Here is a 57671-nt window from a genome sequence, read left to right as displayed (position 1 = left end):
TATATTGTACAGGAAAAGGAATCAGTGTTTTCAGTTCAAAAGATTTAAAAAACTGGAATCCCGAACCACAAGTTTTCAAAGACAAACCAACTTGGGCAGATGGCGTTGCGGCCGATTTCAAAAACCATATTTGGGCGCCGGATATTTCGTTGCATAACAATGTATATTATCTGTATTATTCCGTTTCGGCTTTCGCCAAAAATACGTCGGCGATTGGCGTGGCGACCAATACCACTTTAGATCCGAAAGACAAAAACTACAAATGGGTCGATCAGGGAATTGTAATTCAATCGCAACCCAACAGAGATATGTGGAATGCCATAGATCCCAATTTAATCTTCGATGAAAACAATACGCCGTGGTTATCTTTTGGTTCTTTTTGGGAAGGTTTAAAAATGGTAAAACTAAATCCCGATTTAAAATCAATTGCACAGCCACAGGAATGGCACACGATTTCAAAACGAAAAAGAACCTTCGAATTACCCGATTCTGATCCCGGAGATGGAGCACTTGAAGCTCCTTTTATCTTCAAGAAAAATGGCTATTATTATCAATTTCTTTCTTGGGATTTATGCTGCCGCGGAGAAAAAAGTACCTATAAAGTGGTTGTTGGAAGAGCTAAAAATGTAACCGGACCGTACGTCGATAAAGACGGAAAATTATTAACCGAAGGCGGAGGAAGTATTGTAGTTCAAGGCGATGAAAATTACTTTGGCGTAGGCCATAATAGCGCTTATACATTTGATGGGAAAGATTATATTTTTTATCACGCTTACGAAAAGAAAACCAACGGAACGCCAAGATTAGTGGTTAAAGAAATACAATGGGATGCAGATTTATGGCCCGTTTTAAAATAGAATATTCCAAATAATGAAAAAATACACTTTCCATATCTTGACGATTTTTCTATCATTTTTGATTTTTGTTTCCTGCAAAGAAACGAAGAATGATGCCGTGCAATCGACTAAAACTTCTGTTCTAAAAGCAGGTTATGAAATTGAACCCGTAAACATTCAAAATGTAAAACTGACCGATTCTTTTTGGTTGCCTATTATCAAAAGAGTGCAGGAAGTTACAATTGCTTACGCCATTCAGAAATGCAATGAAGAAGGTCGTTTTGAGAATTTCTTAATTGCAGGAAAACAAAAAACAGGAGAAGTCAGAGGGCAAATGCCTTTTGATGATACCGATGTTTACAAAATAATCGAAGGCGCGTCGAATACCTTAATCAGCGCACCAAACCCAAAACTGGATCGCGTTCTGGATTCGTTGATTGCCATTGTAAAAATTGGTCAGGAAAAAGACGGTTACTTAACAACATGGAGAACCATAAATCCGTCAAAACCGCCAGCGCCCTGGGTTCCTGTTATTGAAGGAAAACGTTGGGAATCATTACAAATTAGTCACGAATGCTACAATTCAGGGCATTTGATTGAAGCTGCTGTTGTGCATTATGAAGCTACAGGGAAAAGAAATTTTCTTGACATTGCGATCAAAAATGCAGATTTATTAGTGAAAACTTTTGGCGACAAACCAGGTCAGGTAAAAGGAGTTCCGGGACATCAAATCGTAGAAACGGGTTTGATCAAATTGTACCAAATTACAGGAAAAGAGGATTATTTAAAACTGGCAAAATACTTTTTAGACAATCGCGGAAACCCGAACAATCATAAATTATATGGAGAATATGCACAAGATCATATTCCGGTTATACAGCAAAATGAAGTTGTGGGTCACGCCGTAAGAGCTGTTTATATGTACGCAGGAATGACGGATATCGCTGCCATGACAAAAGACAAAGGTTATACTGATGCCGTGAATAATTTATGGAGCAATATGGTGAACAAAAAAATGTACATCACTGGCGGAATTGGTTCGAGACATGATGGAGAAGCTTTTGGAGCCAATTATGAATTGCCAAACTTAACTGCTTACAACGAAACTTGTGCAGCAATTGGAGATGTATATTGGAATCACAGATTGCATAATTTAACGGGTAAATCACAATATTTTGATGTAATCGAAAGAATCATGTATAACGGATTAATCTCCGGAATTTCATTGGACGGAAAAGAATTTTTCTACCCAAATGCTTTAGAATCTGATGGTGTTTTCAAATCAAACAGAGGATCTTGCACACGTCAGGCTTGGTTTGATTGTTCTTGTTGTCCGACAAATTTAATTCGATTTGTGCCTTCGATTCCGGGACTTATTTATTCGAAATCAAAAGAGGTGCTGTATGTGAATTTATATGCTTCAAACAACGCCTCTTTCACTTTAGGAAAAACCGATTTACAGATTTCACAACAAACCGGATACCCTTGGAACGGAAAAGTAGTCCTTTCCGTTAACCCGAAAAAAGAAAGCCAATTCACGATTAAACTTAGAGTTCCGGGTTGGGCAAGAAATGAAGTTTTGCCGGGCGATTTATATTCTTATAAAAAAGCTTCGACTCAAAAAGCAACCATCAATTTAAACGGAGAAACTTTAGGAATTCAACCCCAAGACGGTTATTTCACCATTACCAGAAATTGGAAAAAAGGCGATAAAATCAATCTTAATTTCCCAATGGAAGTTCAAGAAGTAGAAACAAATGCAAAAGTTGAAACCAACAAAAACAAAGTCTCTTTAGAATACGGTCCAATCGTTTATGCCGTAGAAGAAATCGATAACAAAACCAATTTCGATAAAATAGATGTGGCTGCCGGAGATACTTTCAAAGTAAAAAAAGAACCTAATGTATTGCAAGGCGTAAACGTCATCGAAAATTCAAAATTCAAAGCCATACCCTATTACAGTTGGTCAAATCGGGGTGTTGGAAAAATGAAAGTTTGGTTGGATTATAAAGAGTAAAGAGAATAGAAAATAGAGCAAAGAAGAAAGAATCAAGATTTAGCAATAGATTAAGGGATTAAAAAGATTTAAAAAAATCTGCTCAATCAGCAAAATCTGCGTGAAACAAAAAAATAAAAATCCGTTTTTATCCGCGTTTTCACTTTAGTGAATCAGTATTATCCGCGTACTAAAAACACAAACAAAATAAAAATGAAGTCCAATTTAATTACCAAAATTACCCTTTGTGGTCTATTGCTGAATGGCTTTTATGCCTCGGCACAAAAAAATAATCTTCAGGTTGACGCTGCAAAAACCGTTACCAAAATTCAGCCTACGATGTACGGAGTGTTTTTTGAAGACATCAATTTTGCTGCCGATGGAGGATTATATGCCGAAATGATCAAAAACAGATCATTCGAATTTGAAACGCCAATGATGGGATGGAACGAGCCCAACAGCGACCGACACAAACTAAACCTTCAATCGGGAATTGCAAACATTATCCAATATTCGCAAAAAGGAACGAATCATAATTATTGTCGCGTTACTGTAAATGATGCCAACGGTTATGAAATGATCAACGAAGGTTTCAGAGGAATGGGAATCAAGAAAGATTTGCATTATAATTTGACGTTGAAAGCTTCACAATTATCAGGAAATGTTTCCAAGATAAAAATCCAATTCATTGATAAAAATAAAAAGGTTTTAGGCGAAACTTCGATTGTTCCAACAGCAAAAGACTGGACCAATTATACGGCACAATTAACCGCAACCGAAACAGAGGCAAAAGCACAAATCAGAATCACTTTTGAAGGAAGCGGAGTAATTGATTTAGATCAGATTTCGTTGTTTCCGGAAGATACCTGGAAAGGCAGAAAGAACGGAATGCGTGCTGATTTAGTACAATTATTATACGATTTGAAACCAGGATTTTTACGTTTTCCGGGCGGATGTATTGTAGAAGGAAAAACGCTGGCATTGCGTTACCAATGGAAAAAATCGATTGGAAATGTAGAAGACAGAGAAACCATGATTAACCGTTGGAATACTGAATTTGCACATAAACCGGCACCGGATTATTTCCAGAGTTTTGGTTTGGGATTCTTCGAATATTTCCAGCTTGCTGAAGATATCGGAGCTTCACCGTTACCTATTTTAAGTTGCGGAATGGCGTGTCAGTTCAATACAGGAGAATTAGTTCCGATGGATCAAATCGATCCTTATGTGCAGGATGCCTTAGATTTAATTGAATTCGCAAACGGCGATCAAACTACCGCTTGGGGGAAAGTGAGAGCTGATATGGGACATCCAAAACCATTCAATTTAAAATTTATTGGAGTTGGAAATGAGCAATGGGGACCGGATTATATCGAGCGTTTCAAAGTGTTTCAAAAAGCCATTAAATCAAAATATCCAAACATCACGATTGTTTCCGGAACAGGGCCGTTTCCTGACGGAGATTATTTTGATTACGGTATGAAAGAACTTAAAAAACTAAACGCAGAAATCGTTGACGAACATTATTATAAAGATCCGGCCTGGTTCCGTAAAAATGTAACGCGTTACGATAATTATGATCGTAAAGGACCAAAGATTTTTGCCGGAGAATATGCAGCGCAAAGTGTAGCCATTGCAAGTCCGGATAATAAAAACAACTTGGAATGTGCTTTCTCAGAAGCCGCTTTTATGACGGGAATGGAGCGTAATGCTGAGGTAGTTCACCTGACATCTTACGCACCTTTATTAGCTCATGTTGAAGGCTGGCAATGGACTCCGGACATGATTTGGTTCAACAATTTAGAATCATACGGAACGCCAAATTATTATGTTCAAAAATTATTTTCAAACAATAAAGGAACCGATTTAATCAACATTACAAAAGACGGAAAAGCAGTTACAGGACAAAACGATTTGTTTGCATCTGCAGTAAAAGATGTGAATTCTAAAGAAGTAATTCTGAAAATTGTAAACACTGCAGCAACAGCCCAAAATGTTTCAATTGATGTAAAAGGAGCAAAATTAGATTCAAAAGGAACGGCTATAACTTTAAAAGGAGACGGAATAAACGATGAGAATTCTTTTGAGTCTCCAACGAAAATTAGTCCAAAAGAAAGCGAATTTAAGGTAAGCGGAAGCAAGGTTCAATATGATTTCCCGGCATATTCGGTTACCGTTTTGAAAATTAAGTTGAAATAATCGCAACAGAATAAATGTAAAACCAACGTTTATTTTTTGTTTTGAACCTAAACTCTTGTTTTGATGCATTATTTGTAAAAATACAAGCCCTTCTTTTTATTAAGTGTTTTTTATACACTTATAGATTATTTATAATTATATTTGTCATTATTATAAAATGAATTTCGAATGAAAAATTACGTTATAGGATTGGACTACGGAACAGATTCAGTTCGGGCGATGCTGATAGATACTGAAAATGGGCAAGAACTGGCATCAAATGTTTCTCATTATAAAAGATGGAAAAACAAACAATATTGTGACGCATCTATAAATCAGTTTCGTCAACATCCTTTAGATCATATTGAAGGGTTGGAAATTACGATTCATACCGTTATAAAAGAAAGTAAAGTTGATCCTTCGCAAGTGCGCGGAATTTGTATCGATACAACCGGATCTTCACCTGTACCAGTAACCAAAGAAGGAATTCCATTGGCTTTGACAAAAGGCTTTGAGGAAAATCCGAATGCGATGATGGTACTTTGGAAAGATCATACATCGATAAATGAAGCAAACGAAATCAACGAACTGGCAGTAAGCTGGGGCGGAGAAAATGTAACCAAATATGTAGGCGGAATTTATTCGTCAGAATGGTTTTGGGCAAAAATCCTGCACATTGCCAGAGAAGATGAAGTGGTTAGAAATGCAGCGCACACCTGGATGGAGCACTGCGATTTAATGACCTATTTATTGATTGAAGACAAAGATTTAAAAACATTCAAAAGAAGTCGTTGCGCAGCGGGTCACAAAGCCATGTGGCACGACGACTGGAATGGTCTACCACCAGCAGAATTTTTAGGAAAACTGCATCCGTATTTGGCAACGCTTCGCGGTAATTTATATGATGAAACCTATACGTCTGATTTAGTTGCCGGAAATCTAAGCAAAGAATGGGCAGATCGTTTAGGACTTTCTACAGATACAGTTATAGCCGTAGGAACTTTCGATGCACATTCAGGAGCTGTTGGAGCTAAAATTGGAGAAAACACTTTAGTTCGCGTTATGGGAACTTCAACCTGCGATATTTTGGTGGGTTCTTATGATGAAGTTGGAACAAAAACGGTACGCGGAATCTGCGGACAAGTTGATGGATCTGTAATTCCGGGTTTCATTGGTTTAGAAGCCGGACAATCTGCTTTTGGAGATTTATTGGCGTGGTACAAAGAATTATTGCTTTGGCCAACCGATCATTTATTAACGGCTTCGACTGTCTTAAATGATGCTCAAAAAGAACAATTAAGAGAAGAATTCAACGATAAATTAATTGTAGAATTAACGAAAGAAGCAGAGAAAATTCCGGTTTCTGATAGTCTTCCAATTGCATTGGACTGGATCAACGGAAGAAGAACTCCGGATGCCAATCAGGAATTAAAAAGTGCGATTTCAAATCTTTCTTTAGGAACAAAAGCACCGCATATTTTTAAAGCTTTGGTAAACGCCATTTGCTTTGGAGCGAAGAAAATTGTAGATCGTTTTGAAGAAGAAGGTGTAAAAATCGACAGCGTTATCGGAATTGGCGGCGTTGCCCGTAAATCTCCTTTTATCATGCAGACTTTGGCAAACGTTTTAAACAAGCCAATTAAAATTGCAGCTTCAGATCAAACTCCTGCTTTGGGAGCGGCAATTTATGCAGCAGTTGCAGCCGGAATTTATTCAAATGTAATTGAAGCAAGCCAAAAAATAGGAAGCGATTTTGACGGAGAATATTTCCCTCAATTAGATAAAGTTGCAGCTTATCATAAACTGCTTTTGGCATACGATCAATTAAGTGCTTACGAAGATCCAACTATTAAAATTTCGCAACATGAGTTCTCTTTATAAAGATTTAAAACAGGAATGTTACGAAGCCAATATGCAGTTAAATGCATTGAATTTGGTGGTATATACTTTCGGAAATGTGAGTGCTGTTGACAGAGAAAATGGTGTTTTTGCCATTAAACCAAGCGGCGTTCCTTACGAAGATTTAAAGCCGGAAGATATTGTGATTGTCGATTTTGATAATAATATTATTGAAGGTACCATGCGTCCGTCATCTGACACCAAAACGCATGCTTATTTGTATAAAAACTGGCCAAATATTGGAGGCGTTGCACATACACATGCCACTTATTCGGTAGCCTGGGCACAATCGCAGCAAGATATTCCAATCTTCGGAACTACACACGCCGATCATTTAACGGCTGATATTCCGTGTGCGCCACCGATGGCAGATTCTCTTATAGAAGGAAATTACGAACACAATACCGGAATTCAGATTTTGGATTGTTTTAAAGAAAAAAACCTTTCGTACGAAGAAGTAGAAATGGTTCTCATTGGAAATCACGGTCCGTTTGCCTGGGGAAAAAATGCAGCAAAAGCAGTGTACAACAGCAAGGTTCTGGAAGTCGTAGCCGAAATGGCCTACCTGACTTTACAGATAAACCCAAACGCACCAAGATTAAAAGATTCACTAATAAAAAAACATTACAATCGTAAACACGGAAAAGATTCGTATTACGGACAATAATTGTTTATTCGGTAAATCGGTAAATCGTTTAATCGGTTCCGCTTTTACGATTAAACGATACATCAAATTAACAGTTCAACAAATAAACGATTAAACATAATGATAGATATCTCTCAAAAAGAAGTTTGGTTTGTAGTAGGAAGCCAGGAATTATACGGACCGGAAACCTTAAGATTAGTTGCGGAACATGCTGCAATAATGGCAAAAGGTTTAGATGCTTCATCACAGATTCCGGTAAGAATTGTTTGCAAAGACACTTTAAAATCGCCTAAGCAAATTTTAGATTTATGTTTAGAAGCAAACTCTGCTAAAAACTGTATCGGTCTTATTGCCTGGATGCATACGTTTTCTCCGGCAAAAATGTGGATTGGCGGATTAAGTATTTTAAAGAAACCATTGTGCCACTTACACACACAATACAACGCTGAAATTCCGTGGGGAACTATCGACATGGATTTCATGAACCTGAATCAATCGGCACACGGAGATCGTGAGTTTGGTTTTATCATGTCCAGAATGCGTAAAAAACGTAAAGTAGTGGTCGGGCATTGGGAAGATCCTCGTGTTTTAAACAAACTAGGAGTTTGGACAAGAGTTGCTTTGGGTTGGGATGAACTTCAAAATTTAAAAGTAGCCCGTATTGGAGACAATATGCGTGAAGTTGCTGTTACGGAAGGTGATAAAGTGGAGGCTCAAATTCGTTTTGGAATGTCGGTCAATGGATATGATTCTTCAGATGTCACCAAACATATTGAGAAAGTTACAGACCAACAATTAAACGATTTATTAGCAGTTTACGAATCATCTTATTCTTTAACTGATTCTTTAAAAGAAGGTGGAGCGCAAAGAAGCTCATTAGTTGAAGCGGCAAAAATAGAATTAGGTTTAAGAGCTTTCCTTGAAGAAGGAGGTTTTGGAGCCTTTACAGATACATTTGAAAATCTTGGGGTTTGGAAACAACTTCCGGGAATTGCTACACAAAGATTAATGGCCGATGGTTATGGTTTTGGTGGTGAAGGCGATTGGAAAACCGCTGCAATGGTTCGTGCCTTAAAAGTAATGAATGTAGGTCTTGAAGGAGGAACTTCTTTCATGGAAGATTATACGTATCATTTTACACCACAAAAATCGTATGTTTTAGGATCTCACATGTTAGAAATTTGTCCGTCTATTGCAGATGCAAAACCTTCATGCGAAGTACATCCTTTAGGAATTGGAGGAAAAGAAGATCCTGCACGTTTGGTGTTTAATTCACCTGCCGGAGATGCAATCAATGTGTCTTTGGTTGATATGGGGAATCGTTTCCGTTTGATCGTGAATGAAGTGGAAGCCATTAAACCTTTAGCTGAATTACCAAAATTACCGGTAGCAAGAGTTTTATGGGATTGTAAACCAAACCTGGATATTGCTGCAACTGCCTGGATTCTTGCCGGAGGAGCACATCATACCGTTTACAGCCAGGCCATCACAACAGAATACATGGAAGATTTTGCCGATATCGCCGGAATCGAATTATTGGTTATTGACGAAAAAACTACCGTAAGGGACTTTAAAGATAAGATCAATGCAAATGAAGCTTACTATCATTTGTTTCAACACGGACTTTAGTTGAAGGTACAAAGGTACAAAGAGGCAAAGGCTTTTATTTTGATTTATAATTGCTACTTTTAACTTTTAACATCTAACATTTAACCAATTAAAATATTATTTATGAATGTATTAAAACGTTGTCTTTTTGGAATCAGCCTTATGAGTTTGGCCGCAATTTCAGTTCAATGCAAAAGCGATAAAAAAATGGATGCTACAACAGTTTCTTCAGATGAAAAAGCTAAGGTTACAATCGAAAAATCTTCTTACGGAACAACTGCTAAAGGAGAAAAAGTAGACAGTTATAAGTTAAAAAACCAAAAAGGGATGGAAGTTGACATCATCACTTTTGGAGGAAGAATTACAGATTTGAAAGTGCCAAATAAAGATGGTGTTTCTGAAAATGTAGTAATCGGATTTAATTCTTTGGCACAATACGAAAAAGAAAATCCATTCTTTGGAGCTCTTATCGGAAGATACGGAAACCGAATTGCGAAAGGGAAATTTTCGCTTGACGGAAAGGATTATCAATTAGCAATCAATAATGCACCAAATGCTTTACACGGTGGTCCACAAGGATATTTTAACGTTGTATGGAAAGCTGAAGAAGCAAAATCCGGAACATCAGCTACATTGAAATTATCGTATTTAAGTAAAGATATGGAAGAAGGTTATCCAGGAAATTTACAAGTTTACGTAACCTATACATTGACGAATGATAACGAATTAGAAGTACTTTACGAAGCGACGACTGATAAGAAAACAGTGGTGAATTTGACACAACATTCTTATTTCAATTTATCGGGAGATTTTACAAAAACAATCTTAGATCATGAATTGACTTTAAATGCTGATAAATTAGTTCCGGTTGACGCGACTTTAATTCCAACAGGAAAATTAGAAGATGTGGCCAATACACCTTTCGATTTCAGAAAGCCAAAATTAATTGGAAAAGACATCGAAGCGAAAAACGAACAATTAGAAAGAGGAAAAGGATACGATCACTGCTGGGTATTGAACAATCCTGAAAAAGGAAAAACAATCATCGCAAAAGTATACCACGCTGCAAGTGGAAGAGTGTTGGAAATGACAACTGACGAACCTGGAATTCAGTTTTACTCCGGAAATTTCCTTGACGGAACTTTACCAACACCGAAAGGCGGAACTTTTGGACACAGAAGCGGACTTTGTTTGGAAACAGAACATTATCCGGATGCTCCAAACCAGAAAAATTTCCCAACAACAGTTTTAAACCCGGGAGAAAATTATAAAACTAAAACTGTTTTTAAATTCTCAGTGAAAAAATAGTTTTAGAATTTGTTTAGTAAATTAGTAATTCTCTAAGAAACCCCGAAAGTGATGCTTTCGGGTTTTTTTATTTGTAAATATTAAAAGCGTTTCAGTTTGTAATGATTTTGTTAATTTGTTGAATTATTTTTTACATTTACGTAATAACGATAACAAAATATCTTTCTTTATGAAAAAACCAATTAAATTATTGCTTCTTTTAGTAGCCTGTTCCGTATGTGCAACAGGAAGTGCTCAGGTCCAGATGAATTTTAAATTTGATACGCCTTATGGTAAAAATACCGCTGTTGGAAAATTTGCTGAAATCAATGGAGCTAAAATCTATTATGAAGAATATGGAAAAGGAGAACCTTTGTTATTGATTCACGGAAATGGAGGAAGTATTGAATCGATGGGAAATCAAATCGATTATTTTAAAAGTAAATACAGAGTTATTGTTGCTGATAGTAGAGGGCAAGGTAAATCCGAGTTGAAAACGGATTCTTTGACATACGTTCAGATTACAAAAGATACAGAGGAATTAGTTAATAAGTTAAAATTAGATTCGATAAGTATTATTGGGTGGAGTGATGGTGGAATTGTGGGTTTACAAATGGGTGTTTCAGGTAAGTCAAAAATAAAGAAAATTGTAGCGATGGGAGCCAATTTAAGACCTGATGCTACAGCTGTTAATTCTTGGGCGACAAACGATGTTCAGAACATTAGAAAAATGATTGTGTCAAAAATTAAAGAAAAAGATACTAGTGAAAATTGGGATTTACAAAAACAACTTGCCGGACTTTTGATATATCAACCTAGTATTCTAACCAAAGATTTATCAAAAATTAAAGCAAAAGTACTTGTAATAGCTGGAGATAGAGATGTAATCAGAAATGAGCATACGGTTGAAATTTTCGAAAATATACCTAAAGCACAACTGTGCATTATGCCTGGAGAAACCCATTTTGCACCAGCTTCAAGTCCGGAAGTATTTAATGCAATAGCAAATAAGTTTTTATCAGAACCGTTTAAAAGACCCGATTCGGATTGGACTAAATGGGGTAAATAATGGTAAACTCAAAGTTTTATTAGTTTACGGGTTCTCTAAAAACTTCGAAAGGAAAATTTTTTGGATTTTTTTATTCTTAGTTGCAACTTAATTTAAGTAGTTTTTTAATCGCGCAAAGTCGCAGATACGCAAAGAAAATAAAGAAAGCTTAAAAAACTTTGCGACTTTGCGTATCTGCGACTTTGCGCGATTAATTCATTTTGCAGCTTATAAAAATCTTAATTTAGCAAGAGAAAACGAAAACAAAATGAAACATCTATTCAAAGCAGAAGCAAAATGGACTTCCAGACAAAATCAGGAAGATTCAACGAAGCGATTCTATAACAAAAGTCATCAAATTAAAATTGAAGGAAAACCTGTTTTAAATGTTTCGGCAGCGAAAGCATTCAAAGGTGATCCGGAATTATACAATCCTGAGGATTTGTTGTTGAGCAGTTTGGTTTCGTGCCATATGATGTCCTATTTATATGTCTGTTCTCAAAACGAAATAAAAGTTCTCGAATATTCAGATAACGCCGAAGCAACCCTCGAAGTTTCTCCAGATGGAAGCGGACGTTTTACAGAAGTTCGATTAAAACCAAAAGTAAAAATCTCAAATCCAGACCAAATTGAACTTGCTTTAAATTTACATTTTAAAGCAAATCAATTGTGTTTTATTGCTAATTCATGCAATTTTCCTGTTTTTCATGAGGCGAGTTGTGAGGTGATTTAAATCTATAAAGGCAAAGATTTTGTTTGAATGTTTCTGTTCAAGAAAATATTTTCGGATTTTTCAATATTTTTTTTATCACCACTATATACGTATGTATCAGACGATATCAGTTGTATATAAAAAAGGACAGATTGTCTTTATTGCTTTTGTGTTTTAATTATTTACTTTGCATTACCAACCCATGATCTTTACCAGAATGACTACATCAAATTCGCCACTTATATGTATTTCAGATGTTCCGGCCAACTTTGCAAGATACGTCGGATGGCGATCAGTGTGTTCAAATGCTTCCATTATACATGCTTCGGGTAATTTTTCAGGAATATTTGAAGCGTTAAATCTGAACCTGCCTTTAAGATGAAGGTAACCTCCTTGTAGTTTCTCAACATTTGTAAGTGTTACAAATGTACTACTGTCACGAAAGTCCTCATTTGTATCATAAAACAGGGGATAAAATTGAGAACTAAATTGATCTTTGTGATTTTTGCCGTCATTGAATGTAAACATTCCAAGGATACTTCCTTGTTGTTCCGACCGTGAATTAAGGTCGAGCGGAAACATTCCGGTCGACAGAGACGCACCATTTAAGTCATTAAAACCAACAGAGAAAAGCTGGATAACATTATTTTCGATACTCAAATAACCAATGTTTACATTCTCGCCCACTGCTTTGAAGGTGCCGCCCTTGTCTCCGGAAACAGTACATTTTACAAAGTTGTCTTTTTCATCTTGATTAACATTGCTAGGCGATTTGTTGATATCATCATTACTGCATGCTATCAATAAAAATGAAAGCACAACTGCGCTCAGATAAGATGAAACCTTCATGATTTTGTTTTTCTTTTTCATAACTTTTGTTAATTAGTAAAAAAATATTTTAGTTTTACGATTTCCATTTTGCGTTTTTTTTCTTGCAGCATACAGAGCTAGTATATCCATTGTAATTTTCATTTAAATTCACGTAAAATAGGATATGGATATTGCTTTTTTCAATGCATACAAAGATGTTGACATCTATTACTGCTTTATAAAGTTTTCATTTTTCCTAAAGATGAGTTTCGTTTGTTAAAAAAAATTTATGTCAAAAGTAAGAAATATTTACTTGTTTATAAAATTATTCTTATAAAATAGCTTTTGTTAAAATAATTTTAGGTATATAAGTCTTATGTTTTGTTATTTTTTGGAAGAACACAAATATTTGGTTTTCCAAGTCAGAAAGGGGGCGTATAAAACCAGAATTGCGTGGTTGTCTCCACAAATAATGATTCCATCGTAGAGCTATGTAAAAAGAGATAAAAAGTCAGCAATCTCACTTAGTAAGTCAATAGAAGTGATCGATCTGTCAGTTGAAATAAAAGAAGATTGAAGGATGTATAAAATATAAGGATGGTAATAGAAATTTGAGTAATCCAGGATGTTATAAATCTAATTAATTAATAAAAAAGATTGAATATTAAGGATTTAAAGGTTTTAAAAAATAAAAACCTCTGAAAATCAATTGATTTCAGAGGTTTTAAGTACCCGGAGCCGGAGTCGAACCGGCACGGTTTCCCACAGGTGTTTGAGACCAGCGCGTCTACCAATTCCGCCATCCGGGCTTAGCAGACGAAAAAATAACGAATTAATCAATTATTTTAACGCAATAGAATAAGTAATTATGACGTCATAATTGTGCTTATTCCTTTAACACGGTGCAAATGTAAAAAATAAAATTAAATGAACTACTAAAAATACTTAAATTTTTCCTTTCAGTGTCCAATAAATTTTCTAAATTTGCACCTCGTTAAAACGAAGCACACACAACTAACTACACCCGAGGCATTTATACTGGTTTTGCTTTACTTAAAAATATAAAGCCGAATCGTGCAGAGCGCAGCGGAGCAAAAACAACAAATTATAATGTCGCACCTAGAACCAGAAGCTAAAATTTTTGCTTGTTCACAAAGTGTTTATCTTGCAGAAAAAATTGCAGAACAATACGGAATTCCGTTAGGAAAAGTAACGATGTCAACGTACAGTGATGGAGAATTTCAACCATCTTACGAAGAATCAATAAGAGGATTACGCGTTTTTATCGTGTGTTCAACTTTTCCAACTGCTGATAATTTGATGGAATTGTTACTAATGATTGATGCGGCAAAACGTGCATCAGCCAGACACATTACAGCTGTTATGCCTTATTTTGGTTGGGCAAGACAAGATAGAAAAGACAAACCAAGAGTTCCAATTGGAGCAAAATTAGTAGCTAATTTATTAGATGCTGCCGGAGCGACAAGAGTAATGACAATGGATTTGCACGCAGATCAAATTCAGGGGTTTTTCGAAAAACCAGTAGATCATTTATTTGCATCTACGATCTTTTTACCATACGTAAAAAGTTTAAATTTAGACAATTTAACCATTGCATCTCCAGATATGGGAGGTTCAAAAAGAGCATATGCTTACTCTAAGTTTCTCGAATCAGATGTAGTAATCTGTTACAAACAAAGAAAAGCTGCCAACGTTATCGACACTATGGAGCTAATAGGTGAAGTAAAAGGACGTAACGTAATATTAGTAGACGACATGATCGATACTGGTGGAACATTAGCGAAAGCAGCAGATTTAATGATCGAAAAAGGAGCATTAAGTGTTAGAGCAATTTGTACTCACGCCATTTTATCAGGTGACGCATACGAAAAAATCGAAAACTCAAAATTAAGCGAGTTAATAGTTACTGATTCTATTCCATTAAAGAAAGAATCAAAGAAAATCAGAGTAGTGAGTTGTGCACCTCTTTTTGCTGAAGTTATGCACATGGTGCACCACAACAATTCCATCAGTGGAAAATTTATAATGTAGTCATTGCGACATAACATTATATAAAGCAGAATATTTATTAATAACTATATTTTTTTACAATGAAATCGATTACAATTAAAGGATCAGAAAGAGAAAGCGTGGGCAAAGTGTCAACTAAAGCCTTACGTAATGCTGGAGCGGTTCCTTGCGTGTTATACGGAGGAAATCAGGCAGTACATTTCTCAGCGGAGGCTGCGGCATTCAAAAACTTGGTTTACACTCCAAACGCACACACAGTTGTGATTGAGCTTGGAAAAGGAAAATCATTCAATGCAATTTTGCAAGACATTCAGGTTCACCCGGTATCTGATAAAATTTTACACATTGACTTCTTTCAATTATTTGATGACAAAGAAATCACTATGGAAGTTCCTGTAAAAGTTGTTGGTACATCAAAAGGTGTTCTTGCAGGTGGTGTTTTACGTTTAAACACTCGTAAATTAAAAGTTAAAGCTTTACCTAAAGATCTTCCTGATTTTGTTGAAGCTGACATTACTCCACTTGAAATGGGTAACAAATTATACGTTACTAAAGTAGGTTCTCCGGAATACAAAGTAATGCACCCTGAAAACACAGTTGTTGCTCAGGTAAGAATTTCTCGTGCTGCTATGAAAGCTGCTCAAGAAGCTGCAAAAGCTGCAAAAGCTCCTGCAAAAGGAAAGAAAAAATAATTTTTTTCAAATTCAATACAAAAAGCATCAATCGAAAGATTGGTGCTTTTTTTTTGTTTATAGAGGGACAAAGGCTCAGAGGTTCAAAGGGGCAAAAAAAGCAAAGTCTGCAGTCTGGCGAAATAAGGATAACACTACCAAGTAAAAAAATTCGCGTCATCAGCGTGCGATTCTTAACGATCTTACCTTAAAACATTTCCTTGGCGCTCTTTGCGAAAAACCTTTTGCGTTCTTTGCGGTTAAATAACAATACAATTCAAATTATCTAATTGACACATTTTCTAATTACCAAATTAACCCTATTTTTGCAAACATGATAAAATGGATAACAAAACTGTTTTCATCACCACAAAAAGAAGAGAACATAGACAGTATGAAAAAATATTTAATCGTAGGACTTGGTAATATTGGTGCCGAATACGTAAATACAAGACATAATATAGGATTCAAAGTCCTGGATTTTTTAGCTAAAAAAGAAGGGCTTTCATTTGAAACCGTAAAATTGGGTGCTTTGGCGGAATATAAATTCAAAGGAAGAACCTTTTTTCTGCTTAAGCCTAACACCTACATGAATTTAAGTGGCAAGGCAGTAAAATACTGGATGGACAAAGAAAATATACCTTTAGAGAATATTTTGGTCATTACAGACGATTTAAACCTCTCATTTGGAACTATCCGAATCAAACCAAAAGGAAGCGACGGAGGTCATAACGGACTGAAGAACATCAACCTGGTTTTGAATACGCAAAACTACACTCGTTTTAGATTTGGAATCAGTGATCAGTTCAAAAAAGGCCAACAAGTAGATTATGTTTTGGGCGATTGGGACGAAGAAGAAAAGGCGAAATTACCCGAGCGTTTAGAAGTTTCTTCAGAAATTATTAAATCTTTTGGAACCGCCGGATTAGAAAATACGATGACAACATTTAATGGAAAGTAAAGAATTACAGTTGTTTAACTGTTAAATAATCAAATTATCAGTTAATTAAATCGAATTATAACGAAATAGTATTTTCTATTCCAAAGTTAAATGTCTAAATTTGAAATAAATTATTATAAATCATAAAATCATAATATCATGGCTTTTGAATTACCACAATTACCTTATGCATATGATGCATTAGAACCACATATTGATGCTCGTACAATGGAAATCCATTATACAAAACACCACAATGCCTATACTACAAATCTTAACGCTGCAATTGCAGGAACAGATTTAGAAGGGAAAACAATAGAAAATATCTTAATCAACCTGGATAAGTCTAACGCTGCAGTTCGCAACAACGGTGGGGGTTATTACAACCACAATTTGTTCTGGACAGTAATGTCTCCAGATGGTGGCGGATTGCCAACAGGTGATTTATTAGCAGCTATCGAAGCTTCTTTTGGAACTTTTGAAGAGTTTAAAGCAAAATTTGCTAAAGCTGGTGCAACACAATTCGGTTCAGGATGGGCTTGGTTAACAGTGCAAAAAGGGGGTAAGCTAGAAGTTGTAGGTACTCCAAATCAGGATAATCCATTAATGCCGGAAGTTGCTGGTAACGGTGGAACTCCAATCTTAGGAATGGATGTTTGGGAGCACGCTTACTACTTAAACTACCAAAACAGAAGACCAGATTATATTGAAGCTTTCTTCAGTGTGATTAACTGGACAGAAGTGGCAAGAAGATTTGCTTTAGACAAATAGTCGATTCAAAGAGAATAGAAAAATAGAAAAAAGACGAATGACCTAACAGTTATTCGTCTTTTTTTTTGTCTCTGCATTTTATCTTTATTCCATCCTCTTTGTTCTATTCTCTGTAAAAATAAAAAAGGTGGAATTTCTTCCACCTTTTTTGCCCCAAATCTACCATATACTTAACCTACTAATGTTATGGTGTAGTAAATATAAGATAGCTGTTTCTATGTAAAAAACTTTCTAGACGAATGGTAAATATATCCGATTAAGTGAGTGTAAAATCCTACTTTAGAAATAGTTGACTTTATTCCAATAAAAAAGGTGGAATTGCTTCCACCCTTTTTGCCCCAAATCTACCATAAACTTAACCTACTAATGTTATGGTATTTCAAAAGTATTGTAGCTTTTCATTTTTACCAAACATATAGGATGAACGGCAAAAAAAACCGATGAAATGCACAAATTAACCTTTTGTTAGTATTTTATTAATATGCTCTGGCATCTTTTCCTTCGTAAAAATTCATGAAAGCTCTGTTTACCACACGATTTCCTCCTGGAGTAGGATAGTCTCCGGTAAAGTACCAGTCTCCCAAATTTTTCGGACACGCAATATGCAAGTCTTCTACTTTCTGGAAAATGATTTTTACTTCAGCGTTAATTTCAGGAGAACTCAACATTTCAGCAATTTTATCTGACACTTCCTCTGGAGTAAACTGATCGTAAATGGCAGTTACATAATTCACAACATCACTATCCGGATAGTTTTCCTGTGCTTTACATTTTGCATAAACTTCATCAACAATATGATATAAATTTCTTTCTTTTAATAAAGCCAAAGCTGCTCTAAAAGCAACAAGACCTTCCAGTTTCGCCATGTCAATTCCGTAACAATCAGGATAACGAATTTGTGGTGCTGATGAAACGATTACGATACGTTTAGGATTTAAACGATCCATCATTTTTATGATACTCATTTTAAGCGTTGTACCGCGAACAATACTATCATCGATAATAACCAGATTGTCAGTTGGCTTGATCACGCCATAAGTTACGTCATAGACATGAGCTACTAAATCATCACGGCTGCTATCTTCAGTAATAAAGGTTCTAAGTTTAGCATCTTTAATCGCTACTTTTTCCGTACGGATTTTTACAGCTAATAATTCTTGTAAAGTTTCAGCTGTAAGGGTATTTCTATTGGCTAAAATATAATTGTTTTTTCTCTGATTTAAGAAATCCTGAGCGGCTTCGACTAAACCATAAAATGAAGTTTCGGCTGTATTAGGGATATAAGAGAAAACAGTATTATCTGTGTCGCTGTCAATTGATTTCAAAACGGCAGGTAAAATTAATTTTCCTAAGTTTTTACGTTCCTGATAGATTTCGGCATCACTACCTCTTGAGAAATAAATTCTTTCAAAAGAACAAGCTTTCTTAACTGTTGGTTCTAAAATTTGTTCCATCGAAACTTTTCCGCTTTTCTTAATAATTAAAGCATTTCCTGGTTCAATTTCCTGAACGCTTTCAAAAGGTACATTAAATACAGTTTGAATAACAGGTCTTTCAGAAGCTACCACTACCACTTCATCATCCTGATAAAAATAAGCCGGACGAATTCCTGCAGGATCTCTAAAAACAAAAGCGTCACCATGACCTAATAATCCGGCCATTGCGTAACCTCCGTCTAAATTTTTAGCAGAGCGGGTTAATATTTTTGCAATATCCAGTCGGTCTGCAATTACAGGCGAAGCTTCTCTTTTAGAATAACCTTCCAGTTTGCAGTCCTGATAGAGCTGCATTACTTCTTTGTCAAGAAAATGCCCTATTTTTTCCATAACCGTCACAGTGTCGGCCATTTCTTTTGGATGTTGTCCAAGTTCAACCAGGTTTTCGAAAAGTTCCTTAACATTAGTCATGTTAAAGTTACCTGCCAAAATTAGATTACGGTGCATCCAGTTACTCTGACGTAAAAATGGATGAACACTTTCGATACTGTTTTTACCAAAAGTTCCGTAACGAACGTGTCCTAAAAATAATTCACCTATATAAGGAATGTTTGCTTTTTGTTTGGCAACATCATTTGCGTACTCAGGATGAGAGGTCATCTCTTCGTTGATACGTTCATTGATTTGTTTAAAAACGTCCTGGATGGGTTGTGCATGATTCGAACGAACCCTGCTAATATAACGTTCGCCAGGCTGAACATCTAATTTGATGCTTGCAAAACCAGCACCATCCTGACCACGGTTGTGCTGCTTCTCCATCATTAGGTACATTTTTTGTATCCCGTAAAAAGCAGTTCCGTATTTTTCTTTGTAATATTCAAGCGGTTTAAGAAGTCTAACTAAGGCTATACCACATTCGTGTTTTAAAGCGTCGCTCATTTTTTTTTGTATTTTGTGTTGTTGTAAGTTGTGTGTATTAACGTAATAAAAAAGCCCCGTTATTAGCGAGGCTTTCGGGCATTATATTTCTATGTCAAACTGAGTTAACGACTTAAACTGTTGTAATCGAATCGCTACTTCTGCTTTGCTTAAGGTTTCCATCCTTTCAGTTCCAAATTTCTCTACACAAAATGAAGCTAAATTAGATCCGTATATTATTGCGTTTTTCATATTGTTAAACGAAATGTTTTTGCTTTGTGCAATAAATCCTGAAAAACCACCTGCAAAAGTGTCTCCTGCTCCAGTAGGATCAAAAACATCTTCTAGCGGTAATGCCGGTGCAAAGAATACTTCTCTGTTATGGAATAAAAGCGCTCCGTGTTCTCCTTTTTTGATTACCACATATTTTGGTCCCAATTCCTGGATTTTGTTAGCCGCTTTTACTAATGAATATTCACCTGAAAGTTGTCTTGCTTCTTCGTCATTGATTGTGATCACGTCTACACGTTTAATTACCTCAAGTAATTCCGGTAAAGCGCAGTCCATCCAAAAGTTCATAGTATCTAAAACTACTAATTTTGGTTTTTTCTCCATTTGGTCCAAAACACTGCTTTGTACTAACGGATGTAAGTTTCCTAACATTACGACATCAGCATCTTTATAATTTTGAGGAACTTTTGGTTGAAAATCAGCCAAAACATTTAATTCCGTTACAAGAGTGTCTCTTGAATTTAGATCATTGTGGTATAAACCGCTCCAGAAAAAGGTTTTTCCGCCTTTTACAATTTCGATACCTGAGATATCAATATTTTTTGAAGTTAAAAGATCTAAATGTTCTTGAGGAAAATCGTCGCCAACTACAGAAACAATGGCCGATTGTAAGTTAAAAAATGAAGCTGATAAACCAATATACGTTGCAGCACCACCTAAAATTTTATCTGTTTTTCCGAAAGGAGTTTCGATAGCGTCGAAAGCAACCGTTCCAACAATCAATAATTTATTCATTTTATGAATTTCGAATTAGGGTGCAAAGATACTTCATAAGTTGCAATATTGCAACGGTTTAGGTTCTCAAAATTTTCATAAAAAAAGAATATCGTTTGCGGGGCTAAAACTGTTGTAAATGAATGAATTAAATTTGATTCCTTTGAGTGCTTAAAATATGTTTTTTGGATGTAAAATGCAATATTTATTTTTGAAAAAAGCATCAATATTTTTGATTAGATTTGTTTAAATGTCAAATTTCATTTATGAAGAAAAGTCTAACCTTATTAATGTCTCTTTGTTTTTTGATTTCGTGTGAAAGAAAAGAACCAAATTTTTCTAAGGAAATGATTGAGAAATTAGCTATTGAAGATAAGGTTGATGGAAGTGTATTGCCATCAGTATATACTTTTGTAGACTTATATGTTTTAACAAATAATAAAGAAGTTCATTTAAGTAATAATAATGAATTGTTATTTTTTTATAAAGAATATTATTCGAAAACAATCAAATCATTTGAAGAATTTCTAAATGCTGTTTTAAATAAAGAATTTGTTTTAGACAAAGGTTTATTCAAAAATCCCGCTTATTTAAGAAGTTTTAAATTAAACCAAAAAACCGAAACGGAATATTCTGATTTAGGATTTGATAAATTTCTGAAAAAATATTCAAAATCGTCAAAAAGAAAAAATGAAATTGAACTCAATAAATCAAATCTAAAAGCGAACGAATATCTCACAGTAGTATATTTACTATTTATAAACAGATATGATGTAAGTTCAGATTGTTATCTTGGAATTGATTACATTAGAAAAAGAGAAGATTCTTTCAAATTAAGCTATAAATAATACTTTTTAAGAATTTCAGACTTTTTCTCTTCCCATCTTTCATTAAACTTTTCTAAAGACATCGTTCGAGATTTTTCAGCAGTTTGAATCCATTTTAGGAAATCTTTTTTAGATAATTTGCCGTTATTCGGATTGTTTTTCTTTTCAATCATAATCATTCAAATAATTCTACAATTGATACTTCTTATCAAAATAATTCTTCAAAACCCCAATCTGAATTAAAACCATAAACGGAACGACTAATAAAGCGTAAAGCACATTTGTAGAAAAATGAATTCCAGAAAATAGAGCAGAAGCTTTATCAGAATATGTTTTAGCTATTTCAAAATTAGAAATGTCGTTATTGAAGTAAATAGCATAAGCCGTTAAAGCAGCTAAACTGATGCCAATAAATATCCAGGTTGTTTTTGAAATTAAAGGTTTGTAGGCTTTGATTTTGCTTTTCTCTGCCACTAAAACCTGAGACATTATTTTTGAAGTAAAGTCGATCGATGGCGATTCCGGAGTATTTTCGCTCATCATTCTTTCAATCAGAGTTTCTATTTCTTTATCATTTTCTTTCATAACATTCTATTATTTCTGGTTCTAATTGCTTTTTCAAAATTACAGCTAATTTTTGTCGGCTTCTAAATAATTTTACCTTCACATTATTAGCATTGATGTTCATGATTTTTCCGATTTCTTCTAAATTCTGATCTTCAAAATAAAATAAAGTTAACAGGAAATTCTCTTCTCTCGGTAATAAATTCAAACAATTCTGAATCGTTTGCTTTCGTTCTTTATCTTCTAAAGCGCTCAAAGCATTATCCATCGTTTTGATCAAATGTGCTGAAAATTCATCTATTGAGATATTGTTGTCTTCTTTTTTGTTTTTTTTCAAACGATCTAAACACGTATTATAAGCTACTTTATAAATCCAGGTCGAAAATTTAGAATCGCCTTTAAACTTGCTCAAGGAATTATAGGCCTTGATAAAAGTATCTTGTGCAACCTCTTCGGCTTCTTCCCGGTTTTTGATCATTTTAAGAGCCAATGTAAAGATCATATCCTTATAACGATTAACCAGCACGGCAAATGCATTCGCGTCGCCTTGCAGAATTTTATCGATATAATGTTGATCGCTTATTGTGCTCATAATTGTATAGGACGACACATTCTGTGTTTAGGTTACAATGATTTTAAAATAAATTTCAAAATTCCAAATTCCAACTTCGAAAAAACAAATTTCAATTTTTATAGATTGTAATTAATGCTTGTCTTTGTCAAAGTTTAACCACAATCTTGTCATTTCGACGAAGGAGAAATCTTCGTAAGAAGCCCGACAAAGATTTGGCTTTTGTTGCGCGGAGTTACTCCTGGAGATTTCTCCTTCTTCGAAATGACAAAAATGCGCAAATCAGCTTTAAACTTGAGCTTTTGTAAAAACTCCTTGATATCATTGGTTTTAAACTTTGATAAAGATTGTTGTTTTCACTGAAAGAAAATTAAACTCAAAATTAACTGATATTCAGTAAGTTTTGGAATTTGGAATTTAAAATTTGGATTTATTTTAAAATCATTGTAACCTGAATTCAAAACATGTCGTCATATGGGTATCAATCAATTATAAAAAATAAAATTATGGGACCACAAATTTTAGTACCAATAAGTATGTTTCTGATGATCTTCGGAATTGTTTATCTTATTTACTCAACAAGAAACAGAGAGCGTCTTGCTCTTATAGAAAAGGGTGTTGATGCCAGTATCTTTTTAAAAGGAAGAACTAATGGGGTTCCAGCCTGGAAAATCCTTATTCTAAATACGGCTTTTCTTTTAATAGGTATTGGAGTTGGATTTTTTATTGCTTTATTCCTTACAACTTATACCAAACTGAATTCAGATGTTGTATACCCGGCAACAGTTATTATGATGTCCGGAGTTGGTTTGCTTGTAGGATTTCACAGAGCAAAGGATTTAGATAAAGAATAAAATCGTTTAAGTTAGTACCATTAACGATTATAACGCGTCAGTAACAAGTGTTTCTGACGCGTTTTTGTTTTATGATTTTGAACCTATGGTTTCGTAGTAAACATCTATAGACAAATTTTTCTGCATAGCTGCCATAACAGCCAGTTCATCGCAGCGTTCGTTTTGAGGATGATTGTTGTGTCCTTTAATCCATTTAAAATCGACCTGATGTTTGCGATAAATGATCAGGAAACGTTTCCATAAATCCGGATTTTTTTTACCCGTGTATCCTTTTTTTTCCCATCCAAAAACCCATTTTTTAACAACAGAATCAATTACGTATTTAGAATCTGAAACAACTAAAACTTTCATATTGGGCTTTTTTAGTTTTTCAAGTCCAACAATTACGGCTAAAAGCTCCATTCTGTTGTTTGTTGTCAGGCGGAAGCCTTCGTAAAATTCTTTTTTATGTGGAGTTCCAACCAATTCCATTACTACGCCATAACCTCCGTTTCCGGGATTTCCTTTTGCAGCGCCATCAGTATATATATGTACTTCGTAAGTCATTTATTTATTTTTACCATATAAGCAATATAAGTTGATTTAAATTTCGTCTTGTATTTCTTATGTATAATTTAAAAATTGATTTAAATTTTATTGTGTTTTTAAATCGTATCATTTTTAAGATTTAAAAGGCCCGACTTAAATTGTCTTATATTACTTATATGGTTTAGATTTTATTTTTTAATCTTCTAAAAGTCTTGAAATGATTTCCGGAAAATACTTTTGTTCCAGCTCATGAATCTTTTTGGCTACTGTTTCAGGGGTGTCGTCATCTGTCAGGGCTATATTTTTCTGAAAAATGATACCGCCTTCATCATAATGTTCGTTTACATAATGAATTGAAATTCCGGTTTCTTTCTCTTTATTATTAATGATTGCTCTGTGTATGTGCATGCCGTACATTCCTTTACCACCGTAATTAGGTAAAAGTGCAGGATGAATGTTGATTATTTTGTTTGGATATTTCTCGATTATATGGTCTGGAAATTTCAATAAGAAACCTGCCAGAACTATCATATCCGGATCGATTTCTTGTATTTTTCGTAAGACGTTTCTTTCTAATAATTCACTTTTTGAGAAGATTTCGGTTGAAATTTGATGATTTTTTGCTCTTTCGATGACTTTTGCCGAAGCATTATTCGTAAAAACAGAAACAACTTTTGCAATTTTAGTTTTAGCAAAATATTTTATAATGTTTTCAGCATTAGTCCCTGATCCTGAGGCAAAAACGATAATTTTTTTCATAATCGAATATAATTTGAGAATGCAAAAAACGGAATAAAAATCGAAAATAAATAGCTTTAAAACAGCTTTCTTGAAATTAATTTTATAAATTAGTGTTACATTTATAAACTAAATCGTGGTTTTAAAATAAAGTTTTTTATTTTTGCCAACAAATTAAATTCTAAAATTAAAGATTATGTCAGACATTGCATCAAGAGTAAAAGCGATTATCGTAGACAAATTAGGTGTTGACGAAAACGAAGTTGTAACAGAAGCAAGCTTCACTAATGATTTGGGAGCTGACTCATTAGACACTGTTGAGCTTATTATGGAATTCGAAAAAGAATTTGATATTCAAATTCCAGACGATCAAGCAGAAAACATTGCTACTGTTGGTCAAGCTATTTCTTATATCGAAGAAGCTAAAAAATAATAATACCGCACCCGATTTCTAAAAATACCAATTTTTGAAATTCCAAATTCCAATTGGAATTTGATTTTTTGATTTTTGAAATTTCTAAGAGTCGGGTGTTATTATTTTTTTAAAATTTAAATTTCGATTGGTTTTCAATCAAAAAGATATATTTATATTGTAATGCCCATGGCTCTTAAGTAAACAATACAGTTAAGAAAGCGTGGGTTTTATTTGTTTAAAGTACAAAATACATATTTATGACGTTAAAGCGAGTTGTTGTAACAGGATTAGGTGCTCTTACTCCGATTGGGAATAATATCCAGGATTACTGGGAGGCACTTGTGAATGGGGTTAGCGGAGCCGCTCCTATCACGTATTATGATACAGAGAAGCATAAAACGAAATTTGCCTGTGAAGTAAAAAACTTCAATATTGAAGATTACATGGATCGCAAGGAATCTCGAAGATTAGATAAATTCGCTCAATACGCTGTTGCTGCTAGTGACGAAGCTATTAAAGATGCAGGACTTACTGATGATAATATCGATAAAACAAGAGTTGGTGTTATCTGGGGAGCTGGAATTGGTGGTTTAGAAACTTTTCAGGATGAAGTTATTTATTATGCTAAAGGAGACGGAACACCAAAATTCAATCCGTTTTTTATTCCTAAAATGATTGCCGATATTGCACCAGCACACATCTCAATGCGAAATGGTTATATGGGGCCAAATTATACTACTGTTTCTGCATGTGCATCTTCTGCAAATGCATTAATCGATGCTTTCAACTACATTCGTTTAGGAATGTGTGATGTTATTGTGTCAGGAGGATCAGAAGCTGCAATTACTATTGCGGGTATGGGAGGTTTTAATTCTATGCACGCTTTATCAACAAGAAACGATAGCCCGGAAACGGCTTCAAGACCTTTTGATGCTACCAGAGATGGTTTTGTTTTAGGAGAAGGAGCAGGAGCTTTAGTTCTTGAAGAATACGAACATGCTAAAGCCAGAGGCGCAAAAATTTATTGCGAAGTTGGAGGAGGCGGAATGTCATCTGATGCTTATCACCTGACTGCACCACATCCGGAAGGAATTGGAGTTATTGCAGTAATGAAAAATACATTAAGAGATGCCGGAATGAAACCTGAGGATATTGATCATATCAATACTCACGGAACTTCTACTCCTTTAGGAGATGTTGCCGAATTAAAAGCGATTAGTGCTGTTTTTGGCGATCATGCAAAAAATATCAATATCAACTCTACGAAATCAATGACAGGACACTTACTTGGTGCTGCCGGTGCTATTGAAGCAATTGCTTCAATTTTAGCGATGCAACATGGAATAGTTCCTCCAACGATCAACCACACTGTAGTGGATGAAAACATTGATCCATCATTGAACCTGACCTTAAACAAACCTCAAAAAAGAGAGGTAAATGTTGCTATGAGTAACACTTTTGGTTTTGGAGGACACAATGCTTGCGTATTGTTTAAAAAATTAGTTGACTAATTTCTGTATATGAATATTATCAAAAAAATATTTTCAAAATCCCGTTCTCAAGAAGACGGGATTTTTTTTGACACTATTCAGAAAATACTTGGTTTTCAGCCTGCTACAATCGATTTTTATAAGAAAGCTTTTACGCATAGATCTTCAAATAAATTAGACGAATCGGGACATCCAATTAATTACGAACGTTTAGAGTTTTTGGGGGACGCTATGTTGAGTGCCGTAATTGCAGCACACTTATTTAATAAAGCACCAAATGGTGACGAAGGCTATTTGACCAAAATGCGTTCTAAGATTGTAAGCCGTGAGCATCTGAATGAATTGGGTAAAGATTTAAACCTGGTTCGTTTTGTAGAAAGCAAAGTACCTATTCAGCATTTTGGAGAAAATATTCATGGTAATATTTTCGAATCTCTTATTGGGGCTATCTATTTGGATAAAGGATATTCATTTTGCGAAAAATTTATTCAAAAACGAGTAGTTGCTCCTTATGTTGATATTGCACGACTTGAGGGCAAAGTAATTAGTTATAAAAGTTTGGTTATCGAATGGTGTCAGAAAGAAAAGAGGATCTTTCATTATGATATTTTTGAAGATAACGGTATTGACGGTCAGCGCTTATTTGGCGTAAAATTAAGTATAGACGATAAAGTAATCGCACGAGCGCGGGCAACTTCAAAAAAGAAGGCAGAAGAGAAAGCTTCACAAAGAGCTTATTTTGCGTTTCAGGAAAAAATAGACAAGAAATAGTACAAAATTGTTGTAACTATCTTAAAGCTATAACGTTTTCGTTTATAAATTAATAAAAACAAGCACATCTTAACTATTTAAGCTCCGCTAGAAATAGTATATTTACACCTTGATTTTTCATGACATGGCTATTCATAGATTGGATTTAGACGAATTTGACGAAATTGATTATTATTTAATGGCAATTCATACTTCATTAGAAGATTATAGATTGGCCTATTTTATCAATAAAAACCTTCCGATAAACTTAAGTAAGAGCAAAAACGAGATCCATGCTCAAACTAAAGAAGGCGAGGCAAATTTTTCCAGATTTTATTACTATGATTCCGAAAAAACAGTTTCATGGAATCTAATTCAGAATAAAAATGAAATCATTTCAACGAGTAGAAATGATTCTCAAGATTTGTTTTCCAATGAGACAAGTGAGGTTTCAACAACAATTCATTTACTTCCTGAATTCAAAAAAGTAGATTTTTTCCTGAAAATAGAAAATAGCGAAGAGACGCTTGATTTTTCAGAAATTCAACAACAATTAAATACAATAGAAGGTATTGCGGCTATATATGCTGTAGATACTGATAAAATAAAATCAAAAAACAATCTAATTTTTTAAAAAAAATGTTAACAAACAAAAAAACCAAAATTGTCGCTACACTTGGTCCTGCATGTGGTACAAGAGAGATTATCAAAGATATGATCGATGCAGGGGTTAATGTGTTTAGGGTTAATTTTTCGCACGCTGATTACGAAGGAGTAAAAGAGAAGATTAATATTATTAGAGGTCTAAACGAAGAGTTTGGTTATACTACTGCAATCCTTGGAGATTTGCAAGGTCCTAAACTTAGAGTTGGAGTAATGGAAGAAGGAACTGTTGTGCATGATGGTGATTTAATCACTTTTACAACTGCTGAAGACATTTTAGGAACAGCTCAAAAAGTGTTCATGAAATATCAGAATTTTCCAAATGATGTGAATCCTGGAGAGCGTATTTTGCTTGATGACGGTAAATTGATTTTTGAAATTATTTCTACTGATAAAAAAACAGAAGTTGTTGCTAAAGTAATTCAGGGTGGAGAATTAAAATCTAAAAAAGGGGTTAATCTTCCAAACACTAAAATTTCTTTACCGGCTTTGACTGAAAAAGATATTGCAGATGCTATTTTTGCTATTGAGCAAAAAGTAGACTGGATTGCCCTTTCGTTTGTAAAAACACCACGCGATTTACAAGATTTACAAGAATTGATCGCTAAACATTCAGAATATAAAATTCCGATTGTGGCTAAAATTGAAATGCCGGAAGCTCTTGAGAACATGGATAAAATTGTAGCATACTGCGACGCTTTAATGGTGGCACGTGGAGATTTAGGAGTTGAACTTCCTGCGCACGAAGTACCATTAGTTCAAAAAGATTTGATCCGTAGAGCTAAAATTGCAAGAATTCCTGTTATCGTTGCAACACAAATGATGGAGACAATGATTACAAGTTTGACGCCAACAAGAGCTGAAGTAAATGACGTTGCAAACTCTGTAATGGATGGAGCTGATGCTGTAATGTTGTCTGGAGAAACCGCTACAGGAAATTATCCGGTACAAGTTATTCAAAAAATGACTCAAATTTGTGAGGCGGTAGAGGATTCTCCGCTAATTCAGGTTCCACAAAACACACCACAAATAAAAACGAAACGTTTTGTTACTAAAACAGTTTGTCACCAGGCAGCTCAGTTGGCTAATGAAATCAAAGCAAAGGCAATTTGTACTTTAACAAATAGTGGTTATACAGCTTTTCAGGTTTCAGCCTGGAGACCTTCAGCACATATTTTAGTATTTACTTCAAACAGAAGAATCTTAACGCAACTTAATTTATTATGGGGAGTGAAGTCCTACTTCTATGATAAAGACGAAAGTACAGATGATACTGTAACAGATGTAAATAAAATCGCTGTTGAAAAAGGGTATGCAACAAAAGGCGATTATTTAATCAATCTTGCAGCTATGCCAATTAAAGATAAAGGAATGGTGAATACCATGAGAGTTTCGGAAATAGAATAATCCTCAGATTTACCATACAAAAAAGCCATTCGATACGTCGAATGGCTTTTTTTTGGTCTGAACTTTTCTTTTTTTTTAATTTATAAAGACTTATGATAAAATTTTGAAAGTCTTTTTTAATGTAACTTCTTTTTAAGAAACAGTATTTTTCACAGATTGATCTTGAAAATTTGGGGTGAAAAACCAATTTTTAAAACAGTTAATTCCTAAAATTTAGCATTAAAACGTACAGTTAAGGTTCAAAAAAGGCCATCCATAGAAATGATACTTACAAATTATACAAAATCAGGTATCCTTTTTTAGAATTTAGTTAGAAAACAACACTTATATTAAAGTTTTTCTTGCTCTTCTTGTTTTTTAAAATAAAAATCAGATTTAGCTCCTTAAATTAAATAATTTTTGAGTGTTTCATTTTATAAAATGAAACATCATGGAGCAAAAGAAAATATTTTTATTGTTTCATTTTATAAAATGAAACAATGTCAGACCTTATAAATACTATAGTTCGGTTTTTTATTAGTTAATTTTGAGACAGTTAAATAAAAGTTAAGAAAATTCTTGTTTCAAAATAGCCCTTCTTCAAATTTCAAAAATTGAAACAGACAAAATTTAACTATATCTACCTGATTTTTATTCGTACTATTTTTCCTATATTTGATATTAATAAGAATTATTAACAAATTTTATTACCATGAAACAAAGTAGACTAAAAAATGGATTTAGAAATTCGATAATGCTTTTTGCATTGGCTTGTTTTTCAATAACTGAGGTACAGGCACAGGATACGAAAAAGCCCAATATTTTAATAATTTGGGGAGATGATATTGGTATAAGCAATATTAGTGCTTACAGTAATGGTTTAATGGGATATCAAACCCCTAACATTGATCGTATTGCTAATGAAGGAATAAAGTTTCTGCATTATTACGGAGAACAAAGTTGCACTGCCGGACGTGCAGCACTGTTAACCGGTCAACAAGGTATTCGTACCGGTCTGACTAAAGTAGGATTTCCGGGTGCCCCAATGGGTATGAATCAGTTAGATCCATCTATAGGAGGTATCATGAAAAACCTGGGTTATGCCACAGGACAATTTGGTAAAAACCACGTAGGGGATCGTAATGAGAACCTTCCAACGGTAAACGGATTTGATGAATATTTTGGAAGTTTGTATCACTTAAATGCTTCAGAAGAACCAGAATTGCCAGATTATCCTAAAGATCCTGCTTTCTTCAATAAATTTGGGCCTCGCGGTGTTTTAAAATGTAAAGCTACAGATAAAGATGATACTACTGTTGATCCTCGTTTTGGAAAAATAGGTAAACAAACCGTTGAAGATACAGGTCCTCTTACTAAAAAAAGGATGGAAACAATAGATGATGAAACATCTGCTGCCGCTATCGATTATATAAAAAGACAAAACGCTGCCGGTAAACCTTTCTTTGTGTGGTATAATGCTACCCGTATGCACTTGCGTACCCACGTAAGACCTGAACACAGAGGGAAGTACACTCATGGAGATAGTGAATACATCGACGGTATGATCGAACACGATATGACTGTTGGGGAACTTTTAAAAGCATTAGACGATTTAGGAATTGCTAATAATACGATTGTAGTCTATTCTTCTGATAATGGCCCTCACATGAACAGCTGGCCGGATGCAGCAATGACGCCGTTCCGTTCTGAAAAAGATACCAACTGGGAAGGTGCTTTCCGTGTTCCTTGTGTAGTGCGTTGGCCTGGAGTTATTAAACCGGGACAAATTAGTGATCAAATGATGTCACATCTTGATTGGATACCAACTTTGGCATCTATTGCCGGAGAGCCCAACCTGACTAAAAAATTATTGACGGGCTATAAAGCTAATGGTATAAATTATAAAGTACACTTAGATGGTTATGATCAATCAGCATATTTAGAAGGAAAAAGTCCTAAAAGTGCCAGAGATAAATTTTTCTACTCTGATGATGATGGTTTACTTGTAGCCATGCGAAAAGGAGATTATAAATCTGTTTTTGCTGAACAACGTTCGCCGGGAACTTTAGAACTTTGGGCAGAACCTTTTACGAAATTGCGTTTGCAAAAAATGTATAATTTGTATCAGGATCCATACGAAAGAGCGGATATAACGTCTAACACTTATTGGGACTGGATTTTGAATCACGTATTCTATGGATATGAATATATTGCTGAAGTAGCAGAATTTGCAGAAACATTTAAAGAATTTCCACCAAGATCAATACCACCAAGTTTCTCTCCGGCTACTATTATGGAAGAAACGTTGGGCGCAATTAAATTACAAGGACAGCTTAAAGCATCACAGGCAGCTCCAAAGAAAAAATAAAAATATCATTAGAATTAAGAGAATAATAAAGCTTGAGTTAGCCATAACTCAAGCTTTACAATAACTTAAAAATCAATATTATGTATAAGAAAATATATATATTGCTCCTGTTTTTATTATTATTTGTCTCGTGTAAAAGATCTGATACCATTACAACTACTAGTGCTAAGGATAATACCACATCAGTCCCAACAAGCGGTGATCCCTTACCAAGTTGGAATAATGGAACATTAAAGAAAGATATTATTGCATATGTTACTAAAGTCACTAAAGAAGGAAGCCCTGATTTTATTCCTGTAGAAAATAGAATAGCCACTTTTGATAATGACGGAACACTTTGGGCTGAAAAACCTTATGTTCAGGAATTATTTGCTTTTTACCGGGTGAAGAAAATGGTGGAAGCAAAGCCTGAATTAGCGAAAAAACAACCCTTTAAGGCAGTAGTTGAAAAAGACAAAACTTTTTTTGAAAAAGGAGGAGACAAAGCACTAATCGAATTAATTGCTGCTACTCATACTGGTATGACCGAAGATGAGTTTGAGGCCTCAGCCAAAGAGTTTTTTACAGGAGCTCAATATCCTGGTAAAAATGTTCCTCTAAAACAAATCAGATATCAACCACAACTGGAGCTACTGAACTACTTGCGAGCCAATGGTTTTAAAACTTTTATTGTAACAGGTGGGACTGTCGAATTAGTTCGTGCTATTTCACAAGATTTTTATGGTATTCCAAAAGATCAGGTAGTAGGAACTTCTTTCAAATATAAATTTGACGATGCTAAAAATGCTGTTTTAAGGGAGCCTGCTTTGGATCTTTTAAATGATAAAGCAGGAAAACCTGTTGGCATACAATTGCACATCGGACAAAGACCTGTTTTTGCCTGCGGAAACGAAGGCGGCGCTGGCGATCTTGCCATGTTAAGATATTCTCAGGGAAGTAAATACCCTTCATTTCAAATGATTGTAAACCACGATGATGCTGCCAGAGAATACAGTTATCAGGAAAAAGATAATTTGTCATTAAATACTGCTGCAAAATACAAATATCATGTAGCCAGTATTAAAGACGATTGGAAAAAAGTATTTGCAGATAAATAATTTGAATTTAACCAGAATCAAGATGAAACAACTTTTATAAGTTGAGGGCTGTTCCATTATGGTTTTTCAAGAATGATTACGAAATTTTTTAAAGTGCCAGATTATGAAATCTACAATACAATATAGTGGCAAATTATTCTTTACACTATCCTTTTTTCTTTTAAATTTTGCTGTATTTGCACAGGATAAACCTGAAAAGGCCGGAGCAAGTGCTCAGGAATTGGCAGATAAACTGGCAAATCCTGTTGCAAGTTTGATTAGTGTTCCGCTGCAAAATAATCTTAATTATGGGATTGGCCCTTATAACGGTTCAAAGTACACTATAAACATACAACCCGTAGTTCCTTTTAAATTAAGCGAAAACCTCGACTTGATAACACGTTATATTCTTCCGGTTGTTGATCAGCGAGATATAACAGGCGAAAATACACATCAGTTTGGTTTAAGCGATGCGACCGTAACTGCTTTTTTTGCTCCTAAAACAAAAGGGCTTATTTTCGGATTCGGACCTGCTTTTTTAATTCCAACAGCAACTGATAAGTTTTTAGGAACAGAAAAATTCGGATTAGGACCAAGCGTTTTGGTCATGCATCAGGGCAAAGGACTTTCTGTGGGCTTCTTGGCCAATCAAATCTGGTCTGTTGCCGGTAATGAAAACCGTGCAGATTTTAATAGTTTTTACACACAAATCTTTCTTTCGCACAGTTACAAAAGCGGGGCCAGTTTAGGTGTAAATGCTGAAATCACTCAAAATTGGGAAGCCAATACCACTATGATTTCCTTAAATCCTTCAATAGGAGCTGTTACCAAATTGGGAGATCAGGTAGTTCAGTTTGCAGTTATGCCTTTAATTCCAATAGTTGGGCCACACGAAAGCAGACCAGATTGGGGATTAAGAGCCGTTGTGGCTTTTGTATTTCCAGGGTCGTAAATTATTTCTGAATTTCTTTCATTTTAAAAGCACAAATTATGAAATCAAAAATTTTATCAATTGCCATAATTAGTTGTTTGGTTGCATGTACTAATTCTACAAAAAAAAATGAAACAACAGCATCTGCAGATACTACACAAACAGTCGCATTTAAACCTGTAGATTTTGAAGAACAATTAATTTATAACCGCGCAGTTGAAGCTGTTATTTGGGGAATGCCTGCAGTAAATTCTGAATTAATGCATGAAAGTCTTGTAAAGGTTAGGGGAGATTACAATCAGATTATTTATTGGTCGAAATTAATTACTTCAAAAAATCAGACTTTGACACCAAATCCGGACGTAATTTATATTAATCCTTTTTATGATACAAGACAAGGCCCGGTAGTATTAGAAATTCCTGCCGTAGAGGGAGTTTCATCACTTACAGGCAGTTTAGATGATGGATGGCAAACTGCTATAGAAGATATTGGTCCCGCAGGAGTTGATAAAGGAAAAGGAGGTAAATATCTTATTTTGCCACCTGGTTACAAAGATGCCGTCCCGTTGGGTTACATACCAATGCCATCTTCTACTTATACAGGTTATGCTATACTTCGCTCAAATTTAACAGACGGAAGTGCAAACGATCTTAAAAGAGCCGTTGACTATGGGAAAAAAGTAAAAATTTACCCGCTTTCTCAAGCTGATAATCCACCGGAAACGACTTTTGTTGATTTGATCAATGTTGACTTTAGCAATACAATTCCATACAATGTACATTTCTTTGAAGTATTAAATCAGTTTGTACAAAGAGAACCTTGGTTAACAAGAGACCTTGCGATGATTGATCAGTTAAAATCCATCGGAATAGAAAAAGGGAAAACATTTCAGGCTGATGCCAGAAGACAGGAAATTTTGAATGCAGCAATCAAAGATGCACATAGCTGGATCGACAAGAAATATGAAACAATATTTACACAGTCCTTTTATGAAGGAACTCACTGGTCATTACCTGCATTTCCAGATTTTGCAAAATCTATTATGGCCAACTATGAGATACCTAATATGTATCCTGTTGATGAAAGAGCAGTAAGTTATTCGATTGCTTATTTTAGTGCAAAACATATAGGCGCAGGGCAATACTATTTAATGAGCCCAAGAGATAAAGATAATCAGCCACTGGATGGTTCAAAATTATATAAACTTCATTTACCGGCTAAAGTTCCAGTTAAGTTATATTGGTCGGTTACTGCATACGACCGTGAGACCCACGCTTTAATTTTAGGAACAAAATACTTTAGCCGCGCTTCTACAACTCCAGGCCTTAAAAAAAATACTGACGGTTCTGTTGATCTTTATTTTGGTGCAAAAGCCCCAGAAGGTAAAGAGTCAAATTGGATTCCGACTGATCCAAAAAGAAAATTCGAATTATTGGCTCGTTTCTATGGTCCTGAAAAGGGATTTTTTGACAAAACATGGAAAATGGGTGATGTTGAAGAAGTAAAGTAAAAGCCCTCATTTTTTAGCTACAATAAAGAGACTAGATAATAATTGAAAACTAATCCGATTGTAAAATGAAGAGAATCAGTATTTCTAAATTGCTTTTTATTTTAATGGTATTGACTCTCTTTGGCAGTGTTAAAACAAATGCCCAAAAAATGGCACAAAACGTTGCAGCCTGGGTAGGGTATGAAATGTATTTGCCTTTTAAAGAAGACGGAAGATGGGGTTTATTACTGGAAGGATATTCAAAAGGAAATGATTTTATATCAGAACTTCAGGGTTCTTTTTACAGGGCAGGAGCCAATTATTATCTTAAAAACGGAAACCGATTAGGGGCTGGTGTTGCCTATCAGTGGGACTTGCCTTACGACGAAGTTTCATTACCCTACAACAATCCGGATTACAGGATATACGAGCAATTTATTTGGCGTATTGTCAGGAAAGAAGGAAATGAAGTATGGTCGCAACGTTTTAGATTAGAACAACGATGGCTGGGCAGAAAAGATGACCCCAATAGCGAAAGTGATCATTTTGATTATTACAAATTCGAAAATACGTTCAGATATCAGGTGCGTTATCAATTATGGTTTAAACAGAGATGGGCAGCAGTAGTTTATGATGAAGTTCATATAAGAACGAATGCCGCCAGCAGTAATGAAAATTATTTCGATCAAAACCGATTGTATCTGGGAGCGGCTTATAGCCTGGATAAACGAAGAGAAATCAGGATGGAATTGGGCTACATGAATCAGATTTTTTGGAAATCGCCTGATACAGAAAGTGGCTTAAGCAGAATGAATCATACGATTAGAATCACATTAACGACCGATTTACCTTTTAAAAGAAAAGAAAATTAAAAGTTATGACTGACGAATTTACAGATAACAGCGAAGACAGATTTGATCCGGCAGTATCAAAAGCACATCGTTTTGATCAGGGCGTTGCGATCAGGAAAGTTACGCCACGTTCTGTTCATCAGGAATGGAATCCGTCAGAGGATCGTGAAGATCCGGTCGAAATTTTAATTAAAACCAATATTGGAAGAATCGAAAGTTTATTACCAATTCGATATACCCGAATGATGGAATCGCCTTTTGCATTCTTTAGAGGATCTGCTGCAATTATGGCGGCAGATTTAAAACAAACCCCTAACACAGGAATCGATCTTCAGCTTTGTGGCGATTGTCATTTAATGAATTTTGGAGGATTTGCCACTCCGGAACGTAAACTGGTTTTTGATATTAATGATTTTGATGAAACTTTCCCCGGACCATGGGAATAGGATCTAAAAAGACTCGCAGCAAGTTTTGTTATTGCCGGAAGATGGAGAAAATTTTCGAATAAAACCTGTAAAGAATTTGCCTGGAATGTTGCGGACAGTTACAAGAGACATATGCTGGAGTACAGTAAATTATCAGCACTTCAGATTTGGTACGCACATATAGACCTGGCTGAACTTATTGAAAGAGGAGGAGACGAAGACATCAAATCATTTCAGCAAAAGCGCATCAAAAAAGCAGGAGAATATACTGCACATGAAAAAGATTTCGCAAAAATGACATATCAGGAAGGATCCAGAGCCCGAATAAAAGATGATCCGCCGTTGATATTTCATCCAACAGGAGAAGAAGGCAAAAAACTTTTATTAGAAGCTGAAACCATACATAACCGCTACCTTAAAACATTGTCTGATGACAAAAAAGTGTTATTAAACAGGTACACTTTGCATGATCTGGCGATAAAAGTAGTAGGCGTTGGAAGCGTGGGAACCCTTTGCGGGATTAGTTTACTGATGTCGGCTACAGGAGAACCTATTTTTTTACAATTTAAAGAAGCCAGAAAAAGTGTGCTGGAAGCCAATGTAAAAGCGAAAAGCAAATATACACATCAGGGCGAACGAATTGTGAGAGGACAAAGACTAATGCAAGCCGCTTCGGATATGTTTTTAGGGTGGACAAACGATGACGACGGAAAGTTTTTTTATATCCGTCAGCTTCGTGATGCCAAAGTAAAACCTGTTCTGGAAATTATGAAATCTAAAAACATGAATGATTATGCAAAAGCCTGTGGCTGGGCACTCGCAAGAGCACATGCGCGTACGGGAGATCCGTCTATATTGTCCGGTTATATAGGGAAAAGCAATGAATTCGCAAATGCAATTTCTAAATTTTCTATTTCTTATGCGAACCAAAATGATTCAGATTATAATAAAATGTTAGAAGCAATAAAAGAAGGAAGATTACCTATTTCAGCAGAAGTCTAAAATTATCATTAATTAGTAAAAATAGAATATATGGGTAAAAAGTTTTTGTTTTTGATGGGCTTTGTGATAATGACAATTACAGCAAAAAGCCAGACACAGCGTATTGATTCTACGGCTGTTTTTCTCTTACATCGTACTGGCCAAACATTGCAGGATATTAAGTCTTGTAGTTTTACAGCAATTACAACGTATGATGTTCCAAATGAAAATTTAGGGCTGATCAAACATGCCATAAATGACCGTGTTGCGATTAAGTTTCCTGATAAAATGAAAATTACTTCATCAGGAGATAAAGGAAATCGTGGTTTGTGGTACAATGGTAAAAAGTTCAATTATTATTCATTTGATAATAATACGTATGGTTTTACAACTGCTCCCGGTTCTGTAATTGAAACCATAGATGAGGTCAGTAAAAAATTTGGTATTGAATTCCCGGGGGCTGATTTTTTCTATCCAACATTTTTAAACGATTTGCTGTCAGAACAGGGCAATTTAATTTTTTTAGGAAAAACGATAGTCGACGGACGTGAGTGTTATCATATTGCGGGAAGTGACAAAACAAAAAGTTTTCAGTTCTGGATAGGAAGTGATGACTTGTTTCTGCCCGTAAAACTTGTTATCATTTATACTTCTGATAAAGACAAACCTCAATACGAAGCGATTTATAGGGATTGGACTATAAATACTGATTATCCGGATTCTATGTTTGAATTTACGACGCCACCAAAAGCTACAAAAGTGAAGTTAGCGCCAAGAGATAACACTAAATAATCATATAAATCAGATCGTTATGAAATCATATCCACCCAAAAATAAAATTTCAATCATAATTATTGCATTTTTTGCCTTATTACTTATGATTCCAGAAGATGCAAGCGCACAGCGTTTTGGTCATTTTGCACCGCCAAGACCTATGCCAATGCCACGTCCTATGCCAATGCCGCATCCAATGCCGGGACCAAGACCAATACCGCCAAGGCCGTTACCGCCACCGCCACATCCATACCCACATCCGTATCCCAGACCATTGCCGCCGCCATTTCATCCTTATCCGGTGCCTTATCCATACATCTACCATCCGTTTGTACCTTTTTACTGGGGGCCAACCTGGTATCCTATCGGTTTTTTTGCTGCAACATTAACCACGGCAGCTATTGTAATTACGGTTGAAAACAATCAATACAATTACGATGACGGTGTTTATTACGTAAAACAATCTGATGGATATAAAGTAGTTCCGGCACCACTGGGAGCTACAATTGCAGAATTGCCAAAAGGCTACGTAACCATCAATGTTTCCGGAGCAGATTATTACTATTACGGCGGAACTTATTATGCTAAGGCATCCAGTAAATACAAAGTAGTGAATGCACCGGTTGGAGCTATTGTTTCGCATCTTCCGGAAGGAGCTGAAGAAAAAACAATAGACGGCCAAAAATACATGATTTATAACAATGTATATTATCAGCCTATTTCACAAGACGGACAAGATAGTTATGTTGTTGTGCAGGGAAAATAAATTTTAGATACTCCGGACAGTTTATTTTAAGAGAATAAGTTGTCCGGAGATAATAAGTAAGAATTTTTGTATTGCGTACCTGTCAATTAAATAAAATGATTTATCTTTGAGTGTATAGTAAGATGTTGTATAGTAGTTGTTTATGTAAATTCAAGCAATTATTTAACATGACTTCCCATATATTCAGGGTTTAATCAGGATTTTAAGAAATTTCAAACAAAACTAATTTAATCATTAATTTAAATACCTTAAGATGAATATTAAAAGAAAGAATCTTCGTATAATCCCATTATTGCTTTTGGGTTTGTTTTACAGCTGTTCTCCATCTGTAAAAGTTACATCTGATTATGACCATTCTGCTAATTTTAGCGAATACAAAACTTTTGCATTTTATGATTTAAAAGCACAAGAAGGTCAGATCAATCAATTAAATGTTGATCGTATTACAAAAGCAATTCGTGCTGAGCTGATCAATAAAGGTTTTATAGAAACAACGAGTAATCCCGATTTAAAAGTAAATGCAGTAACCATCTTAAAAAACAAGACATCTGTTTCTGCCAATACTGACTTTTATGGTTACGGCGGAATGTACCGTCCTTACGGATATTGGGGTGGTGGTGCAATGATGGGCGGAGCCAATACAACCTTTAATTCTTATGATTATGTAGATGGCTCACTGATCATTGATATTGTGTCTTCAAAAACTCAAAAATTGGTTTGGCAGGGAATAGGAAATGCTCAAATTGACAGCAAACCCAGCGATCCTGAAGAATTCGTTAGCAGCTCTATCAAAAAAATCCTGGCAGGTTTCCCTCCGGGATTGGCAAAAAAATAGCTTATAAATAGTGTATATAAAACCGCTGTACTTATTTGTTCTCAAATGAGTACAGCCTTTATACCCCCTATAAGAGAAACTTTCTTTTTTTAAATTTTTTTGAAAGGAAAAGGAATAAACTAAAATAAATTAAGCTTGAAACTTATGGTCGATATTATACTTTCGCTTTTCTTTTTTATAGCTACAATAGTTGGTTTTGCGACATCCTTTATGGTTCTTTTTTCAAAAAAAAATTACTCAAAAAGTTTTTTTCTAGGGCTGTTTTTATTCAGTCTCGCCGTTGTTAGTGTGTATAATTTTTACTTATTGGCTAATGATTTAAAAGATTTTCCTGATTTATTTATGATTGCAAAATCGTTTATTTTTTTAGTTGCTCCTTGTGCCTTTTTGTATGTACGGAGTATATTGTTTTCAGACCGGTTGTTTAAAAAATACGATTGGCTGCATTTTTTACCGTTTCTGATTTATTTTAGTTTAACAATTTTTGTGTGGATCGGAAACTATATCGATCTCCAGATCATTGATTACGTTTCGGCTAAAATAAACAACCCTTTCTCGATGTTGAGTCTCACCGTTTGGCTGGTATATGCTTTTTGTCAGACGATGATGATTTTGAATTATGATTTGAAAAAATTTAAAGAAAATCATTTGCGCAGCATTAAGATTTTAGATTGGATCAGAGTTTATAATTTGATGATATTGTTTTTGTTTTCGACACTTTTTGTACATTATTTTCTAATTACAAGAGTAGACAGGGTTGATTTCTCCTGTTACATTTTAACATCATCCGTTTTGGTTTTTACAGTAGGCTGGCTCTATTTTAAGCCACAAATTTTTTACGATACCAATGATACTTTAGAATTTGCCCAGGAAAGAGCAATACCAATAAAAACAAGCGAAAGCAAAACGGCATTACCACTCGTAAAAGAATTAACCCCCGAAAAAAAGAGACTATACCTCAATCAATTAGAAAGCATTTTTGCCTCAAAAGAACTTTTTTTGAAGAAAGATTTAGTAATCCGCGATATAGCTGACGAAACCGGAATATCGGTACATCATATTTCAAGTTTAATCAATTCAGAATTTAATCTTCATTTTCAGGATTATGTCAATCTAAAAAGAATAGAATATTTTAAAGAAAAAATAAACCATCCTGAATGGAAAGATTTATCGTTGGAAGGAATGGCCTGGGGATCCGGTTTTAAATCCAGAACAACCTGTTTTAGAGCTTTTATAAAACATACCGGAAAATCACCTTCTGAATATTTCAAAGTAATTAGAATTAATCCTGAGAAAACCAATGGATATTACTTTAAACAAGCTTCAAATTAAAATCAATAGTTTGTAAAAAGAAATTATGGTGTCTCATTAATTTTTAAAACAATAACTATGAAAACGAAATTTAATACACAAAGACCAACCATAAAATCAGTTTATATACTATTACTTCTGTTCGTTTGTTTTTGTACCCACGCACAACTTAAAGGCGGTCATATTTTGGGTGCCATGGGATTACAGTCCGGAACTCAAACGCCGGAAAACACCTTAAGTGTTTACGTACCGGGATATCTTTACAGTGCATCATCTTTAAGAAATGCCGATGGCGATAAATCTATTGCGAACCCTGATCTGAATATGTTCATTACAGGGGTTGGGGCAACGTATGTAAGTGATTTTAAAATTCTGGGAGCCAACTATGGCGCCACAGTTTTGCTTGCATTTGCATCCAATAAAATTCAGGGAAATACTTTAGATTCAAAAAGTCCTTTTGCCCTGACGGATACCTATATTGTTCCGGTTCAATTAGGCTGGCACCACAAAAGGGCTGATTTTGTTTTTAGCTATCAAATCTATCTGCCAACCGGAAAATTTGATCTGGGAGCTTCAGACAATAGCGGTTTAGGGATGTTTATGAATGAGTTTTCTGCCGGAACAACTTTGTTCTTTAACGATAAAAAAACAATTCATTTTTCGGCTTTAGCCTCTTATGAAATAAACGGAAAAAAGAAAGATACAGATATTAAACCCGGAGACATTCTAAGTATTGAAGGAGGTTTAGGAAAAACATTTTATGTAATGGACGGTACAAATCCGGCTCCAAAATCAATCATCAATGCGGGTCTGATTTATTATCTGCAGTACAAAGTGAGCAATGATCAGATACCGGTTCCGGTGTTTGGTACTATTGAAACCGATAAAGATCGTGTTGGGGCAATAGGAGCTGAGATCAATTATTATCATATTGGTTGTAGTACTTCTGCGGGATTTCGCTGGCTGGCGGAGGTTAATGCTGTAAATAGATTTCAGGGAAACACCTTTTTCTTAACTCTTGCCCATGTGTTTAGTTTCAAGAAAAAATAATATAAAGAACAGCTGCGCAGCTGTTTTTTTGGTTAGAGAAGATAATTTTTTTAAGGGATGCGATAAATTCTAAATTATTTTTAATGAGAAATACATATTCAGATTCTACGGCTAAAAACATCAAATTTTTCCTCATCAATCTTTTTTTTGTTTTATCATTTAATCTTATGATAGGACAAAAGCAGCATATTAGTGTAAAAGATTCTCTTGACGGAGCGTTCGATTTAAGCGATTACATCATTTATGCACATGGTTTTATTGTGGTTCCCACGCTTATTACTGAGCCTGCGCTGGGAGGTATTGGAGGTGCAGTGCTGCCTCTTTTTCTTAAAAAACACGACCCGGTAATTGATGAAAACGGAAAAAAAAGGTTTATAGATCCTGATATTACAGGAGCGATGGGCATGTATACCGGTAATAAGAGCTGGGTTGCAGGTGCATTCAGGGCGGGAAGTTTTATAAAGTCAAAAATAATGTATCGCGTTGGAGCAGGTTACGGAGATGTAAACATGTCTTTTTATGAAAGTATGCCCAGTGGAAAAGACAAAGAAATTGACCTTAATTTTAAATCATTTGTTTTTTACGCAAGGGTCATGAAGCAGTTTCGAAATGCAAAATGGAGTGCAGGACCCCAATATTTTTTGTTAGATTCTAAAATTAATTTTCCGGATTTAAATAATCTTCCGGCGTTTGCCAACGCAAAAGACATCAACAGTACTGTGAGTCAAATTGGGGGAGCGCTACAGTTTGACGGACGTGATAATATCTTTACTCCGGATAAAGGAATACGACTGCAATCAGATTTTTTTTGGTCAGATAAGGCAATAGGCAGTAATTATCAGGCATGGCGGTTAAATTTATCAGCAATTGGATATTATCCTTTGACTAAAAAATTAATAGGAGGTCTCAGGCTCGAAGGCGAACAGGCACTGGGAAGTCCGCCCTTTTATCTTCGCCCGGGAATTAATCTAAGAGGAATTCCTGCTGCCCGATATCAGGGAAAAGCCAGTATCGTTACCGAAGGTGAGCTGAGATGGGATTTGTACCGAAGATGGAGCCTTATGGGATATGGAGGACTGGCAAGTGCTTTTAACGATTGGGACAAAGCTTTTGCCAAACCGGTCGTTTACAGTTACGGAACCGGTTTTAGGTATTTACTGGCTCGAAAATTCAAACTACGTATGGGTATAGATGTGGCAAAAGGGAATGAAGATTGGGCCTATTATGTGGTTTTTGGGAGCAATTGGCTGAGGTAAATTCAAGATAAAAAATAAAGCAAAACCCGAGACTAATTTTAGTCTCGGGTTTTGCTTTCAATCTTATTTTTTCCAATACGGTTTTATAATTTTATTTTCTTTTTGGCTTAAAGCCAATACTATAATAGCCGCAATAAGACAAAATACGGTTGCCTGAATACTTCCTTCCGGACCAAATTCTCCTCCGGTTATAAATGCTGGGCCTTCTATTTTGCTTACTAGCAAACTATTTGTTTTCTCGTTTCCGGATGTGATGGCCCCAAAAATACCGGATTGTGTAAAGTTCCAGGCAAAATGAAACGCGATGGGAAACCATAAATTTCGGCTATATACAAAAGCAGCACCCAATAAAAAACCTGCAATCGTAATGCACAATCCTGAAAGCCAGGTACTGTTTGGGTTTGCCAGATGTAGCGCTCCAAATATAATTGCCGAGATAGTCAACGCGATATAAGTTCCCAGTTTTTCTTCAAGGATCCTAAAGATGATGCCGCGTACCAATATTTCTTCGATAATAGCAATTGTAAACGCGACTGTAAGCGGAATCAGAATAAACGACACAGGATTTACAGCCACAATGCTAAAACTGCCGTTGAGATAAATAACCAGAATCGTCAAAGACTGCAATACAAAACCAATGAGAGTTCCGAGGAATAGATTTCTGGCCAGTCTTTTTGTGCCTATCTCTGTTACGTCTCTTTTTTCATAATTTTTAAAGAAAAGTACATAGCTCGTAATCGCTAATGCCTTTAAAAAGATTTCTAAAGTCTTTGTCTAAAGGTTTTAATCCTAATAGTTTTCCGGCAATTTGCTGTCCGATAATTACAAATGCCATAAAAGCAAGTAAGGCAAGAATGATTTTGGTTACCGGGAAATTAAATATTTTTTGTTTTGCAGTTAAAGTTTCCATTTTGATTGATTAATGATTATGATGGGGCAAATGTATGCGGCATCAAAACCAAAAAATAGAATGAAATTTGCCTGCTTTATAATTTTTGAAATTGTTTGGGTAAAAAGCCGGTTTGATTTTTAAACGTTCTGATAAAATGACTTTGATCTGCAAAACCACATTCAAAACCAATATCGGTCAAGTTGCTCTTGTTGGATTCTATCAGCGAAAGCGAACGATCGATTTTGATCCTCCGCATGTATTCTCCCAATGTACAGCCAAAATATTTAGGAAAATGTTTTGATATCGTAATGGGATTTAAGTTCAAAACCTGCGCGAGATCATGCAAATTTGGATTTTGATTCCAGCAATCGTTCAGCAGTTCGTTTAAACTCTTAACCCAAAACGGACTTTTTTCGAATCTTTCTAAATGCGTATTGGCGCTCGATAATTGAGCAAATAACATATTGATCGTATCGCCGGAAAAAGTATCGGCAATCATAGATTCTTTATAAATCTTCAGGATCAAAAATTTGGTAAGTGTAGTATTATGAATCGATTTTTCGATAACAGCTTCAGAAATCTGAAGTTCTTTGAGCAGGTTTTCCTCAATTTCGATATTGATATTTTTAGACGGAAAAAGCGTATCCTGATTGAGATGCAATTCGTCACTATGATAAAATAATAACGAACCCGGACCCACAACGGTACTGGAGTTTTTTCGTTTTTCGGCTGTTCCTCCTTTAAGGAAAAGGGTTATATGCGCATTATTATGCGAATGCCAGCCTTCGTAAACCTTATTTTGATACTCCGTTTCAACAACTGCAATGCCTTGCTTGTTGTTGAAGATGTTTTTGGTATTACCCAGATATTTCTCTTTTTCGAGTTCGTACATTTTCCGGTGTATAGAATGCAATTACAGCAGCCAAATTAATACATATTTAAACATAATAAAAAGGTATTTGTTTTTGATTCTAAAAGAGTTAAAGGTTTTGCATAATTTGTAAGGTTTTGTAGCTTAAAAAAAATATTTTATAAAAATTAACGGTTAAAGTCTAGTTTTATTAACTGAAATTTAATTGTTTTGTAACAAATTGTAAATTACAACAACTAATTTATCAAATCATTAAATATAAATTATGAATACATTTTCATTCAAATCAGTACTTGCTGCTTCGGTTTTTTTCGTTGGGGCAACAGGCTGTTTTGCACAAGACATTTTAGTGAACTCACTAAAACTAAATGCAAGCGAAAAAAGTAAAGAAAACTTTAAATTCACTGACGTGATCAATCTTGGGACTACTTCTGTAAAATTGCAGGGATCGTCAGGAACGTGTTGGAGCTATTCTACGAACTCTTTCTTAGAGTCAGAAATGATTCGTTTAGGAAAACAGCCGGTAGAATTGTCTCAGATTTACTCTGCAAGAAACGTTTATGTAGAAAAAGGGGTTAATTATGTTCGTATGCACGGAGCAGTTACTTTAGGCGACGGTGGTGCATTGCACGACGTAATTAATATGTACAAAAAATACGGAACTGTACCTAGAGAAGTTTACACAGGATTGAACTACGGAACAGACAAAAATAAATTTGGAGAAATGGCAGCGCTTATCGAAGGCGTTTTAACTGCTGTGGTTAAAAACCCGAACGGAGAATTAACGCCAAACTGGAAAAAAGCGTATACTGCCGTGATCGATTCGTATTTAGGAACAGTACCGGAAAACTTTGCTTACAAAGGAAAAAACTATACACCACAAACTTTTGCTAAAGAAGTAGTAGGGATTAACCCTGACGAATATGTAGAGATCTCTTCGTTTACAACATCTCCGTATTACCAAAAAACAACCATGATGGTACCGGACAACTGGTCATTTGATCAGGTTTATAATGTAAAAGTAAACGACATGACAGATGTTATCGACAATGCTTTGAAAAAAGGATATACGGTAGCCTGGGCAACTGACGTAAGTGAGAAAAGCTTTAGCTGGAAAAATGGTGTGGCTTATGTACCAACAAAGAAATTTGATGATATGACTGCCGAAGAAAAAGCAGACATGTTCAACGGACCAAAAGCAGAGCCTGAAATTACTGCTGAAATGCGTCAGACTGCGTTTGATAACTACACAACTACAGACGATCACGGAATGCACATTATTGGTATTGCAAAAGACCAGACCGGAAAAGAATATTACATCGTAAAAAATTCATGGGGAGCAACAAACGACTACAAAGGATACTTGTTTGTGACCAAAAACTTTGTAAAATATAAAACAACTGCTTTGTTGCTAAACAAAGGCGGAATTCCAACGGATATCGCTAAGAAGTTAGGGGTTTAATTAATATACGTTTTATAAAATAGAAAAAGCGCTGCAAGAAATTGCGGCGCTTTTTTATATAGTATTATTAGGGAACGTTTTGAAAAGTATGTAGACGAAAATATAGATAGTATCACTTTCCTGAACTCAGGAAAGCGATACTATTATTTTTATAAAGAATTACTTCCCTTTCAAAATCTTCTCCAAATACTCCACTTTCTCTTTCTCAGCCAAAACCAAACGCTCATAAAGTTCTATAACTTTATCAAGAGGATTAAAACTACAATTATAATTAAGTCCGGCATTGACAATGCCATTATCGGTATAAGTATTTCCAATAATATTTAAAACCGCCTCTTCAGAGAAATTCTTAATTCCTTCAACAGACACGCCTAAAACTTCAGCAATTGCTTTAAGTTTTTCTTCATCGATTGTTTCACTGTTTTCAATAGCAGAAATAGCCTGTTGGTTCGTTCCTAAAGCTTGTGCCAATGCTTCTTGTTTCATATCACGAAGTTCACGAATACGGCTAATTTTTCGCCCTATATGATTTGGTTTTGTTAGTGTGCTCATAGTTCAAAGATATTTAAAATTCCTGAGAAATTATCGGTATAGTAAAATACAGGTTTACTTCTGTACGATACAGTCTTTTTAATTTTTAGGCACGATGATCTGTTGCCTTTTTTCTGTCTATAAAACAAAAATACAATTTTTCGCACAAGAATAATAAGGACTGAATTGAAATTATTTAAGCGTAATGATCTTAAAGATAAATAGAGTGTAAAAACGTTAAATTGTTTAAATCCAACAAACAAAATAAGCATTTTAGCGCGTGTTGTCATTATTTGTAAGTTTTGTAATACATTAAATAAAAAAAGCTATCTTTATTCGTTTTTTAGTATTGTCAATTAGCCTGTCACATAATGAAAACGTATATAATATTTTTTATAACCATTCTATGTCTTTTTTCTTTTAACTGTTTTGCACAGCAAAGTAGTAATGTTCCGGTTATTGAAGAAACAGAACAAGTGCGTTCGCAATCCGACAACAACATAAAAGAAGATCTTGTTATAGCAGGCTATTATGTAGAAGAAACTGTTCATATGGCCTTTGGAATAAGTGTTACCAAATATAAAGTTTCAAAATTAAATTTGATCAATACTTATGACCTGGGGCCCAACAACACCAGAATTGTAACACCCATATATGAAAAAGCAAAAGTAAAACCGTCTGAACCTGAAATATTATCAAAAGTGCAGCCAACTGAACTTGCAACACTCTCAAAAATGCAACCACTGGAACTTGGATTACAGCCAAAAGCAAATCCGGCTGAATTTGGAAGACCATCAAAAACACAATCAGTTGAAATTGGATTGCCACCAAAAGTACAGTCAACAGAATTTGAACTATCATCAAAATCGAAACCGGTTGAAGTTGTACTTCAGTCAAAATCACAATTACTCGAAATTGGATTACAGTCAAAAGCTTTTGATACCATTGCCACTACTATAAAACCCATTAATGTTGAAGTAGCTGCTTCGGCTGAAAGGCCAAAATATGTTATTATAGATGTCGTAAATACCTATTCAAAGGTTTTAGACAAAGGGTATAAGTCAGTTGATATGCTTACAAAGGTTGCAGATAAAGCTTACTTCAATGGAGATCTTGAGGTTGCAGCAAAATACTACGCAGAATTATTGGCTATGAAAATAAATTTAGAGCCAATGTATTATTATCGCTATGCACAATCACTAAAAGGAATTGGGCAAATTGAAAAAGCAGATGAAATGATGAAATTGTTTGAAGCTAAAAGTAAGGCTTACAAAGGGATTTTGGCAAAAGAATAGCTTTTCATTATCAGTCAATATCAAACTATTTTGACGATAGAAGTACAAATGCTTTAGCGGATTCTTTTAATGCCAAAATAAAAGCTTTTAGATCTCAGTTTAGAGGAGTCAGAAATATAGATTTCTTCTTATTCAGATTATCTAATCTTTTTGCCTAATCCCCAACTTTTGCACCTGATCCGGCAAAGTCTTCATTTTTTAATAAATTATCGTGAAGTACTGATTTGGCTATGATATTAAAAGAGAAAAGACCTTACATTGCTGTAAAGTCTTTTTTTTTAAGCTCCCTCTCTTGGGCTCGAACCAAGGACCCTCTGATTAACAGTCAGATGCTCTAACCAACTGAGCTAAGAAGGAATCACCTTAAAGGTAAATATGTTTGCTAAAAAAAAGTTGCTCCCCCTCTTGGGCTCGAACCAAGGACCCTCTGATTAACAGTCAGATGCTCTAACCAACTGAGCTAAGGAGGAAGTTGTTGTTCTTTTTAGCGAGTGCAAATATAGAGCATTTTTTAGTTTCTCAAAAATATTTTGACACTTTTTATAAAATATTTTTACTTGCCTACAATTGCCTTGTAAATGTCGTTTCCGTTAGCAAACAAAAGCAGTGCTATAAGTAAAACGAAACCAACCATTTGGGCATTTTCAAGGAATTTATCACTTGGTTTTCTACCACTAATTATTTCGTATAATAAAAACATCACATGACCACCATCAAGAGCCGGAATTGGCAATAAATTCATAACTCCAAGCATAATTGACAATAAAGCGGTGATCGACCAGAATACTTCCCAGCTCCAAGTGCTTGGAAAAATGTTAAAAATTGCCGCAAAACCACCTACTTGTTTGTATGCTTTCGTTTCAGGATTAAAAATCATTTTAAGCTGTTTTCCGTAACCTACCAGTTGATCTTTACCTTTTGTTAGTCCAACCGGAATTGATTCAAAGAAACTGTAGTTTTTAGTGCTTACCTTATAGTATCCTAGTTTTTCTAAAGATGCCATATCTAATGCACCTGCTATTACACCTATCGTTCCTTCGTTAGAAACTTTAACTGTAATAGGTGTTTCTTTTAAATCGCGTAATACAACTGCAGGAATGGTTTTTCCTTTGTTGTTCGCCAAGACTGCTTTTGCCTCGTCAAAATATTTCACTTTTTCTCCATTAAGAGAAAGAATTAGATCTTTTGTTTTTAAATTTTGATTAGGAGATTCGTCAGTAACTTTTCCAATGGCAAAGGGTACGCGAATACCAACTAATAAACCTTTTTCATGTTTAGATAGCTGATCAACAAAATCATTTGGTATGTTAATAGTCTGTTGTTGTCCGTTTCTTTCAATTAAAACTTGTTTAGCCATGATGATATTCATGTTTAACTCTTTGTCAAAATTTTCGACTTTTTTTCCATCGATAGAAATAAGTTTATCGCCAGTCTTAAAGCCAGCTTTAAGCATTACAGGATTTTCAATCAATACACCATCTTTAAGGTCAGCATTCGCTACATAGGTATCGCCATAAGCAAAAGCCATCCCTATGTAAATAATAAAGGCTAGTATAAAGTTGACTGTAACACCACCCAACATAATAATCAAACGTTGCCATGCTGGTTTAGAACGAAATTCCCACGGTTGCGGAGGCAGAGACATTTGTTCTTTGTCCATGCTTTCGTCGATCATTCCTGAGATTTTTACATAACCTCCCAGCGGTAACCAACCAATTCCGTATTCTGTTTCGCCAATTTTCTTTTTTAAAAGCGAATATTTAACATCAAAAAATAAGTAAAATTTTTCGACTCTTGTTTTAAATAATTTTGCAGGAATAAAATGTCCTAATTCGTGAAGAATAATAAGTAAAGATAAACTCAATAGAAATTGAGAGAGTTTGATAACTATATCCATTTTGTATTTTTAGTTCGTAATTTAACGCACAAAAGTAGCGTTTCTATTTTAATTTAAGACCGCAAGATAATACTTAAGGTTTTAAATTCTTGTTAATAATTGTCCTTACTTTTCTATACATCAAGTAAAGCTTCTATTGTCCTCGCATATTAGTAACTCTTTCGTTGTTAATGTTACAATTGTCTTATTTTAATACTCTTAAAACTTATAAGAGTTACTTTTTAATCGTAACCATTTTAACTTCAGCTCCAATTAGAAACAAGTTTATTCTTAGATAATTAACAGAAAATATTTTAAAATTCTCAACAGTTTTGTTGTTTTATTAATTTTAAATTCCAGATCATGTTTTTATTAAGCAAATTCAAAGAATTAAAATGATCCATAAGTTGATTAGTACTGAAAAAACAGGTAGCCCAAGTGCATTTGCAAGAAAGTTATGTGTTAGCAGAAGTCAGCTTTATAATGAATTAGAACTGATAAAAGACCTCGATGCACCATTAAAATATTGTAAAAAGAGAGAAACATATTACTATGAAACCTCTTTTGAGGTAGTATTAAGTTTTTCGCTTAAAACGATCAAAGATGATGAATCGAAAGAAATTTTTGGAGGCTCTAACTTCCGTCCAATTTTATTAGATGGAACTCTGATAAGTTTGCTGTAACAAAAAAGTTCTCGAGAAAATGATTTTGCTGAATTTAAAAAATCTCCTATTGTAAAAAACGCCTATTAATACTTTTTTTATGAAAAAAATTATCACTGTTCTTGTGGTTTTAGTATATTTTACGATTATTGTCTTATCTAGAAAATATTCTGACAATCATATTGTTGCTTTTCTTACAGGTATTTCTTGTGCTGTTGCAATTGCTTTTTTTCTTTATATGATTGATAACAAAAAACGTTATTCAAAAAGGGAATAATAATAATTGTAAACATATTTTTTAATTAGAAATACTCTCTTTCTAAGAAAGACTAAGCTATGAACTTCAGTTCAGACCCGGTAAATACACTTGAAAATCTTATAGCAAAAAACAAATCAAAAAGCTTTTCACTTTACTTTATCATCCTTCTGGCGATTATAGTTTTGTTAGTGTTATTGCCAATTGTTAAATTTGATATTAGTAGTCAAAGCCGTGGTATAATTCGCAGTGTAACCGATAATGTTCCGGTTTCAACTATTGTAAGTGGCAGAGTTAATTGGGTTCATTTAAAAAATAATGCTTTTGTAAAAAAAGGAGATACACTTTTAAAAATTTCAAAAGAAAATCTGGAGAGTGATAAAAAAATTCAGGATACATTATCAGGATCTGTTTCAGCATTATTACATGATATTTCAGCTCTTTTGCAAAATAAAACATCTCATTTATTAACCACTGCAGCGCGGGAAGATGTATTCAAATTTGAGTCAGGAAAAAATGAATTGCAAAGCAAAATCTCACAAGCACAAATCAATCACGACCGTAATAAAATTCTGTACGATAAAGAAATTATTGTCAAAGCTGATTTTGAGAAACTAGAATACGAATTACGCTTAAGCAAACAGGCATTGCAGAGTTTTGTAAGCCAACAAAAATTAACATGGGAAAATCAAAAAAGAGATTTAGAAGATCGTTTGAAAAATCTTAACGGAACTGTTGCCAAAATAAAGGCAGAATCGAACAATTAGGATGTGTTGGCTCCTGTTTCAGGCACCATAGAAAACTATTCAGGAGTTCAGAAAGGTTCTTTCATAAATGCGTCACAGCCTATTGCCACAATTTCATCAGCAGATCAGCTTCTTGTGGAATGTAATGTGTCTTCAAATGATATTGGGCTTATTCGGAAAAATCAAAAAGTAAAATTTCAGTTAGATGCTTTCAACTACAATCAATGGGGATTGCTGGAAGGAAAAGTAATCGATATTGACCATAATATAACCTTACAGAATTTGTAGAAAAGTTACCAAATGGTTTTGAAACGCAGATTGGTGAAAATGGGGCGATGTTATCTGGCGGGCAAAAGCAAAGAATTGCAATTGCAAGGGCACTTTACAAAAATCCTGAAATTTTATTAATGGATGAAGCAACATCTTCATTAGATACAAGTTCTGAGATGATCGTTAAACAAACGATTGATAACTTCAAAAAAGAAGGAAAAACTATAATTATTATTGCCCATAGACTCAGCACAATTGCCAATGCTGAAACGATAATGGTAATGAAAAATGGAGCTATAGTAGAAATCGGAAATCACTTCGACTTATTGAAACAGGAATCAGAATATTACAATCTTTGGAATAAACAGCACTTGCTTTAAAAGTTTGTTAATTAATCAATATTTAGATTTCTCTTTTTATCAAGATGCCTTAACTTTACTTTTTAAACATTATTATTCAATTAATATTGTAAACTACTAAAAGTTACAACTATGGCGTCATTATTATTTTCTCCGCTTACTATAAAAAAAATTACTTTAAAAAATAGAATCGTTATTTCGCCTATGTGCCAATATTCGTCAGTTGACGGATTTGCAAACGATTGGCATTTGGTTCATTTAGGAAGTCGTGCCAGTGGTGGAGTAGCTTTAATCATTCAGGAAGCAACAGCAGTTTCTCCCGAAGCCAGAATTTCTCTTTCGGATCTTGGAATATGGAAGGACGAACACATTCAGAAACTAAAAACAATCAACGAATTTATTGTTTCTCAAAATTCTATTCCGGGAATTCAACTGGCACATGCAGGACGAAAAGCAAGCGTTTCGGCTCCCTGGGAGGGCAATAAAAAATTAGATTTCGCTCAGGGCGGATGGCAGACTGTTTCTGCGAGTGCTATTCCGTACCACGAAGATGAACCATTTCTTCCGGAAGCTTTAGATCAAAATGGAATTGAGAAGGTAATTTCAGATTTTAAAGCAGCGACAAAAAGAGCTGTTGAAGCGGGTTATAAAGTGTTAGAAATTCACGGAGCGCACGGTTATTTATTGCACCAATTTTTATCACCTCTAACTAATATCAGAACCGATGAATACGGAGGAAGTTTCGAAAACAGAATCCGTTTTACTTTAGAAATTGTTGAAGCTGTTCAAACCGAATGGCCATCCCATTTGCCTTTATTCGTTAGAATCTCGGCAACAGATTGGGCAGAAAGTGGATGGAATCCCGACGAATCAGTAAAGCTTTCCAAAATCTTAAAAGAAAAAGGAGTAGATGTAATAGATGTTTCCTCAGGGGGATTAGTTTCCCATCAAAAAATAGAATTAAAACCGGGTTATCAGGTTCAGTTTGCAGAGAAAGTTAAAAAAGAAGCGTCTGTTTTAACCGGTGCAGTTGGCTTGATTACAGAAGCACATCAGGCTGAGACTATCTTAGAAAACGGTCAGGCTGATTTAGTTTTATTCGCCAGAGAATCATTAAGAAATCCAAATTTGCCTTTAGATTTTGCCAGAGAACTGAAAGACGATATTCATTGGCCAAAACAATACGAACGCGCTAAAATTAAATAAACTTTTTGCCACAGATTCCACAGATTAAAATGATTTAAAAAAAAATGTCGCCACGAATTACACTAATTTCCACGAATGATATTAATTCAAACTGCGAAAAAAATTAGCGAAAATTAGTGTAATTGCTTCGCCTGTGCGCTATCGCTCGGATCGTGGCGAAAGAAAAATCATTTTAATCTGTGGAATCTTTGGGAAAACTAAACAGTACAAAATGCAAAAAATAAGAACAGCACTATTATCATACGGAATGTCAGGGAAAGTTTTTCATGCTCCGTTTTTAAATATTCACCCGGGATTTGAATTATTAGGCTCTTGGGAAAGAAGCAAAAAGCTAATTCAGGAAGATTATCCAGATGTAAAAAGCTATCCTTCGATCGACGATTTATTAGCAGACGATGTCGATTTGGTCATCGTAAACACACCCGTGGGAACACATTTTGAATACGCCAAAAAAGTATTATTGGCAGGAAAACATGCTGTTGTCGAAAAAGCGTTTACCACTACTGTAGCTGAAGCCGAAGAATTGGCAGCAATTGCCAAAGAAAAAGGATTGAAATTAGCTGTTTTCCAAAACAGAAGATGGGACAGTGATTTTAAAACCGTTCAAAAAATAATCAAAGAAGGAACTTTGGGAGATCTGGTAGAAGCTGAATTCCATTTTGACAGATATAATCCACTATTGAGCCCAAAAGCACATAAAGAAACGGTAAATGACGGAGCCGGGATCCTGAAAGATTTAGGTCCGCATTTAATTGATCAGGCAGTTTGTTTATTTGGTTCTCCAAAGTCCGTTTTTGGAGATATTCGTTATACCAGAGAGCATTCTTTGGTTGATGACTGGATCGATTTATTATTGATTTACGAAGATTTCAGAGTACGGCTAAAAGCCAGTTTTTTTGTCAGAGAAGCCAATCCTGCTTACACAATTCATGGTAAAAAAGGATCTTTCTTAAAACCTCGTGGCGATGTTCAGGAAGATGATTTGAAATTGGGTAAAAAACCAAACTTAGAATCCTGGGGAACAGAATCTGAAACTTTAAAAGGACTTTTGCATACCGAAATTGATGGAAAAGAAATCAGAGAAAAAACACCAACACTTCAGGGGAATTATTTTTCATTTTTTGATGGAGTTTATGATGCAATTGCAAATAATAAAACAGAGCCTGTTACAGCACAAGATGGTGTAAAAGTGATGCAAATCATCGAGGCGGCAATTGCCAGTCATGCACAGCAAAAGGTGATTAATTTGTAGAAAATTAGCCCATGGATTTAGCGGATTAAACGGATTAACGCAAATTAATTTTAATCTCTTTTTAAGTTATACCTTAGACAAGGAGTGCGTCTTTTCGTATGGCCAAAGATTAAATAGATAGTAATCTTTTATCCCGATAATTATCGGGAGGAGTAAAAAACAGGTTAATTGTTGCAACATAGAGACGCACATCAGTGCGTCTTTCTTTGTAAGGATGGATAGAAAATATTTGTCACTTTGTCTCTCAGAACCTTTGTTCTTAAAAAATTATAAACATACAACGTTATAAATCGAGGAACTAGTAGGGTTTTATAGTCTATAAAGTAGCTTTTTAGTACTTTTATGCTATCAAACTTAAAATGTATCACTTTGATCAGTTTCAATCCATTATCGCTATTCCAAACCAAAGGAAAAATCAAGAAAGTTTATAGAGAAGCAAAAGCCTCTTATTTAAACCGAATTCGTTTTGCTGTCGGAATGTTTTATTTCGGGATGGGATTGAGTTTTGCAACCTGGGCAAGTCGAATCCCGGATATTAAAACCGCTTTGCATTTGACTGAAGGTGATTTGGGGTCTATCCTTTTTGCGCTTCCCGTAGGGCAATTAATTATTATGCCTTTTTCAGGAAAAATGGTTACAAAGTTTGGGAGCCATAGAATTCTTGTTTTTTCTCTAATAATGTATGTTTTATGCCTGGCCAATTTAGGTTTGGCAACATCAGCATTGCAACTCTCGTTGGGATTATTTCTATTTGGAGTGTTTGGGAACCTAGCCAATATTGCAGTGAATACTCAAGGGGTTTATACCGAAGTACTTTTTAAAAAAACAATCATGTCTTCTTTTCACGGAATGTGGAGTTTTGCCGGATTTACCGGAGCTTTGGTAGGTTTAGGAATGCTGACTTTAAAGCTCACGCCACTTCATCATTTTTTAATTGTGGGAGGAATTGTGCTTGTAATGGTTGCTTTTAATTTTAAATTCTTAGTCAAAGCCAAAGAAAAAATAAAACATAAAACGGCTGAAAAGAAAAAGTTGTTTGTAAAACCGGACAGTTCTTTACTCTGGCTTGGAGTTATTGGTTTTTGTAGTATGGCAAGTGAAGGCGTCATGTTTGACTGGAGCGGAGTTTACTTTAAAGATGTTGTAAAAGCGCCTGGACCTTTGGTTATTTTAGGGTATACTTCCTTCATGATTATGATGGCCAGCGGTAGATTTTTAGGAGATGGTCTGATCAATAAATTTGGTCGGGAACGTGTCATGCAAATTAGCGGAATCATGATTTCGGTCGGACTTTTTACCGCTGTCTTTCTTCCTTTTATTATTCCTTGTACTCTTGCTTTTATGCTGGTTGGTTTGGGAGTCGCCACGATTGTGCCTACTGTTTATAGTATGGCAGGAAAAAATCCAACCGTTCCTCCGGGCGAAGCTTTAACCATTGTTTCCAGCGTGAGTTTCTTAGGTTTTCTGATGGGACCACCGGTTATTGGTCATATCGCTGAGGCTTTTGGACTTCAGTTCTCTTTTGCCTTTATCGGAATCTTTGGGGTGCTGATTGCTTTTATGGTTTCAAAAATCAGAACTACAGCATAAAATAATCCCGAAAATAAAGTCGTAAAGTTTTTATTTTAGCCACAGATATAAGGATTAAAATGATTTTTCTCTTTTATGTCACTTCGACAAAGGAGAATCACAATTCGATTTTGACAAATAGTGAAGTTTTTTTGCAGAGTTTCTCGTGTGACTTGCTTCGTCTGTACACTATTCCTTAATAAATTTAGTGCAATAATTATAAAGCATTTTGTTTTATTAATTAAAAATTAACAGGAAATTTCCTTTTTGTCATTTTTTGTTTATATTTGAATTTTAAATCATTCTTATGATTGATTTTGAAATTTACACCACTCTTCCAAAAACCATTTTTTATCCTTCGATATACGATTAAAAAGTTTTGAAAACCAAAGCAATTTAATCTTAAAATTAATTATCAAATTAAATTGGATTTTTTATGGGGAAAAAATGCATGTTGATTTTTATTTTATTTTCTTTTAGAGTTGCTTTTGCACAAGAAGAAACGATCTTCTCAGGAGTAGTAATCGATGCTAAAACACAAAATTCTCTCGAGAATGTCGTCGTGAGCATCCAGAACTCTTCTGTTACGCAACTTACCAATATAAAAGGAGAATTTGAATTGCATTCTTCTATAAAAGGAGAGCAGTTTTTGTTAGTACACAGCCAGGGTTATAAGGATTTGCTTCTAAAAGTAAATTCAAATTCTGAGCAGAGAGTCAATCTCGGAATAGT

General features: G+C 34.9%; 56 protein-coding genes, 3 tRNA genes and 1 pseudogene (2 of these 60 running past the window's edge). 44 read left to right on the top strand and 16 right to left on the bottom strand.

Features of this window, described 5'->3' with window-relative positions; translation table 11 throughout:
- The 9 genes from ACQY44_RS12330 to ACQY44_RS12290 all read left to right on the top strand — a co-directional run.
- Positions 1 to 857, top strand: partial view of an arabinan endo-1,5-alpha-L-arabinosidase gene (locus ACQY44_RS12330; protein ID WP_428230641.1) — the 3' portion only. The gene continues 124 nt to the left of window position 1, outside the view; only the last 857 of its 981 coding nucleotides appear in the window; its start codon lies beyond the left edge, outside the window; it ends in the stop codon at positions 855 to 857.
- A gap of 13 nt (positions 858 to 870) precedes the next feature.
- Positions 871 to 2853 carry a glycoside hydrolase family 127 protein gene (locus tag ACQY44_RS12325; protein ID WP_428230640.1) on the top strand — a complete coding sequence of 661 codons (1983 nt, stop codon included), beginning with the start codon at positions 871 to 873 and terminating at the stop codon, positions 2851 to 2853.
- A gap of 192 nt (positions 2854 to 3045) precedes the next feature.
- The gene (locus ACQY44_RS12320) at positions 3046 to 5031 is read left to right on the top strand and encodes an alpha-L-arabinofuranosidase C-terminal domain-containing protein (RefSeq protein ID WP_428230639.1); all 1986 of its coding nucleotides are present in this window, start codon (positions 3046 to 3048) and stop codon (positions 5029 to 5031) included.
- A 168-nt stretch (positions 5032 to 5199) separates the two neighbouring features.
- Positions 5200 to 6891 (top strand): ribulokinase, encoded by a 1692-nt coding sequence (locus ACQY44_RS12315; protein ID WP_428230638.1) that lies wholly within the window; start codon positions 5200 to 5202, stop codon positions 6889 to 6891.
- Positions 6875 to 7576 carry an L-ribulose-5-phosphate 4-epimerase gene (locus ACQY44_RS12310; protein WP_113677072.1) on the top strand — a complete coding sequence of 234 codons (702 nt, stop codon included), beginning with the start codon at positions 6875 to 6877 and terminating at the stop codon, positions 7574 to 7576. Before ACQY44_RS12315 ends, ACQY44_RS12310 begins: the two co-directional genes overlap by 17 nt.
- Positions 7577 to 7675: 99 nt before the next feature.
- Positions 7676 to 9184 (top strand): L-arabinose isomerase, encoded by a 1509-nt coding sequence (araA, locus tag ACQY44_RS12305; RefSeq protein WP_428230637.1) that lies wholly within the window; start codon positions 7676 to 7678, stop codon positions 9182 to 9184.
- Between the two features lie 102 nt (positions 9185 to 9286).
- Entirely contained in the window at positions 9287 to 10471 is a 1185-nt protein-coding gene (locus tag ACQY44_RS12300) for an aldose epimerase family protein (RefSeq protein ID WP_428230636.1), read from the top strand.
- Positions 10472 to 10640: 169 nt separating this feature from the next.
- On the top strand, positions 10641 to 11519 hold the full coding sequence (locus tag ACQY44_RS12295) for an alpha/beta fold hydrolase (RefSeq protein WP_428230635.1): 879 nt from the start codon (positions 10641 to 10643) through the stop codon (positions 11517 to 11519).
- 247 nt (positions 11520 to 11766) lie between these two features.
- A complete protein-coding gene (locus ACQY44_RS12290) occupies positions 11767 to 12231 on the top strand; it encodes an OsmC family protein (protein WP_428230634.1) in 465 nt (154 codons plus the stop codon).
- Between the two features lie 171 nt (positions 12232 to 12402).
- Here ACQY44_RS12290 and ACQY44_RS12285 read toward each other — a convergent pair whose 3' ends face one another.
- Both ACQY44_RS12285 and ACQY44_RS12280 read right to left on the bottom strand, forming a co-directional pair.
- Positions 12403 to 13080, bottom strand: a complete 678-nt coding sequence (locus ACQY44_RS12285; protein ID WP_428230633.1) for a hypothetical protein — start codon at positions 13078 to 13080, stop codon at positions 12403 to 12405.
- A 669-nt stretch (positions 13081 to 13749) separates the two neighbouring features.
- A tRNA-Leu gene (locus tag ACQY44_RS12280) sits at positions 13750 to 13829 on the bottom strand.
- A gap of 301 nt (positions 13830 to 14130) precedes the next feature.
- On the opposite strand from ACQY44_RS12280, the gene ACQY44_RS12275 reads away from it, so the two are divergent.
- The 4 genes from ACQY44_RS12275 to ACQY44_RS12260 all read left to right on the top strand — a co-directional run bounded on the left by ACQY44_RS12275 (position 14131) and on the right by ACQY44_RS12260 (position 17433).
- Complete coding sequence (locus tag ACQY44_RS12275; protein ID WP_065451678.1) at positions 14131 to 15072, top strand: ribose-phosphate pyrophosphokinase; 942 nt, start codon at positions 14131 to 14133, stop codon at positions 15070 to 15072.
- 59 nt (positions 15073 to 15131) lie between these two features.
- Complete coding sequence (locus tag ACQY44_RS12270; protein ID WP_127338171.1) at positions 15132 to 15743, top strand: 50S ribosomal protein L25/general stress protein Ctc; 612 nt, start codon at positions 15132 to 15134, stop codon at positions 15741 to 15743.
- 313 nt (positions 15744 to 16056) lie between these two features.
- A complete protein-coding gene (pth, locus tag ACQY44_RS12265) occupies positions 16057 to 16683 on the top strand; it encodes an aminoacyl-tRNA hydrolase (RefSeq protein WP_428230632.1) in 627 nt (208 codons plus the stop codon).
- Between the two features lie 138 nt (positions 16684 to 16821).
- Positions 16822 to 17433 carry a superoxide dismutase gene (locus ACQY44_RS12260; RefSeq protein WP_428230631.1) on the top strand — a complete coding sequence of 204 codons (612 nt, stop codon included), beginning with the start codon at positions 16822 to 16824 and terminating at the stop codon, positions 17431 to 17433.
- A gap of 476 nt (positions 17434 to 17909) precedes the next feature.
- On the opposite strand, the gene ACQY44_RS12255 is transcribed toward ACQY44_RS12260, so the two are convergent.
- Complete coding sequence (locus ACQY44_RS12255) at positions 17910 to 19808, bottom strand: amidophosphoribosyltransferase (RefSeq protein ID WP_428230630.1); 1899 nt, start codon at positions 19806 to 19808, stop codon at positions 17910 to 17912.
- 81 nt (positions 19809 to 19889) lie between these two features.
- Entirely contained in the window at positions 19890 to 20813 is a 924-nt protein-coding gene (locus ACQY44_RS12250) for a PfkB family carbohydrate kinase (protein WP_428230629.1), read from the bottom strand.
- Between the two features lie 245 nt (positions 20814 to 21058).
- Here ACQY44_RS12250 and ACQY44_RS12245 point away from each other — a divergent pair, with 245 nt between their 5' ends.
- Positions 21059 to 21640, top strand: coding sequence for a hypothetical protein (locus tag ACQY44_RS12245; RefSeq protein WP_428230628.1), 582 nt, complete (start codon positions 21059 to 21061; stop codon positions 21638 to 21640).
- Here the strand turns inward: ACQY44_RS12245 and ACQY44_RS12240 are convergent.
- Genes ACQY44_RS12240 through ACQY44_RS12230 form a run of 3 tightly spaced genes read right to left on the bottom strand, consistent with a single transcriptional unit; the run spans position 21631 to position 22775 of the window.
- Positions 21631 to 21798, bottom strand: coding sequence for a hypothetical protein (locus tag ACQY44_RS12240; RefSeq protein WP_428230627.1), 168 nt, complete (start codon positions 21796 to 21798; stop codon positions 21631 to 21633). The genes ACQY44_RS12245 and ACQY44_RS12240 overlap by 10 nt on opposite strands.
- 10 nt (positions 21799 to 21808) lie before the next feature.
- Positions 21809 to 22204, bottom strand: coding sequence for a hypothetical protein (locus ACQY44_RS12235; RefSeq protein WP_428230626.1), 396 nt, complete (start codon positions 22202 to 22204; stop codon positions 21809 to 21811).
- The gene (locus ACQY44_RS12230; protein WP_428230625.1) at positions 22191 to 22775 is read right to left on the bottom strand and encodes an RNA polymerase sigma factor; all 585 of its coding nucleotides are present in this window, start codon (positions 22773 to 22775) and stop codon (positions 22191 to 22193) included. The genes ACQY44_RS12235 and ACQY44_RS12230 overlap by 14 nt, the downstream gene beginning before the upstream one ends.
- Positions 22776 to 23260: 485 nt before the next feature.
- Between ACQY44_RS12230 and ACQY44_RS12225 the strand changes: the two genes are divergently transcribed.
- On the top strand, positions 23261 to 23608 hold the full coding sequence (locus ACQY44_RS12225) for a DUF6249 domain-containing protein (RefSeq protein ID WP_428230624.1): 348 nt from the start codon (positions 23261 to 23263) through the stop codon (positions 23606 to 23608).
- Between the two features lie 69 nt (positions 23609 to 23677).
- Here ACQY44_RS12225 and rnhA read toward each other — a convergent pair whose 3' ends face one another.
- Together rnhA and purN are read right to left on the bottom strand one after the other, a co-directional pair.
- A complete protein-coding gene (gene rnhA / locus ACQY44_RS12220) occupies positions 23678 to 24154 on the bottom strand; it encodes a ribonuclease HI (protein WP_428230623.1) in 477 nt (158 codons plus the stop codon).
- Positions 24155 to 24331: 177 nt separating this feature from the next.
- Entirely contained in the window at positions 24332 to 24895 is a 564-nt protein-coding gene (gene purN / locus ACQY44_RS12215) for a phosphoribosylglycinamide formyltransferase (RefSeq protein WP_428230622.1), read from the bottom strand.
- Positions 24896 to 25070: 175 nt separating this feature from the next.
- Between purN and ACQY44_RS12210 the strand changes: the two genes are divergently transcribed.
- The 17 genes and pseudogenes from ACQY44_RS12210 (at position 25071) to ACQY44_RS12130 (ending at position 43692) form a co-directional block, all read left to right on the top strand.
- Positions 25071 to 25307: an acyl carrier protein gene (locus tag ACQY44_RS12210; protein WP_007137004.1), complete on the top strand. Its 237-nt coding sequence runs from the start codon at positions 25071 to 25073 to the stop codon at positions 25305 to 25307.
- A 239-nt stretch (positions 25308 to 25546) separates the two neighbouring features.
- Complete coding sequence (gene fabF / locus ACQY44_RS12205) at positions 25547 to 26800, top strand: beta-ketoacyl-ACP synthase II (protein WP_428230621.1); 1254 nt, start codon at positions 25547 to 25549, stop codon at positions 26798 to 26800.
- Positions 26801 to 26809: 9 nt separating this feature from the next.
- On the top strand, positions 26810 to 27550 hold the full coding sequence (rnc, locus tag ACQY44_RS12200; RefSeq protein WP_428230620.1) for a ribonuclease III: 741 nt from the start codon (positions 26810 to 26812) through the stop codon (positions 27548 to 27550).
- A gap of 124 nt (positions 27551 to 27674) precedes the next feature.
- A complete protein-coding gene (locus ACQY44_RS12195; RefSeq protein WP_428230619.1) occupies positions 27675 to 28163 on the top strand; it encodes an IPExxxVDY family protein in 489 nt (162 codons plus the stop codon).
- A 5-nt stretch (positions 28164 to 28168) separates the two neighbouring features.
- Positions 28169 to 29599 carry a pyruvate kinase gene (gene pyk, locus ACQY44_RS12190; protein WP_428230618.1) on the top strand — a complete coding sequence of 477 codons (1431 nt, stop codon included), beginning with the start codon at positions 28169 to 28171 and terminating at the stop codon, positions 29597 to 29599.
- Between the two features lie 691 nt (positions 29600 to 30290).
- On the top strand, positions 30291 to 31946 hold the full coding sequence (locus ACQY44_RS12185; protein ID WP_428230617.1) for an arylsulfatase: 1656 nt from the start codon (positions 30291 to 30293) through the stop codon (positions 31944 to 31946).
- Between the two features lie 80 nt (positions 31947 to 32026).
- Entirely contained in the window at positions 32027 to 33043 is a 1017-nt protein-coding gene (locus ACQY44_RS12180) for an HAD family hydrolase (RefSeq protein ID WP_428230616.1), read from the top strand.
- A gap of 103 nt (positions 33044 to 33146) precedes the next feature.
- Positions 33147 to 33974: a hypothetical protein gene (locus ACQY44_RS12175; protein ID WP_428230615.1), complete on the top strand. Its 828-nt coding sequence runs from the start codon at positions 33147 to 33149 to the stop codon at positions 33972 to 33974.
- A gap of 38 nt (positions 33975 to 34012) precedes the next feature.
- Positions 34013 to 35464 carry a DUF1254 domain-containing protein gene (locus ACQY44_RS12170; protein WP_428230614.1) on the top strand — a complete coding sequence of 484 codons (1452 nt, stop codon included), beginning with the start codon at positions 34013 to 34015 and terminating at the stop codon, positions 35462 to 35464.
- Between the two features lie 65 nt (positions 35465 to 35529).
- Positions 35530 to 36315, top strand: a complete 786-nt coding sequence (locus ACQY44_RS12165; protein WP_428230613.1) for a DUF2490 domain-containing protein — start codon at positions 35530 to 35532, stop codon at positions 36313 to 36315.
- A 5-nt stretch (positions 36316 to 36320) separates the two neighbouring features.
- A pseudogene (locus ACQY44_RS12160) lies at positions 36321 to 37721 on the top strand (DUF2252 domain-containing protein).
- A 30-nt stretch (positions 37722 to 37751) separates the two neighbouring features.
- Positions 37752 to 38492, top strand: coding sequence for a DUF2092 domain-containing protein (locus ACQY44_RS12155; RefSeq protein WP_428230612.1), 741 nt, complete (start codon positions 37752 to 37754; stop codon positions 38490 to 38492).
- 19 nt (positions 38493 to 38511) lie between these two features.
- Positions 38512 to 39240 carry a DUF6515 family protein gene (locus ACQY44_RS12150; RefSeq protein WP_428230611.1) on the top strand — a complete coding sequence of 243 codons (729 nt, stop codon included), beginning with the start codon at positions 38512 to 38514 and terminating at the stop codon, positions 39238 to 39240.
- Positions 39241 to 39493: 253 nt separating this feature from the next.
- Positions 39494 to 40075 carry a DUF4136 domain-containing protein gene (locus tag ACQY44_RS12145; protein WP_428230610.1) on the top strand — a complete coding sequence of 194 codons (582 nt, stop codon included), beginning with the start codon at positions 39494 to 39496 and terminating at the stop codon, positions 40073 to 40075.
- Between the two features lie 306 nt (positions 40076 to 40381).
- On the top strand, positions 40382 to 41407 hold the full coding sequence (locus ACQY44_RS12140; protein WP_428230609.1) for a helix-turn-helix domain-containing protein: 1026 nt from the start codon (positions 40382 to 40384) through the stop codon (positions 41405 to 41407).
- A gap of 57 nt (positions 41408 to 41464) precedes the next feature.
- Positions 41465 to 42436, top strand: a complete 972-nt coding sequence (locus tag ACQY44_RS12135) for a SphA family protein (RefSeq protein WP_428230608.1) — start codon at positions 41465 to 41467, stop codon at positions 42434 to 42436.
- An 83-nt stretch (positions 42437 to 42519) separates the two neighbouring features.
- A complete protein-coding gene (locus ACQY44_RS12130; RefSeq protein WP_428230607.1) occupies positions 42520 to 43692 on the top strand; it encodes a BamA/TamA family outer membrane protein in 1173 nt (390 codons plus the stop codon).
- Between the two features lie 63 nt (positions 43693 to 43755).
- Here ACQY44_RS12130 and ACQY44_RS12125 read toward each other — a convergent pair whose 3' ends face one another.
- The 3 genes from ACQY44_RS12125 to ACQY44_RS12115 all read right to left on the bottom strand — a co-directional run bounded on the left by ACQY44_RS12125 (position 43756) and on the right by ACQY44_RS12115 (position 45476).
- On the bottom strand, positions 43756 to 44319 hold the full coding sequence (locus ACQY44_RS12125) for a lysostaphin resistance A-like protein (protein WP_428230606.1): 564 nt from the start codon (positions 44317 to 44319) through the stop codon (positions 43756 to 43758).
- 85 nt (positions 44320 to 44404) lie between these two features.
- Positions 44405 to 44602 (bottom strand): hypothetical protein, encoded by a 198-nt coding sequence (locus ACQY44_RS12120; protein ID WP_428230605.1) that lies wholly within the window; start codon positions 44600 to 44602, stop codon positions 44405 to 44407.
- Positions 44603 to 44678: 76 nt separating this feature from the next.
- Positions 44679 to 45476 carry a helix-turn-helix transcriptional regulator gene (locus tag ACQY44_RS12115; protein ID WP_428230604.1) on the bottom strand — a complete coding sequence of 266 codons (798 nt, stop codon included), beginning with the start codon at positions 45474 to 45476 and terminating at the stop codon, positions 44679 to 44681.
- A gap of 244 nt (positions 45477 to 45720) precedes the next feature.
- Between ACQY44_RS12115 and ACQY44_RS12110 the strand changes: the two genes are divergently transcribed.
- Positions 45721 to 46917, top strand: a complete 1197-nt coding sequence (locus ACQY44_RS12110; RefSeq protein WP_428230603.1) for an aminopeptidase C — start codon at positions 45721 to 45723, stop codon at positions 46915 to 46917.
- A 159-nt stretch (positions 46918 to 47076) separates the two neighbouring features.
- On the opposite strand, the gene ACQY44_RS12105 is transcribed toward ACQY44_RS12110, so the two are convergent.
- Positions 47077 to 47469, bottom strand: a complete 393-nt coding sequence (locus ACQY44_RS12105) for a helix-turn-helix domain-containing protein (RefSeq protein ID WP_428230602.1) — start codon at positions 47467 to 47469, stop codon at positions 47077 to 47079.
- Positions 47470 to 47819: 350 nt separating this feature from the next.
- On the opposite strand from ACQY44_RS12105, the gene ACQY44_RS12100 reads away from it, so the two are divergent.
- Positions 47820 to 48743, top strand: a complete 924-nt coding sequence (locus ACQY44_RS12100) for a hypothetical protein (protein WP_428230600.1) — start codon at positions 47820 to 47822, stop codon at positions 48741 to 48743.
- A complete protein-coding gene (locus ACQY44_RS12095; RefSeq protein WP_428231193.1) occupies positions 48740 to 48901 on the top strand; it encodes a transposase in 162 nt (53 codons plus the stop codon). Before ACQY44_RS12100 ends, ACQY44_RS12095 begins: the two co-directional genes overlap by 4 nt.
- 125 nt (positions 48902 to 49026) lie before the next feature.
- Here ACQY44_RS12095 and ACQY44_RS12090 read toward each other — a convergent pair.
- The 3 genes from ACQY44_RS12090 to rseP all read right to left on the bottom strand — a co-directional run bounded on the left by ACQY44_RS12090 (position 49027) and on the right by rseP (position 50640).
- A tRNA-Asn gene (locus tag ACQY44_RS12090) sits at positions 49027 to 49100 on the bottom strand.
- Between the two features lie 39 nt (positions 49101 to 49139).
- A tRNA-Asn gene (locus ACQY44_RS12085) sits at positions 49140 to 49213 on the bottom strand.
- A gap of 83 nt (positions 49214 to 49296) precedes the next feature.
- Positions 49297 to 50640, bottom strand: a complete 1344-nt coding sequence (gene rseP, locus ACQY44_RS12080; RefSeq protein ID WP_428230598.1) for an RIP metalloprotease RseP — start codon at positions 50638 to 50640, stop codon at positions 49297 to 49299.
- 374 nt (positions 50641 to 51014) lie between these two features.
- On the opposite strand from rseP, the gene ACQY44_RS12075 reads away from it, so the two are divergent.
- From ACQY44_RS12075 to ACQY44_RS12035, 9 genes are all read left to right on the top strand, one after another.
- Positions 51015 to 51302, top strand: a complete 288-nt coding sequence (locus ACQY44_RS12075; RefSeq protein WP_428230597.1) for a hypothetical protein — start codon at positions 51015 to 51017, stop codon at positions 51300 to 51302.
- Positions 51303 to 51381: 79 nt separating this feature from the next.
- Complete coding sequence (locus tag ACQY44_RS12070; protein WP_428230596.1) at positions 51382 to 51558, top strand: hypothetical protein; 177 nt, start codon at positions 51382 to 51384, stop codon at positions 51556 to 51558.
- Between the two features lie 59 nt (positions 51559 to 51617).
- Positions 51618 to 52304, top strand: coding sequence for a biotin/lipoyl-binding protein (locus tag ACQY44_RS12065; RefSeq protein WP_428230595.1), 687 nt, complete (start codon positions 51618 to 51620; stop codon positions 52302 to 52304).
- A 3-nt stretch (positions 52305 to 52307) separates the two neighbouring features.
- Positions 52308 to 52571, top strand: coding sequence for an HlyD family efflux transporter periplasmic adaptor subunit (locus tag ACQY44_RS12060; RefSeq protein ID WP_428230594.1), 264 nt, complete (start codon positions 52308 to 52310; stop codon positions 52569 to 52571).
- A gap of 119 nt (positions 52572 to 52690) precedes the next feature.
- On the top strand, positions 52691 to 52933 hold the full coding sequence (locus ACQY44_RS12055) for a hypothetical protein (protein ID WP_428231204.1): 243 nt from the start codon (positions 52691 to 52693) through the stop codon (positions 52931 to 52933).
- Between the two features lie 111 nt (positions 52934 to 53044).
- Positions 53045 to 54118 carry an NADH:flavin oxidoreductase/NADH oxidase gene (locus ACQY44_RS12050; protein ID WP_428230592.1) on the top strand — a complete coding sequence of 358 codons (1074 nt, stop codon included), beginning with the start codon at positions 53045 to 53047 and terminating at the stop codon, positions 54116 to 54118.
- A gap of 211 nt (positions 54119 to 54329) precedes the next feature.
- On the top strand, positions 54330 to 55370 hold the full coding sequence (locus tag ACQY44_RS12045; protein ID WP_428230591.1) for a Gfo/Idh/MocA family oxidoreductase: 1041 nt from the start codon (positions 54330 to 54332) through the stop codon (positions 55368 to 55370).
- 369 nt (positions 55371 to 55739) lie between these two features.
- A complete protein-coding gene (locus ACQY44_RS12040) occupies positions 55740 to 56960 on the top strand; it encodes an MFS transporter (RefSeq protein WP_428230589.1) in 1221 nt (406 codons plus the stop codon).
- A gap of 415 nt (positions 56961 to 57375) precedes the next feature.
- A protein-coding gene (locus ACQY44_RS12035) for a carboxypeptidase-like regulatory domain-containing protein (RefSeq protein ID WP_428230588.1) crosses the window boundary here: on the top strand, positions 57376 to 57671 show its start. The gene runs 2542 nt beyond the window's last position; only the first 296 of its 2838 coding nucleotides appear in the window; its start codon is at positions 57376 to 57378; the stop codon falls past the right edge of the window.

Source organism: Flavobacterium sp., assembly GCF_965277525.1.
GTDB lineage: Bacteria > Bacteroidota > Bacteroidia > Flavobacteriales > Flavobacteriaceae > Flavobacterium.
Note: the sequence above shows the minus strand (reverse complement) of the source record. Positions and strands in the feature narration are given on the sequence as shown.

What these genes read in the sequence shown, in the direction of transcription:
- ACQY44_RS12315 (WP_428230638.1), top strand. Translation starts at nt 5,200, where the DNA reads ATGAAAAATTACGTTATAGGATTGGACTACGGAACAGATTCAGTTCGG.
- ACQY44_RS12120 (WP_428230605.1), bottom strand. Translation starts at nt 44,602, where the DNA reads ATGGAAACTTTAACTGCAAAACAAAAAATATTTAATTTCCCGGTAACC.
- ACQY44_RS12290 (WP_428230634.1), top strand. Translation starts at nt 11,767, where the DNA reads ATGAAACATCTATTCAAAGCAGAAGCAAAATGGACTTCCAGACAAAAT.
- ACQY44_RS12300 (WP_428230636.1), top strand. Translation starts at nt 9,287, where the DNA reads ATGAATGTATTAAAACGTTGTCTTTTTGGAATCAGCCTTATGAGTTTG.
- ACQY44_RS12130 (WP_428230607.1), top strand. Translation starts at nt 42,520, where the DNA reads ATGAGAAATACATATTCAGATTCTACGGCTAAAAACATCAAATTTTTC.
- ACQY44_RS12195 (WP_428230619.1), top strand. Translation starts at nt 27,675, where the DNA reads ATGGCTATTCATAGATTGGATTTAGACGAATTTGACGAAATTGATTAT.
- araA (WP_428230637.1), top strand. Translation starts at nt 7,676, where the DNA reads ATGATAGATATCTCTCAAAAAGAAGTTTGGTTTGTAGTAGGAAGCCAG.
- pyk (WP_428230618.1), top strand. Translation starts at nt 28,169, where the DNA reads ATGTTAACAAACAAAAAAACCAAAATTGTCGCTACACTTGGTCCTGCA.
- ACQY44_RS12110 (WP_428230603.1), top strand. Translation starts at nt 45,721, where the DNA reads ATGAATACATTTTCATTCAAATCAGTACTTGCTGCTTCGGTTTTTTTC.
- ACQY44_RS12145 (WP_428230610.1), top strand. Translation starts at nt 39,494, where the DNA reads ATGAATATTAAAAGAAAGAATCTTCGTATAATCCCATTATTGCTTTTG.
- ACQY44_RS12255 (WP_428230630.1), bottom strand. Translation starts at nt 19,808, where the DNA reads ATGAGCGACGCTTTAAAACACGAATGTGGTATAGCCTTAGTTAGACTT.
- ACQY44_RS12070 (WP_428230596.1), top strand. Translation starts at nt 51,382, where the DNA reads ATGAAAAAAATTATCACTGTTCTTGTGGTTTTAGTATATTTTACGATT.
- rnhA (WP_428230623.1), bottom strand. Translation starts at nt 24,154, where the DNA reads ATGACTTACGAAGTACATATATATACTGATGGCGCTGCAAAAGGAAAT.
- ACQY44_RS12295 (WP_428230635.1), top strand. Translation starts at nt 10,641, where the DNA reads ATGAAAAAACCAATTAAATTATTGCTTCTTTTAGTAGCCTGTTCCGTA.
- ACQY44_RS12045 (WP_428230591.1), top strand. Translation starts at nt 54,330, where the DNA reads ATGCAAAAAATAAGAACAGCACTATTATCATACGGAATGTCAGGGAAA.
- ACQY44_RS12210 (WP_007137004.1), top strand. Translation starts at nt 25,071, where the DNA reads ATGTCAGACATTGCATCAAGAGTAAAAGCGATTATCGTAGACAAATTA.
- pth (WP_428230632.1), top strand. Translation starts at nt 16,057, where the DNA reads ATGATAAAATGGATAACAAAACTGTTTTCATCACCACAAAAAGAAGAG.
- ACQY44_RS12250 (WP_428230629.1), bottom strand. Translation starts at nt 20,813, where the DNA reads ATGAATAAATTATTGATTGTTGGAACGGTTGCTTTCGACGCTATCGAA.
- ACQY44_RS12325 (WP_428230640.1), top strand. Translation starts at nt 871, where the DNA reads ATGAAAAAATACACTTTCCATATCTTGACGATTTTTCTATCATTTTTG.
- ACQY44_RS12150 (WP_428230611.1), top strand. Translation starts at nt 38,512, where the DNA reads ATGAAATCATATCCACCCAAAAATAAAATTTCAATCATAATTATTGCA.
- ACQY44_RS12245 (WP_428230628.1), top strand. Translation starts at nt 21,059, where the DNA reads ATGAAGAAAAGTCTAACCTTATTAATGTCTCTTTGTTTTTTGATTTCG.
- ACQY44_RS12055 (WP_428231204.1), top strand. Translation starts at nt 52,691, where the DNA reads ATGGATGAAGCAACATCTTCATTAGATACAAGTTCTGAGATGATCGTT.
- ACQY44_RS12115 (WP_428230604.1), bottom strand. Translation starts at nt 45,476, where the DNA reads ATGTACGAACTCGAAAAAGAGAAATATCTGGGTAATACCAAAAACATC.
- ACQY44_RS12065 (WP_428230595.1), top strand. Translation starts at nt 51,618, where the DNA reads ATGAACTTCAGTTCAGACCCGGTAAATACACTTGAAAATCTTATAGCA.
- ACQY44_RS12225 (WP_428230624.1), top strand. Translation starts at nt 23,261, where the DNA reads ATGGGACCACAAATTTTAGTACCAATAAGTATGTTTCTGATGATCTTC.
- purN (WP_428230622.1), bottom strand. Translation starts at nt 24,895, where the DNA reads ATGAAAAAAATTATCGTTTTTGCCTCAGGATCAGGGACTAATGCTGAA.
- ACQY44_RS12050 (WP_428230592.1), top strand. Translation starts at nt 53,045, where the DNA reads ATGGCGTCATTATTATTTTCTCCGCTTACTATAAAAAAAATTACTTTA.
- ACQY44_RS12230 (WP_428230625.1), bottom strand. Translation starts at nt 22,775, where the DNA reads ATGAGCACAATAAGCGATCAACATTATATCGATAAAATTCTGCAAGGC.
- ACQY44_RS12185 (WP_428230617.1), top strand. Translation starts at nt 30,291, where the DNA reads ATGAAACAAAGTAGACTAAAAAATGGATTTAGAAATTCGATAATGCTT.
- ACQY44_RS12135 (WP_428230608.1), top strand. Translation starts at nt 41,465, where the DNA reads ATGAAAACGAAATTTAATACACAAAGACCAACCATAAAATCAGTTTAT.
- ACQY44_RS12320 (WP_428230639.1), top strand. Translation starts at nt 3,046, where the DNA reads ATGAAGTCCAATTTAATTACCAAAATTACCCTTTGTGGTCTATTGCTG.
- ACQY44_RS12170 (WP_428230614.1), top strand. Translation starts at nt 34,013, where the DNA reads ATGAAATCAAAAATTTTATCAATTGCCATAATTAGTTGTTTGGTTGCA.
- ACQY44_RS12260 (WP_428230631.1), top strand. Translation starts at nt 16,822, where the DNA reads ATGGCTTTTGAATTACCACAATTACCTTATGCATATGATGCATTAGAA.
- fabF (WP_428230621.1), top strand. Translation starts at nt 25,547, where the DNA reads ATGACGTTAAAGCGAGTTGTTGTAACAGGATTAGGTGCTCTTACTCCG.
- ACQY44_RS12285 (WP_428230633.1), bottom strand. Translation starts at nt 13,080, where the DNA reads ATGAAAAAGAAAAACAAAATCATGAAGGTTTCATCTTATCTGAGCGCA.
- ACQY44_RS12100 (WP_428230600.1), top strand. Translation starts at nt 47,820, where the DNA reads ATGAAAACGTATATAATATTTTTTATAACCATTCTATGTCTTTTTTCT.
- ACQY44_RS12240 (WP_428230627.1), bottom strand. Translation starts at nt 21,798, where the DNA reads ATGATTATGATTGAAAAGAAAAACAATCCGAATAACGGCAAATTATCT.
- ACQY44_RS12180 (WP_428230616.1), top strand. Translation starts at nt 32,027, where the DNA reads ATGTATAAGAAAATATATATATTGCTCCTGTTTTTATTATTATTTGTC.
- ACQY44_RS12155 (WP_428230612.1), top strand. Translation starts at nt 37,752, where the DNA reads ATGGGTAAAAAGTTTTTGTTTTTGATGGGCTTTGTGATAATGACAATT.
- ACQY44_RS12270 (WP_127338171.1), top strand. Translation starts at nt 15,132, where the DNA reads ATGAAATCGATTACAATTAAAGGATCAGAAAGAGAAAGCGTGGGCAAA.
- ACQY44_RS12165 (WP_428230613.1), top strand. Translation starts at nt 35,530, where the DNA reads ATGAAGAGAATCAGTATTTCTAAATTGCTTTTTATTTTAATGGTATTG.
- rnc (WP_428230620.1), top strand. Translation starts at nt 26,810, where the DNA reads ATGAATATTATCAAAAAAATATTTTCAAAATCCCGTTCTCAAGAAGAC.
- ACQY44_RS12310 (WP_113677072.1), top strand. Translation starts at nt 6,875, where the DNA reads ATGAGTTCTCTTTATAAAGATTTAAAACAGGAATGTTACGAAGCCAAT.
- ACQY44_RS12105 (WP_428230602.1), bottom strand. Translation starts at nt 47,469, where the DNA reads ATGAGCACACTAACAAAACCAAATCATATAGGGCGAAAAATTAGCCGT.
- ACQY44_RS12275 (WP_065451678.1), top strand. Translation starts at nt 14,131, where the DNA reads ATGTCGCACCTAGAACCAGAAGCTAAAATTTTTGCTTGTTCACAAAGT.
- ACQY44_RS12175 (WP_428230615.1), top strand. Translation starts at nt 33,147, where the DNA reads ATGAAATCTACAATACAATATAGTGGCAAATTATTCTTTACACTATCC.
- ACQY44_RS12235 (WP_428230626.1), bottom strand. Translation starts at nt 22,204, where the DNA reads ATGAAAGAAAATGATAAAGAAATAGAAACTCTGATTGAAAGAATGATG.
- ACQY44_RS12075 (WP_428230597.1), top strand. Translation starts at nt 51,015, where the DNA reads ATGATCCATAAGTTGATTAGTACTGAAAAAACAGGTAGCCCAAGTGCA.
- rseP (WP_428230598.1), bottom strand. Translation starts at nt 50,640, where the DNA reads ATGGATATAGTTATCAAACTCTCTCAATTTCTATTGAGTTTATCTTTA.